The organism is Bradyrhizobium sp. CCBAU 11361 (assembly GCF_028128935.1).
In the GTDB taxonomy this organism is placed as follows: domain Bacteria; phylum Pseudomonadota; class Alphaproteobacteria; order Rhizobiales; family Xanthobacteraceae; genus Bradyrhizobium; species Bradyrhizobium niftali.
This window is the reverse complement of sequence record NZ_LBJZ01000200.1, coordinates 1-53,935: the sequence shown is the minus strand read 5'-3', so window position 1 is coordinate 53,935 and position 53,935 is coordinate 1. Positions and strand designations below refer to the sequence as shown.

Below are 53,935 nucleotides of genomic sequence, written 5' to 3'. Positions count from 1 at the left end.
CCACAAAAATATTCCGCTTTACCGAAATTCGGAATTGCGGCATTCTCTCGCCATCCCGGTCCTCGGAGAGGGGCGATCGTACGTCGTAACGAACGTGGATCGGGGTGCGGTGGACGCTGCTGCGTCGGGCACGCGAAGGCGGGACGAGGGCGAGATGAACTTCGTGAGGTCCTGTTGCGTGCAGACGGACGGCGCCGAAGTCCGGCGAAGCTACTAAAGCGAAGCCGGATGAAGCTGCGTACGGCAAAACCGTGTGGTCCTGACCGTCGTTGCTACGGTCGAGCCTTGCGGAGATGCTTCCGGGCTCAACCGGGTCTTGGGGCATCGCCAATTCGCAAGGTGTCGGAGGCCAGAAGGAACTCGGCTCCGGGGAGAGCGCGCATACGCCGTCAACCCATCGCGCAGGGAAGGCCGGGTGTTTTCCGGCCCACCTGTTGTCCCGCCTGCGCATTTGCGTGTGCAAATTCTTCGCGCAGCGGATCATGGGTGCCAGCCGGCACCCGGTCTTCCCTGCGCCCTCTTCACGGAAGGAGGGTCAAGGAAACGAGCAAAACTCGGGCGTTTCGAGCCGCGAGAATGCCGCTTCATGCGCGATTTGAGTGTCGTGCTGCCAGACAGGATTGATGGAGACGCGGGCGCGTGTCGCTCAAAATCCACGGCGTTGGACATCTCCAGCTGACGTGCCTCAAACGGTCGCATCCGCGGACGCGATATCTTTGCGTTGTCCTGACCTCGTCCCATAGTGTCGGCAGATGATTCGCAACCAGGGCGGGTATCAAATGACAGCGCATAAATATCTTATCGTGGCTGCGGGCTTGATGACGGCGGCGCCGCCCATGCCGAGGACATTCCATCCAACGCCGAACTGTTTCGCATGCTGAAAGAGCAGCAGCAGACCATTTCCGAGCTGCGCGCCGAATTGAGGCAGGCGAAAGCGGAGCGGCGCACGGCGACTCCGAGAGAGGCGGCTGCACCGGCAGCCAGGCCTGCCGGACGCGACGCCGCGAAGGAGACGGTGGCGGCAACCCCGCCCGCGCAGGCCTATGCGAGTTACACCAAGGGGCCCGCGGTCTTGCCGGCGTCCGGCGGCGGTGCCTATGTCGGCGTTTTCGGCGGCGGCGGCAGTCGCAGCGGCACCGACGTCAGCCAATTGGGCACCGTCTTTTTCCTGGAGGCCGCGGGAGGCCCGCTGGCCGTCGATGCCACGGGGCGGACCAGCAGCGGCGGCGTCGGGTTCGGCGGCGCGCATCTCGGTTATGAATGGTCGTATGGCGCGTATGTGCGGCCTGCCCTGGAGATCGAAGGTTTCTATCTGGCAGGCAACCAGCCGCGTGCGACGCTGGTGAACCCCACAGATCGGATTGCTGAACGCACCTTCGATAATACTTTCCCGACCCGCACCACGGTGCTTCTGGCGAACATGGTTGTCGGCTTCAACACGCCCTATCAAGGCATCACGCCCTATGTCGGCGGCGGGATCGGAGCCGCCAATGTCTCCATCAACGGCGCCACGTCCACCCAGACCGACCCGGCCGAGCCCGGTATCAACCACTTCAACGCGCGCCCCGACTCGTCAGCCTGGACCTTTGCCGCACAGGCAAAAGCCGGTGCGCGTTTCGCCCTCGGCAACAGCGGCGCTTATTTGTTTGGCGAGTACCGCTATTTGTATGTCGGCGATGTGAATCAGGTTTTTGGTTCCACCGTGAATCCCGTTCATGCACCGACCAGTCCGTGGACGGCCAGCTTCGGCGGCACGTCCCATCATCTGGCAGCCGGCGGCGTCGGCTTCGGCTTCTAAGGCATGATCCGGAAAAGTGCGCAGCGGTTTTCCGAAAAGATCATGCCCAAACAACAACCTGGTTTGCGCGGAGCATGATCCTCGCGAGAATCGGAGAGGGGCGGACGACACGTCCTGCCCCTCGAGCGCCTCGCAAAAGGTTCTACGGGGTCAACTGAGAGACAGAAGAAGTCGATTTGCTGAAGAGAATGGTGCTGCCAGACAGGATTGAACTGTTACAACAATCCCATCAGCTGCTGATTTTATTGGAATTTTCGGCCCGGTGATCTATTTTTGTGTGGCACCCTTGAGGGGCGCCGCGCGCCAATGTTTAACACATTTCGTCGCCACGGAGGAAGTCCTGGTCGCCGCGACCGCGGGCGCACCGCCGTTGAGCTTCAGGTAGATCCTCTACACGGCACGCCGGGAGCTTGAAATCCGGGTATTCCGTCGGTGCGAACTCAACGAGACCGTCGACCGCCAGCAGGGCTAGAAGCCGGAATAGTAGTCGTTCACCGCTCTCGCTCGCGTCGGGTCGTCCCAATTCCAGTCGTTGTCGTTGCCGTACCTCGGCGCACCCTGGAGCCTGTCGACTGTGAGATTGGTTCGGTAGCCGCCGAGACCTGTGTCGTATTTCAAGGATTGCCATGGCAGCGGGTAGTGATCGTCTCCGATCCCCAGGAAGCCGCCGAAGCCGAGAACCGCGTACGATACCCGGCCGCTAACCTTGTCGATCATGACGCGCTCGATTGAGCCGATCTTTTGAGCGTCGGCGCCATAGACGGCGGTGCCTTCGACCTTGTCGCTACCGATCAGCGTTCCCGTTTCACGTCTTTCCGTTTCCATCGTCGTCCTCCTCCTGGAAAGATTGATGCAAGACAAGTGAGATCGGCAGGTGCTCGTTCCTCCGATTTCCCGGCTGGCCGCCGACCTGTTCGCCGCACCGGCGGGAGCACCGCGCTGGCGCGCCGGTGCTCACGATATTCGACGCTGAAACCATCGCGTCCCTGCGCGCGGTCCTCTCCGGCGCGCCGTAAGTCGTCAGAGATCAGCCCGTTTCGCCCGGAGGTCGGTTGTATCCTACGGTCCCAGCAGAAATTGCAGCACCACGACGCAAGCCCCCGCAAGGAGGCAGGAAATGGCTTCCAGGGTCCAATCCGGTCTCGAACTTCCGCCGGCTGCGCGCCCGATGAAGTCCATCGTTTTTCTCAATCGAGCCTCGTCAATCATCGGGTGGATCGCTCCAGAAACGTTATGCCGGCGCATGTGAGCTCATCGACGTCGACCTCCCGCTTTTCCCAAGTGCGCTGCAGATGCCGCTCAAGCAAACACCTGCGTTCATCGGCCGGATGAACATCGCCGTGCACGGCCCGATAGAATGTCCACGCCGCATCGACGGCATGGCGCAGTGCAAGGTCGGCCACCATCGACAACCGTCCAGCAACCTGGACCCTATCGGAATTCAAACCCCTTCTGGTGGTGGAAGTTTCTGAGTTTTACCGGTCATGCGCCTCGTCGAAAGTCGAAGGTCCTCGCAAGGAGGTTTTAGGAACGTCGAGCCCTCCTGCAGGATTGGTTTGTGTTTGGAGCCTCGACAATGAACAGCCCCGATCACGATGCCCTGTATCGCGCGGTCGTGGACGCTCGACGAATTCTCAGCGAGGATCAACTCGGCTGTTTGGATCCTGTGCAGACTTTGCGCCGGCTCCAGGCCGTACTCGACAGCGACGAGTTGGTGCACGCTCTCGACCGCTCGAACCTCCAACCGGTGTCTCGGCTACAGCGCTAAAGCGATCTGTGCCACGGCACGAGAGGTCGAGGATCATCCTGAGGCCGTTCTCGCCAGTCGCATTTTCTCGCTCTTGCCAAGTCCAAGCGAGGATGTAGAATTCATGAGATTTTATAACATTCTTGAATTCGACGTCGCAGCGACTGCGTTACGATAGGTTTTCTTCTGGGGTCTCCCATGCTCGATCCTGCTACCACCGCGCTATTGCGCGCGGTCCTGGATGAGGTCTGCGAAACTGTTTCCCAGACCGAGACCGGCGCCCGTACCCACGTGGCTTCGAAAATCCTGGAAGCCGCGTCCAGAGGCGAGACGTCTGCGGACCACCTCAAGCAGGTCGGCCGCCAAGCCCTCTCCCAGGCGCCGACCATGTGGCGCTGACCGGCCGCGGAGGCACGGGTGAATTTCCAGGTCACGGTGCTGAAAATCCTGGTGAGCTACCCGGATGGATTTGCCGTGATGGCCGACCTCAAGCGCGACATGGCGATCCTGGCGACGAGCGGACGTGACTGGGCCGAACGCACCAAGCGGTTGGCGGCGCGCGTGCCCGACCTCGACATCTTTTCGCAAGGTCTCGTCGAGAGGCTCAAGGGCGGCTGGCGCATCACCGACAAGGGGCGCACGGTTCTCGAGATCATGGAGCCGCGGTCGGCTGCCGCGCCGGCTACCGAGCCGCCTCCCATCCGGGCGACCAGTGCCTCGACGCCTGCGGCGACACCGGCGGCATCTCCGGTCGCGACGGGCCGACGCAAGCGGGACCGGAAGCGGCATCGACGCGATCTGGTCGCAGCGCGGGCAAGGGCCAAGGCCTCGTAACGGAGCCGTGCTCCCGGCCGCCGGTGCTCGGCGGGGGCAGCATTGCAGTATCCCAACGGTCGGTCGGGACGACTCGGAGGAACGAGCCCGGTAGGACCGGGTTGATCCTTCGGGTCCACGCGCAATTGCGCGGACTGCGTGGCTCCGCCCCCAAAGTCCCCGAGAAACCCAAGGCGGGCTGCGCCCACGCAACGCGTGCGACGATCTCATGATGGGAGGGCTGAGTCACGGCCCGTCGGGAGGGGTCTTCAAGAAATCCGCTCCGTGAGCTCCTTGCCTCGACCCGCCACGAAGCCCGACGGAAGCGATCGGTCCCGGCAGCGAAGAGCACGCCGAGGCTGTGCTGATATACATCCGGAGCTGTAGACCCGAACACACCAAGTCTCGTTCCGCGGCCCTTTTGCCTCCCAAGGCGGAACGTCGTGCGAACCGGTCGGTTTCAGGTACATGCATAGACTCTATCCGCTAATTCTGGAGCACCGGCTTCCCGCCGTCGTCCGCTACTGCATCTCAGCCTGCATCATGGTGGTCTGCTCGGTGCTGCAGATGGGATTGCAGATGCAGACCGGCTCCTCCGGCTACTTCCTGCTGCTGCCGGGCGTGTTCCTCTCGGGCCTTCTCTTCGACCGCGGCTCCGGAATCTTCGCGGCGGTGATCGCCGTCGGCGTGGGCGCCTACCTCAGCTACGCAGGCACCTACGGCGTCAACTATTTCGCGCCGAACGTTCTGTTCGCGATCACGGCCGCAGGCACCGCGGCCGTCGCCGAATTCCAGCGCGCCGAGCTTGAGCGCGTCATGCAGGCGGACAAGACGAAGACCGTCCTGCTGCAGGAATTGGCGCACCGGACGAAGAACAACCTGGCAGTGCTCAGCGCGATGATCCGGCTGGAGGCGAGGAATGGAGGCCCCGAGGCCGCCTCCGCGCTGGAGGCTACGGCGCGCCGCCTGCACGTCATGGCGGAGGTCTACGATCATCTTTCCCTCAAGCAGGACTCACGCCTCGTCAACATGCGGTACTTTCTCAACAACGTCGTCGAAAAAGTCTTCGAATCCTTGGCGCCTTCCGGGCCCGTCGCGTTTCAAGTGGTCTGCGACGAGGTATATCTGCCGAGCCAACAGGCGCTCGCCGTCGGCATCATTGCGAACGAGCTCGTCACGAATGCGCTGAAGTATGCCTTTCCCGGCGATAAGCCAGGGCAGGTCGCGGTCACACTCTCGACCAGTGACGGCATCGAGCTATCCGTCTGCGACAACGGCGTCGGCCTCCGCAGCGAGGCCGATCCCGGCGGCCTGGGCTCGCGGATCGTCCTGCTGCTGACTCAGCAGCTCGACGGGCAGCTCGCGTACGAACGGCTCGAATCCGGCCTGCGCGTGCGGCTGCGCGCGCAGCCTCGTTAGCTACCGGAAGCCATGTGTTCCACCGCGTACATGACAGGCGGTCATGCGGAGGCTTGGAAGTCGCAAGGACTGCCGCTCCGTATCCTCATCGAGACGCCGTTCGCGCCCGCGCAACTGCCTACGGCAATCCCGCAGCTTCCGAACATCGGTGCGCGGCCCGGCGGACACCAGGCGACAGTGTGCAAGGATCTCACTCAAGGCGATCAGTGCAGCGCGAAAATCGCGATCATCACCAGGCCTGCCCCGGTCACGCACCAGCAGGACAGTTCAAGTATTCGCATGAAACGGCCCCCGAGGGCCCTGCCCGAGACGAGGATACATCGGGAACCCGGCCCCGGAAACATTTTCCGCCCCTCGTGAATTGAGGATGGGGCCACGTTGGACGCGGGTCTTGTCATGCCCCTTATGCCGATAGGCGACGTCTTCCTCACGGTCGTGATCATGACCACCGCCTTCATAGCCGAGGTCGTCTTTTTTGCCCTTCTCGGGATGTTCTGATGCCGAAGCCGCTGGCGCGAACTCCGGCCGCACCGATTTCCCGTCGGGACGGCGCCGACGTGGCGGTGTAGCGCGGATCAAATCCGAGGGAGCGACGAAGGCGACTATGCGGTCGACACCGTCCCGCGCTCGCGCGGGCCAGAACGCTCGGAAGGATCGCGGCCGACCTTGGAACGGAGCTCGACGAGGTCGATGAAGACATCCGCCTGGCGGCGGAGTTCGTCCGCGATCATCGGTGGCTGGCTGGCGATGGTCGAGACCACCGTGATGCGGACACCGCGGCGCTGCAACGCCTCAACCAACGGTCGGAAATCGCCGTCGCCCGAGAACAGCACAATCTGGTCTACATGCCCGGCGAGCTCCATGGCATCGACCGCCAGTTCGATGTCCATGTTGCCCTTCACCTTGCGGCGGCCATAGGCGTCAACGAATTCCTTCGTAGCCTTGGTGACCACGGTGTAGCCGTTGTAGTCGAGCCAGTCGATAAGCGGTCGGATCGAGGAATATTCCTGATCCTCCACGACCGCCGTGTAGTAGAAGGCGCGCAGCAGCGTGGCGCGGCCCTGGAATTCCTGCAGAAGGCGCTTGTAGTCGATATCGAATCCCAATGTCTTGGCGGTGGCGTACAGATTGGCGCCATCGATGAAAAGCGCGATCTTGTCGGGGGCGGATGACATTCGGGCGCCGCCGTAAATTTGAGCGATGCGGAGGGACGCGCTTCCGCACAAGCTCAGGTCACCGAAATGGCTTATGGTGAGCTGGCTAGGCTCACAATATCGCTTTCGTCCGGAAATTTGAGCCTCAACGCTAGAGGCTACCTCCAACTGTTCCAGCGTTCAAATCTTTTCCTCTAAGCGGTCTCTGTGCAGCTCACTGCCGATTGAACCTGCGGCCAGATGGCAAGACAGATTACAATGGAAGTCCCCCTGACGGTTTGAGGGTGGCGATGGCAGACCACTTCGCTGTTTTCGAGACCCACTTGAGAAAGCGCGGCCGAAGATGGGCGTGGTACTTGTGCACGGCCGACGGCCGCTTGCTGATCCAGAGTTCGGAAGCCAGCCGGCCCGCCGCCAGATACAGGGCCAACCGGGCACTGTTTCAGATGCTGCTCGGCGCCGGTGCCGGATCGGTCCGGCTTTGTGATTCGGATAAGAGTCGGCGTCGCTTGGGTCGCAGCCGTTCAGATAGCTGAACGGGGCCAGCCTTAGCTGGCCGAATCGCGGTTACGCGGCCGCCGTTCGGCCCGCGTCAGTGATCCGGTATTCGATATCGCCGGATGGAAGCGGTTCGGTTTCCACGAGACCCAACTCCACCAGCCGTGCCACGATCTCATGGTCGAACATCGGCGGGCTGACCCAGGATTCGCCGAGCAGCTTCCTCAAAAATTCGCGCTCCAGATCGGTCAGTTCCATCCCGAACTCCGCTCGCCCAGAACAATGCCACCGAGGCTTTGCCAGGAACGGAGCCATCGTCCTCCCGTTGACTCCAGAAGACAACACCGGGAGATCAACATGGCCTTGGAAGATCGCGAGACTTTCAGCCTGATCGGAAGCGACAAGGTCGAGGGCACGAATGTCTACGGGGCCGACGGCGAAAAGGTCGGCTACATCGAACGCGTCATGATCGACAAGGTCAGCGGCAAGGTATCGTACGCGGTGCTCAGCTTCGGCGGCCTGCTCGGCATCGGCGACGATCACTATCCGCTGCCCTGGCAGGCGCTGAAGTACGACACCAACCTCGGCGGCTACGTCACCGGCATCACCCAGGACCAGCTCCGCAGCGCTCCCAAATACGCTGACGAGAGCAGTTGGAATTGGAGCGACCCCGCGACCGCACGCTCCGTGAACGCCTACTACGGTGTGCCGGTGGCTTGAGCGGCGCGCCACTCGCGGCCGAACGCACCCGCTGTCACGGGAGAGGATCGGCCCCGGTCGCAAAGGAGACTTGAAAGTGAGCAATGCCCTTCGTGTTCTCGTGGTCGAGGATGAAGCTCTGATCTGCAGCTTCATCGAGGACGCCTTATCGGACGGCGGTTTCGAGGCCTGCTCGGTCCATTCGGGAGAGGCGGCGATGTCCACCTTTCGGGACGGCCGGGCGCAGTGTCGGGCACTGCTGACGGACGTCAACCTGGGTGATGGCATCAGCGGATGGGAGCTGGCGCGGCAGATCAGAGAAATCACGCCTGGCTTTCCTGTGGTCTACATGACGAGCGCCAGCGCGCCAGACTGGAAATCGCAAGGCGTCGATGGCAGCCTCCTGATTGAGAAGCCCTTTGCGCCGGCGCAATTGGCTACCGCCGTCTCGCAGCTACTGGATACCCGGGCCTAGGGTCGAACCGGGATCGTTGCGAGACTCCGATCCTTCGATCAAGCCCGCAATGGTCGGCGGCGGATCTGCAGATCGTCAGCGTGGTGGCGATGCCTTGGCCCTGCATGCGGCCGCAGCGCGAGCCACCGCCATCCAATCCCGTAGCAGGCCTTTGTCCTCCTTCGAAAAAGACGCGCGCCGCTTGAGATCCTCCAGCGTCTCGCCGGGATGGCATCGCTCGAAATCCGCGCGGATCAGGGACTCGAGGTAGGTCCGGTCCCAAGCGCCTGAATCGAGATACTGGCGTGAATCGGTCCTCATGATTGTCTCTCGGCGCACGCAGTCGAAGGCGCCCGGATGCGGCACAACGGCAAGGGCGATTGTTTGGTTCACGAAGGGGTCTGCCCGTGTCGACGGTGACGGACGTCGTCAAGGCACCGATCGGGTCAAGTGAGAGGCGCGCTCAACCCGCTAAGGACGAGGAGGAGTGAGGCTCTCAAGCCTCGCCCGGTCCGGGTATGGCGGTGGCCGGCGAGACGCGGAGCGGCGGCAACGGATGCTCGGCGGAGCGGGACACCGGAGAAGGCTTGCCACCCTTGGCTTCGTATCGCTCCGCCAGCCCCAGCAATCGCCGCCTGATGAAGGGGCGGCTCCGCCGGCCAACTCGCGCACGCGATAGGCCATCGCCCGGCAGAATTCCTGCTCCAGCGCCATGACGCGTCACTCCATCAACATCAACGCTACCGACGGATAAAGTTGATGACATCTGCGGCGGCAGCGTCAAGTGGCGTCGTTCGCCGTGGCGTGCTCCGCGATTTCCCTTGAGCGGGCGCTCGTTGCGGCACTAAGCTGGTCGCGGCAGGAAAATTCAGATGTCCGAGCTGCACCTGATCCGGAAGCGGTGTCCGCACTGCGGGAAGGCGATGAAGCTTGTCCCCGACGAGACGGGCCGAGGCGGCGAGCGATACATCTGCTCCGCCTGCGAGGAGGATCCGCTGCACGACCCCGCCGCCCAAAAATGGGCCGACAGCCCGCTGCGCCCGCCAGCTAGGTAGCTTCCGAGGAATCCGGCCCTGGCGCCGAGGCCGGTAGTCCATTCGTCTTCCATTCAGGGTCTGTGGCCATCCAGCCTGCGGTGGGCCCGTTGCCGGCGACAGGACTGGCGGGATCGTCGCCGGCACACCAACTTCCTTGAAAGATGCAGCTGCAGAACAAGGGAAGGGCGCTATGTCGACCGTCGCGAAGTTGCTTGCGCGGAAGGAACGACTCCTGGCGCAACTGGAGAGCGATCCTGGGCCGAACGAGCGCGAGGAAATCGAAAGGCTGCTCGCGCAGATCGAGACCGCACTGAGCTTGCTCGAACCGGGAGATGCCGTCGGTCGGAGTGACGAGTGACTCTACTTTTGCAGTCGGTCAGAGTGTGCTCAGATCGTCCGGAACGTCCCCGAACTTCCGGATCAGCTTCGCGTCGCCGAAGTCCCCGGTCGCGGGATCCCCGCTGCGGCTGAACGCGACAGCGCCGGCGTGTCCGGGCTTGCGCGACAGCGCCTCGGCCCGCATGACCGCGGCATTGGCGCTGAAGCACTCCGTCGCCTCGCCGGCGGCGACGCCGTCGTCGGAGAAAACGAACGGTAGAGCGACATAGTAGGTCACTTCAGCCATTTGCCTCGTCCTTGCGTTCCCGAGACGGCCGAGCCCGTCCGCGGGCGTAGCCCGTGGACACCTTCGTCCGGAGCGCCTCGAGCTGCTGCTTCAGAAAGTCGTTCGCAACCAGGAGCGCCTTTCACCATCTTCCTTGCGTCGCCGCCGCAGGCTTCGATCGGCTGGTCGGCGGCCAGTTCGAGATCGCCCTCGCCTGGCGCGGCTATTTCGGGCGCAGCGGGCAAGTCAAATGTTCCTAGTTTGTTCGCCAAGAGTCAAGCGCCCGCATGCCGCCCAAGCAGCGGCGCTGTCGATTGAATTCGGCCCGGATTCCCCGGGCATCGGCAGGCGCTTGAGCTAGAGCAAGGAAAAACAAGCCCAAGGAACGGTTCGCGAAAATGAAGGAGGTTCGACCGTCGACTGTCGGAACCGGACCGCCCCGTTCGTCTTGAATCCAAGCCGTCCCAACCGGAGTTCTGCGTATCATGGCCCCGCGCGCCAACTGGAAGGGCTTCCTACGTCTGTCCCTCGTCACCTGTCCGGTCGCGCTTTACCCCGCCACCTCGGAGAGCGAGAAGATCAGCTTCAATCAGCTCAACCGGGCGACCGGCCACCGTATCAAGTACCTGAAGGTCGACGCCGACACCGGCGACGAGGTGTCCAACGAGGACATCGTCAAGGGCTACGAACTCGACAAGGGCCAGTACATCGAGGTCACCAAGGAAGAGCTTGAGGAGATCGCCCTTGAGTCGACGCGGACGATCGAGATCGACGAGTTCGTCGACAAGTCCGACATCGATCCGCGATATCTGATCCGGCCCTACTACCTGCGTCCCGACGGCAAAGTCGGCCACGACGCCTTCGCCGTGATCCGCGAGACCATCCGGGAGATGGACAAGGTCGCGATCGGCCGGGTGGTACTGACCAACCGCGAGCACATCATCGCGCTCGAACCGATGGACAAGGGACTCGTCGGCACACTGTTGCGCTATCCATACGAGGTCCGCAATGAGGCGGAATACTTCGACGAGATCCAGGACGTGAAGGTCACCAAAGACATGCTCGATCTCGCCAGGCACATCGTCGAGAAGAAATCTGGCCACTTCGATCCCGAGAAGTTCGAGGACCACTACGAGACCGCGCTGATCGACCTCATCAACCAGAAGCGCTCCGGCAAACCGATCACGCCCAAGGAGCGGCCGCGGGCGGGCAACGTCGTCGACCTAATGGAGGCGCTGCGGCGCAGCGTCGGTGAGGAGGCCGCGCCAGCGAAGGCGGCCAAGCCGGCCAAGAAGCCGAAGAAGGTATCAGCTGGCCAGAAGGAAATGCTGATGTCGATCACCGGGAAGAAGCTGGCGAAGGAAACGGCCGCCAAGAAGCCCTCGGCCAAGCCGCAGCGGAAGTCGGCCTGACCCCATCGTAGGAGAGCCGCATGGATATGAAAGAAGCTTCGGCAATGACGGAAGCCTCCGGGTTGACGGACACTCAGGGCGGCATCGAGCGGGCATCGGAAGCTGGGCCGAGCGACCGGGCGGAGCCGCGAGTATTTCAAAGGCACTCACCCCAATCGGACATGGCGGTGCGCTGGGCCGACCAGTTGCGCGAGTTGACCATGAAAGCCCCCCTGCAGTCGCTCTTCGTCGCGTTCCTGCTCGGGGTGTGGGTCGCGCGGCGCTAGGCGAGCCTGCACGCTTCATGGCAAGGAAGCTCAAGACATTTCAGACGTCGCTGGGCTTCTACGATTTGGCGGTCGCGGCACCGTCGATGAAGGCTGCGCTCGAGGCCTGGGGCGCCGGCAGCAATCTCTTCCATCAGGGTTTTGCCAGCGAGACGGATGATCCCGATGTGGTCGCTGCGGCCATGTCTAAGCCGGGAGTGGTGCTCAAGCGGCCGGCGGGGTCGTCCGGGCATTTTGCCGAGCACTCCGATCTACCAATCGATCTAGGGTCCGGCGAGAACCGAACTCAGCGTGAAACGCGTCGGCCTAAGCCGGCGAAGCGAACCGCTCCCAAGATCAGCGAGCGGGAAGCCCGAAAGGCCACAGCCGAATTCGAGAAGGAGCACAAGCGCCGCGATGTTGAGCGCCGGCGAGAAGAGGCCGCCATGGCCAAGGGGCGCGAGCGGCGGGAGAACGCGGTCGCAAAGGCTCAGGCCGCCCTTGATGACGCGAAGGCCGAGCACGACGCGACAACGAGCGCCATCGAAGCGGAGCGCGCGGCTTTGGACATGCGGGCCGAGGACGAGGAGGTCCGCTGGGAGAAGCGGAAGGAAAAGCTCGAGGCCGCCCTGCGCCGGGTGCGGGATTAGCGTCAGAGTGTCGCCTCCGCTCGCTGCGCGGGCCGGTCTCCAACTCGCTCATGAAAGCAATCAACGGTACGGCCCACGCCGCGGAAGCATGCCCCAGCAGAACCATCGTCACGACAGCCTGCGTGAGCATCATCCGGACCTCCGCTGCGCGGCGGCCCAGGGCCGCCGCAGCCGCATGGGGACGCCGCCGGGTCGGGGCGGATCGTCGTCGCCGTCGAGCCCACGCAGAGCCGCGAGGATGTCGGCGAGCCGGATCGTGTGGCCCATGCCGGGAATCTCTCGCAAAGCGGGACAGGATTCGACGGCGAACATGTCGGACGCCCATGACGACAGGATGATCCGCTTCTCCGGTACGGAGAGTTCGTCGTCATTCAGGACGTCCTCCGGAGACGCATAGTGCGCTGCCGGATGGAAGAACGGATTGAGATTGCCGGTGTTCGTGTTGGCGTTGGTCATCGATTGCCTCCCTTTACGCTCCTTTCGTCGGGACGGGTTTCGGTGAGTTTGGGCGGCGGCGATCCGCCGCCCGTGATGGTCTTTACTGCGTGTTGATCGCGATGCGCTTGACGCCCGCTCGCGGGTTCTCTGACTTGGGGACCGAGATCGTCAGGACGCCGTTCTTGAACGAGGCCTCGGCCTTGTCCTCCTCGACGTCCTCGAGTGCGATCTGCCGCTGGAACGAGCCGTAGTGGCGCTCGGTGAAGTATCTGCCTTCGTCCTTGCGCTCGCTCTTCTTCTCGCCGCGGATGGTCAGCACCCCGTTCGCGATTTCGATCTGGACGTCCTTCTCCGTCATGCCGGGAAGCTCGGCTGAGATCGTCAGCGCCTTGTCGGTCTCGCTGAGCTCGATCTTGGGCCAACCGAATTGCCCTTCCATGAGCGGCGACAGGCCCGTCCCGCCGAAGCCGCGGAAGACATCGTCGAACAGCCGGTTCATTTCGCGATGCAGCGTCATGAACGGATCGGTGCCGCGCGCCGGCGCGAGTTCCTGGTTTCTCGACCAGGGAATGAGATCACGAACTGCCATATTTTTCTCCTTCGTTGCATGAGGCAGGGAGCGCGGCCGCGCTTGCGCGCGCCGCGTTCCACTGTCGAACCTCGATCAGGCGTCAGGCCGCCTTCTTCTGCTCGATCTGCGAGGCGGGAGAGGCGCCGCTTCCAATCTGGATCCGGCGCGGCTTCATGGCTTCCGGCACCTCGCGGACGAGATCGATGATCAGCAGTCCGTCGCGGAAGGAGGCTTCCTTCACCTGAACGTAGTCGGCGAGGTTGAACACGCGCCGGAAAGGACGCGCGGCGATGCCCCGGTACAGGTATTCGCCGGCCGCTTCTTCGGGCTTCCTGCCCTCGATCGTGAGCGCATTCTGCTCGGCTGTCACGGCGATGTCATCGGCTTCGAAGCCGGCGACGGCGACCGAGATCCGGTAGTGATCCTCGCTGGTGCGTTCGATGTTGTACGGGGGATAGTGGTCTTCGCTCGCCTGGCGGAGCGTGCTGTCGACGAGGTCGGCCAGGTGGTCGAAGCCGATGGTGGAGCGCCACAGGGGCGCGAAGTCAAAGGTGGTCCTCATAACCAAGTCCTCCAAAGAGCAAGATGGATACAAGGAGCGCAAGGCTGGAGTCAGAGCGGGTCTGGCACCCGGCCCGGCGCCCGCGCCGGACCCGTGAAGGCGCCCGGCACACCGCTCTCGCGGCGAAAAATGACTTAGAAAAACGAGAAGTCGTTTCAAGGGGCGGATCGAAAAAAATCCATGCGGCGCTCGGTCGCGGTGCAGAGCTGTCGACCATTGCGGCACCGCAAACGCCGTTGGGTGATCCGACCAAGGATTTGGGCGTTCTACCGCCGCCGGAATCTTGACTCAGGTATCGCCCCGAATATTTTTGTGTCGGGAAATTCGCTTCCCGCTTTTCAACATCAAGAAGGACCGTGACGACCGTCAGGAGAGACGACGATGCTCGACGAAGACTTTGCCCGCATTCGTGCGCACCGCAACAACATCCACCGCTATCGACGGCTGCTCCAGACGAAGCTGTCGGAGCTGGAACGTCAGTTCATCGAACGACGCCTCGCCGAAGAGCAGACTGCGCTCGATGCTTTGGCCCTCGACACTTTCCCCGTCGCATTCGCGCTTCCGAAAGGCCAGTCAGATTCCGCAAGGATAGGGGCCGAGGGATGAGCGACGTCCGCGAGCTCCTTATCCGCGGCAGCGAAAAGGTCATCGGACACTATCGCCTGCTGCTGGCGAGCGTCAAAACCGAGAGCGAGCGCCAGCTCTATCGGAGCCGGATCGAGCGTGAGCAGCGGCTGCTGGCCGAGTTACAGGGTGGATTCCCCGATCGGTCCGCCGCGTATGATGTGGCGCAGGAAAGGGGGGCTGCGTGACGTCTCAAAGGTCCTCGCGCAGCCCCTTGAAGAACGGGTGCCGCACCTTCCCCTCGGCCGACTTTGCCCGATACTCGACCTCGGCGAGCAGCTTCGGCTCGACCCAGATGCCTTTGTGGGCGATCCGCTTCGAATACGGCTGGGTCTTCCGGATCAGCGGCTTCAACCGCTTCTGCAGGTCGGAGGCGGAGACCTTGTCGAAGCCGTGGTCGACTTTGCCTGCGTAGACAAGGTGCTCTCCCTTTCGCCGCCCGAGATAGATGCCGTCCCATTTCCCCTCGTCGAGCGCGAAGCCCGCGATGGTCAGCGTTTCCCGCTGCGCGCAGGTCTTTTTGACCCAGTTGTTGCCACGGCCGCTGGCATACACGCTGTCGCGAACTTTCGAGATGACGCCCTCCAGGCCGATCTTGCAGGCGTGCGCGAACATCTCGTGACCCTCCATCTCGAAGCTTTCGCTGAACTGGATCCCCGTGCCTGAGACGATCTTCTTGAGCTCGGTCTTGCGCTGGAAGAGCGGCAGTTTCCGCAAGTCGCGACCATTCAGATACAGGAGATCGAAAGCGACCAGGACGATGTTGGTGGACCTTCCTTTCAGCTCGTTCTGCAAGACCGAGAAGTCAGCGGTGCCGTCGGCGGCTGGGACCACGACCTCGCCGTCGACGATCGCCGATGCGGCTTTGATGTGCCAGGCATCGGCGGCGACCTTCTTGAAGCGATGGGTCCAGTCGTGACCGCGCCGGGTGAGGACTTTGACGGCCTCGTTCGCCAGATGTACCTGGACGCGATAGCCGTCGAATTTGATTTCGTGAATCCACCGCGCTCCGGACGGCACCTTCTCGATCGATGATGCCAAGGCCGGTTCTACGAATCCGGGGAATGGCGCCTTGACGCCGATATCGGCCGGCTTCCTACGCGCAAACGCCACGAACGAACTCCACGCAACAAACGTGATTCAAGGTGGCACATGCGGAATCGTTCCGGAACCAGTGAATCCTTGTGACGTTGCTTCGGCATCGTTCAATGAAGGAGCCGACCATGGCAAAGGCAGCGAAGAAGAGCGCGCGAGGACGCAAGCAGGACCGGGCCCGCGTCGCCGGCGGGCAGAAGTACGAAGTCGGTTACGAAGCCAAGAAGACCGGCCGCTCGGCCTCCGCCGTCAAGAAGGCGGTCAAGAAGGTCGGCAACGCCCGCAAGCGGGTCGAGAAGCATCTCGGGCGGTAAGCCAGCAAGGCCGCCTCAGATCCGGTTGGAAAACCGTGTGAACGCGGTCAGCCTCTGCACGCTAGGCTCGACGTCCTGCATGTAGATCTGGGTCCGCAGGAACGCGATCTCATCGTCGAGACCGGTCTCATCGACGTCTATGAACCAGGACTTGGGTCGCCCGTCGCTGCCGTCATTCCAGCGGTAGCCCCTGCGCTTCAAGGAATCCTTGAGCTCGAATGCGGTCTGCTCCGCCCAGACCCGCATAGTCGGCCTGCGAGCGGTCTCCAGCAGCAGCGCCAGTGCCGACGAGCCCATCGTCGGCAATTCGAAAGCGAGTACCTCCAATAGGGCGTGGCAGTCGTCGATGGCGCGGTGCGCATGGTGGAAATAGCCCGCGCCGTTCAACAGATAGCCGAGTTGGGCGCCCGCGAAACCATGTTTGCGCCAGTCGATCTCGCTCATGCTGCAACCCCAAGCTTTGTGCTCGAACACGGGCCAGTAGCGCTCCGCGAACTTCCGGTCGAAACTACTGTTATGCGCGATCGTGATGACTGCCCCGTCGACAAAGGCATTCACAGATGCCTTGTCGATCCGGTGACCGGCCACCATCTCGTCGGTGATGCCGGTGAGTGCCGTCACTTCCGCGGAAATCGGCGCACTCGGCTCGTTGAAGGCGGAGAACGTTTCGCGGACGCCGAGGATGCGACCATCGGCCGAGTATTCGAATTTGACCATCCCGAGCTCGATGATCTCGTCTCTGGCGTGATCGAGGCCGGTCGTCTCGGTGTCCAGCAGGATGCCGGTCCTGCAATCCCGCCCGATGATTGGCTGGGATGCGGCCCGCGGCACCAGGCGCCGCAGCACCCGGTAGTCGGCCGACCGGCTCAAGGCCTCGGCCATGGCTGCCAGATCGTTCGGGTCGTGAAGCATCGATTCTCAGGGATTTCGGCTCTCCAAGGACCGGTGTGCCATAAGAAAGGTCCACAAGGTACCGGAAAAACAAGCGATTCACGACGTTTTCGGCCCATGCCGATCCGATCGAGGCCGGATCCGCTCCGTCGACGTCGCTTCATCCGGATTCATATGGTGCGGTCGCCAATCGCGGCCGCGAGCTCCCGATACAATTTGCGCAAGCACCCCTAAGGCTTTCTCCCGGAGAAGGTTCTCGCGCAACGTTGCGGATAATCTGATGCGGCGCAGCAAACGCTAGGGGTCTGGTCGAAATACCTGGGTGATCCCCTTGCTGGTGCCGCGAAATGGTGTATTTCCAGCGCCCCACAAACTGGAGATTTCCCAATGACCACCTCCGCTGAGATTCGGGCCTTCCTCGAAGAACCGGCCTGCCTTGCAACAATTATGGCCGCAGTCAGGATCGAGCGCTCTCCATTGCACGCCCTCGACACCCTGATCACCGACCGGTTCGGTGAGCTGTCGCATGGCATGCGCCGACTGTTTGGCAAAGAGGTTCGCGTGGTGGTCGAGGAGATCGGCGGCCATCACGAGCGGACGGGAGCGCGAGCAGTAAAGCCGCAAATTAAGGCCCCATCGACCTATGCCGCCTGAGCGGGATAGTAGGACGTTGCTGGGCTTCTACTCCTCGGCCGGGCACTCAGGGCAGGTGTCCCCGATGGAGTCCAGTATGTCGCGCAGCTCCGCAATTGCACCTTCGGAGGAGATGCCCGCTGGTGGATCGCGCCGTGCGACCTCGAAGGCTCGCTCGCGAGCATGCGGATCGGCCCGGTCCTTCGCCCAGCCGTGCTCCTCGCATTCGTGGATGGCGCCTGCCTCCTGCAGCACGTCGATTGCCCACCCGCGCAGCGTGCGGATCGCCGGTCGCCGTTCCTTCGTCATCAGCATCGAGATCCCTCCTGCCGGGACGAATCCCTCTGTCCTTCCCCTCGTTCCGGGCGGTTAGCACGGGTCAGGGATTCGCAAACAGCAGGTCTCGGGCTTGTCCACGTGTTCCGCAGCTCAGAACCCCGCGGGGATTATCGGCTCGTCGGATCATGTGGACCGGGAACGTGGCCGGAGGGAACGACCTGAGATGCGCCGAGGACGTGCTTTTCCTGGTCGTCGAAGAAAATATGCGCCCCCAGGGCCTTCAGTATTGGACCCTTAGGTCGTACGCCCACGAAATGCGCTTCGTCGGCTGGCGTTCCCCAATCACGGAGCGTGTGTACCACGCGGGCATGGGCAGGCGCGTTGCGCGCCGTGACAATGGCAACTCGCACTCTGCTGACGCCCCGGTCGTTCATGAAGATTTGCCGGAGGATCGAGAGCTTTCTCAGGAATTTGCCGAATGGACCGCCGGACATCGGCGTTCTCGCGTTCTCTCGTTCATGCTTCAGGAAAGCCTGCAGGCCGTGAAGCTTGAAGACTTCATCGGATTCCGCGCTGAACACAACGGCGTCCCCATCAAAGGCGATACGAACTTCGTCGCCCGGATCCTCTGGGCGAGCGTCGGGGGCCGTGCCGAGTTTCGCTGCGGCGGCCCCGGCATCTATTGCCGCCCTCACGTCAGTGATCTCGTTGGAGAGAAAGAGATCCAATTCCCAAGCGGAGATGAAAGGGCCGAGCGACCGCCCGCTGGTGAAGCTGCCGGCCTTTATCCCGAGCCCGTATCGGTCGATCGAATTGAACGCCCGAAGGGAGAGGTCGGGTGAATTCCGCGAGAGAAGGAACACCTCTACGTATGGCTTTTGATCTGGCTCGTTCAGTCGCAGAAGTCTCTCCACGACTTCAAAGCCTGGCCCTTTCGCGATGAGGGCGTCCTCTCGCTCGAGCTGCAACGCCGAGTAAGCCATTACCCCTTCGTTCTCGAAAACGGCGTGCTCCTCTTCGAGATTGAAGAGGGCGCGGGTCGAAATGCCAATCCGCAGCGGTTGTGATCTGAGGTTCTCGCGTATGTCGGTCATAAGGCCTCGTCTAGCCGACCTTATCTTCCTTTGCACCTCGGGCGACGATCCGGAGCGTGCCATCCGGAAGGGGGCGCTGCAGCTTCAGAGCTCCCTCGGCGGGCGCGGTCATCCAGGTTTCTACCTCGTCGGGCGTCGTCAGGATCACCGGCATCGCCTTCGGATGAATGGCGCCGACTTCGGCGTTGGGCTCCGTCGTCAGGAACGCGTAGAGATCGTTTGTGGTCTCGCCTTCTTTGACCTTCCTGACAGATGTCCAGTTGGTCCACATGCCCGCGAAGCAGAGGAGCGGGCGGCTCTCGTCAAGCGCGAACCAGATGTCGCCGCCCTCGGCCTTGTTGAATTCGCTGAAGCTGTTGAACGGCACTATGCAGCGGTGTTCCGGACCCAGCCACTGGGTCCAGTGTTTGCTCTTCACGTTGCGGATGTTGGTAGTTCCGGAATCCGGCTCCATCCGAAGCAATTCCTTGAAATCGACGGTCTTGCCCTTGGCCTCTAGCTTCTCGGCCCGCTTCTTCGTCGCGTCCATGAGCGCCTTCTGCGACGAGGGCATGCCCCAGCGGGCGGTCGCGAGCTCCCGGCCCGCAGGGCCGCTGCGCACGATCGGCGCCTGATAATCCGGAAACACGCCTGGCATCGGGGCGAGATTGCCGATGTACCGGTTGACGACACGGAACAGTGCGCTAATGGCGGCTTGGTTGGTGGTGATCGAGTAGAGATTGCGTCAGGTCTCCGGAGCGGCCTGGCGAGGGCGCTGCGCCAACTGTAGCAGCGTCGCCGGCGGCCGGCGATTGGCCTTGGCGCACTTGCTGCAGCGGAGCCGGCTCGCCAGGTCGTGCACGAAGGTGGTCGACGGATGGCGCAGCGCTGCCATGTCGACGTCCCGTTTCGTCTTGCAGCGCGAACATTCGATTTCGAGCCATGGGTGGCCGCCGTTGATCGCTTGGTCGATCGTCGGCGACGGGTCGATCGGCTCGCCGTCCGACCACATGCGCTCGTTCCACGATTCACACAGGAGCCGGTCGGCCTGCTTGATGAGGGCTTCCCCCTTGGCCCGAGCTTGTGCGGATTGAGCGGCCAGGATCGTCGTCATGGCGCGGGCCTTGCCGAGTTCTTTGGCGAGGGCCTTGCGGTCGCCTCCGGAAAGGGGCGTCGGGTGGTGCTTCGGCGCCATCGTCCGGCGCGTCAGGTTTCGTACGACGGCCAGCAGCCGTCTTCCTCATGGCGCCCGGTCCGGTTCGTGCACGTGTTGTCCAGGAGGCGTTGGCCGACGTCTCGCCAGATCGCGTCCGGACCGTACAAGCGGGCGGCATCGACCTTCTGGATCTCGACGGTCCGGCCGCAGCGCCGGCAGCCCACCCTCAGTAAATGTTGAGGAATTTCGCTCAACCGCAGCAGGCGTCCGGACGCGCCTAGGCCCGAATGGCCGCCGTCGGCACCAGCGTCGTCCAGGAGGGCCTGCCAATACTCGGGCGGCAGGTCATCATCCGGAGCCAGCCCAGGCGCGGGAGAAGCCTTCCTGGCAACGGCGGCGGCCATCTTGTCTATCTGCTTGGGTGTCGGCATGCGCCAGCTCGCGGGGTGGTCGGTCATGTCGACTATAGAACATATCAAGAACATTAGAGTCGAGAAACGTTTTCGATCCTCTCCCCGGGCAACATCTGTTGACAGGAAGAATTTTAGCTTCCCATCGCTGAAAAAATCCCGGGAGAGCTTCGGCATTCCTCGAAAGTCCATGCCCTAACTCAAGAATTTGCATTGGCGTTCGCCCAGGTGTGTGCAAGCTTTATGCAACCAAAATCATAAGCTGGGGCGGCAGGGGAAATGGAACGGCTGGACTTTCGGGCGGGCGGCGCACCGCTATGATCACGCTCGATCCCGTACAAGCGGCGATGCTGCGCGACGCCGCAACCGAGGCTATCGAGGTCGGTGGTGATCGTGGCACCGGCAAGTCGACGCTCGCTATGGCGATCGCGGCGCAGGCGGTCGGTCAAGGCCGATCCTGCCTGCTCGTCGGCAGGAGCGATGTCCTCGATAGGCCAGCGCAGTTTCGGACGCTGGCGCAGGTTCATCCCGTTCTTTTCGAACGCGCGCATGCCGACCGCCAGGAGGGAACTCGCGCCATCGCGTCTTCCGAACACGATGCGCTTGGCGCTCGCGCGAATCTCGATCCTTTTGGGGCGCGAACCGCAATGGCGGTGCTTCCGCGCGTCCGACAAGTCGTACGGATGCACGATCTTGCGACTTCCGAACTCGACGAGTCCTCTGCAACGCGTCAGGCTCCCAGTGTGTCAATCGGCCTGCAAATTTGGCTCTGACGCAGTTTTGGTGCAGCTGGGTTTATTCTGCGCCGATTAGTCTGGCTTGAAGCAGATCGATTTTGCCACGGCCGTACATTTGGCGTCTGACGAGCTTGAGGCGCGTGATCTGCCCCTCAGTCTGTCCGTTGGACCAGGGCGAGGTGATCGCCGCCCGAACCGCCGCTTCATCGTTCGTTACGCCGCGGGCGAACGATGCAACAAGACTGGCGCGAGCGCGCTCGATCCATGGGACGAGGCCCGCCTCGGTCTTGCGTCGGATCATCAGGTGGAATTCGGCGATGATCTCGCGTGCCTCGACCAGGGGTGGCACGCCAGCTTCTACCGCAGCGACGGTCACCGTCTCTGCCTTCGATAGCGTATCCCGTCCGACGGTCATGAGACGAGCGATCGTTCTGGCCGATGGAATCCGATGAAGGGTTTCGACATCAGTCTTTTCGGCCCGCCGTCTACGAGTCGTCCACTCGCCGACAACACGAAGGGAGCCTCGGAAACCGCGCGCCCGTAAGCGGCGCCAAAGTTCAGCGCCGTTTCGGCAACCGGCTGCCCATTGGTCGTCGAGCCATGGCAGGTGCTGATCGAGAGAGCTCTCCCGGGTCCGGAAGACATCATGGCGTTCGCCGCGGATCACCTGTCGCACCAGCCCCCTGCTGTGGCCCGTCTGGCGCACTATCTGCTTGATCGGCGTCCCACCTTTCGACAGGCTCAAGATGGTCGCGTTAGCCTCCTCGCGCCGGAGATAGCCCTCATATTGGAGACGCTCCGCAGCTGTTAGCAGCTCGGGATTGATCGTAGTTGCTCCGATTGCGCTGCGGATCTGGCGCATCGATTTTCGGACGGCATCGAGGTAGGCCCGGCTGGCGTTCTCCATCAAATGCCAACGATCTGCGACCTGTACCGCGTGCGGCAGGGCCTTTGCTGCGGCTTCGCCATATCCTCCACCGCGGTCACGGGCGACGATCGCGATCGTGGGATGGGCGGCGAGCCAGGCCTGGGCGGTCGCGGGCTCACGGTCCGGCAGCAGGGTGACCACCCGGCGCCTTTCCAGGTTGCAGATGATGCTGGCGTATCGGTGATTGCGCCGCCAGGCCCAATCATCAATGCCGATAATCCTGAGCGGGTCAGCCGGCGGACGGCTACGGCGTCGAACCACGCGAAGGAGCGTATCCTTGCTCACCGGCAGCATCAGCCGTTTTGCGAAGCCTGCCGCCGGTCGTCCGCCAAGAGCCAGACCGAGGTGATGGACAATGGAGTCCAGCCTCGCCGTGCGTCGCGCTGATGGAGCCAGCACCCCTTCGTCGAAGCGCTCAGTAAAGATTTGGCGCCCGCACAGGACGGCGTCGCAGCGGAAGCGGCGGGCGACCACCAGGAGCTGTACGATCCGCCCCGAAAGCGGGAGGTCAGTCACGCGTCGCCGATACCGGCTATGGACACGCTGTTCCGCACAAGGGACACAGGCCGACGCTTCCGGACGCCCGGATCTCAATCACGGCCTTATCACCTTCGTAGTACGCACTCTCTACAACAAACCCACGCGGCACCAGACTGGAGCGGTGGAGTGCTTGCTGCATGGCGTTGATTCTCCTCCAATCAAAGCGCCACGCATCCCCCAAACTGCATCAAAAGTGAGTCAGAGCCAATATTGCAGGCCGAATGACAATTGTAGTCTCCTCTCGGTATTATTGTCGTCGATCAGGCCTCGTAGACGTGCACTTTGCTTGCACGCAATATGGAGGTACGACAAATTCGGTTTGGGAACGATAGGACGATGGTGTCGACGATACTTTAGCGTCAGCGATCCAAGAACGCGGCGGCGTTTCACCTGCACCGCTCTGGCCGCCGTCAATGGGAAGGACAGAGAGAGGATCGCGTCTACGATGTCGGATGTCTCAGCCATGCGGACAAGCGGAAACAGGGCGCCCAACTGGTCGGGCGTCGGGATGCATCGGCATCTTGATGATTGCCGGCACGACGGCATTCAAGCGCATGGAGCCGGATGCAGGTGGGAGAACTCGGATTTTGGACATGGCGAGTGCTTGGCTCTGACTCGTGCTCAATAACTTGAAATACACTGGGTCTGTAAAGGACGACGATGAGTGCGATAGCGCGCTCAAGGGTGCCTTAGCTCTTTTTGCCGTCGACAAAATCGAGGACGGCAAGAAGTTGTTGGGCCTCATCGCCGGCAGTGCAGAGGCTCATGCAACGTTCCCTGGCTGACACGAATTCACTTCAACGCCCCGACCTGGGATTTCGAGCGCTGAGCTCGCTCTCAAGCCGCGAGATTTTTGACAGTTAGTCGTTTTCCGCAGCGAGGCGCCTTGACGGTTTTCGTCGAAACTAACGCGCAACTAACGCGCTGCACAATGGCGTGTGCCAGATCGCGTGGCCGCGTTGACTTCCTACTTTCTTGCGATAATGTATAGACATATTAGGTTGAGGAAGCTGCGCCATGCCGCCAATCTATATCTCTTACCTGAACCGCCTCGACATCGACGAACTCAAGATTACCAACGACGAGATACTCGCGGCCATCGAAACGAGCCTTGCGGCGCAAGGAAGAGGTGACACGGTTATCGAGCCACGGATGCATCTTGAGCCAGGTGTCGCAAACGGGCATTTCAACGTTTTGCGCGGGGCTATAAAGGCGCCGATCGACCGAGCTGGGGTCAAGATCGTCGGCGACTTCGTAGACAACTACAAGCTTGGTCTTCATTCGGAGCTTGGTGTTCTGGCATTATTTGACCCCTGGACCGGCGCTCCAAAGGCAATCATGGATGCCAGCGGTATCACCGATATGCGAACAGGGGCGGTCACGGCAATCGGCGCCAAGTATTTGGCGCGCAAGAACTCCAAGGTTCTTGGTCACATCGGTGCCCGGGGGACTGCCTATTGGAATGTCCGGCTGCTGGATCATCTGTTCAATTTCGACGAGATCCGCGTCCATTCGCGCCGAGAGGAGAGCCGCAATAGTTTTGCGGCACGGCTCAGCCAGGATCTAGGCAAAAAGGTAGTGGCAACAGCGGATTGGAAATCGTGCCTTGAGGGGGCCGACATAGTGGTCGAGGCGTCCCGTCTCGACAAGCCGACGCCGATGCTTAAAACCGAATGGATCAAAAATGGCGCCTTTGTCGTGCCTTACGGAACGATGAGCGCAATCGAACTTTCGCTGACCGATATCATGACGAAGCTGGTCGTCGATGATTGGGGGCAGTGCAAGGGCGGAAAGTTCGGCAGCCTTCGTGCTCACGTCGAAACGGGCAAGCTTTCCGAAAAGACGCTTCATGCCGAACTAGGCCAGATTGTCGCTGGTCTGAAGCCGGGCCGTGAGAGCGATGCGGAAACCAATCTCCTTTGGCATCGCGGGCTCTCGCTGTCTGATATCGCGTTGGGCCACGCGATGCTGGAAAAGGCCGAACGGGTTGGAGTGGGGCAGCGCTTGCGCTTTGCCTAAACGCTGGTCCTGACATGCGCTACACCGCCAATGCGCGAATGTATTCGGTAAACTCCGAGGCAGCGGCCGCGTGGAAGGAGTTGTTCAGCTGGCTCGCTCGCGACAGCGGCGTCGATCTCGATATTATCGATCATGCCTTTCCGCTTGCCTTGGCAGATCTGTGGTTACGCCAAGACCTCGGCTGCGCCTTCATCTGCGGATTTCCGTTCATGTTAGCGACACGCCGGCTCAAGCCGGTGGTCGCGCCCATTCCCTCGAAATGTTCGATTCCGGGACGCCCGTTTTATGCCACGAGGCTTCTGGTGCGCTCAGCCTCGGAATTCCACGCGATCGAGGACACTTTTGGCGGTAGGCTAGGGTACACCGTCCAGGACTCTCATTCTGGTTATAACGCGCTGCGTCACCACCTGCTGCCATACTACCGGCGGCGACGCACCAAGCTCTATCGCGAAAGTGTCGGTCCGCTGACGACCCCACGACGGGTCATAGACGCGATTATCGCCGGCGATATCGACATTGGTCCGCTCGACAGCTACGCGCTGGACCTGATGATCCGTCACGAACCGGAAATTGGCTCCCAGGTCCGGATCGTTGCGACGACCGAACCAGCGCCAATACCATTTCTAGCGGCTGCACCTGGCTGCCCCGACGATATCGTTGAGGAGTTGCAAGCAACGCTCACGACCTTTGGAAAGTCGCCCGAGTCCGCTCTCCTGAGGGATCAATTGTGTCTGGACGGCTTCGCTCCCGTCGAAATTGGCGACTACGAACTGATGTTGCGTTGGGACACCGAGGCGCGCTCGGCGGGCTACGCCCATCCGATCTGACCGCGGCATATACGGAGCAGCGCAAGATAACATCCAGTTTCGGCTGCCGGGGTGACTTTACAGTTGCCGTCGCTTTCGCGCGCCAAGATAGCGGCGTCACCGCGCGCCAGCGTTGCCTTCGCACCGAAGGATTGAAGGTTGACGTCGCCAAATGATGCGACGACTACCGCGACATCGTATCTCATAAAGTCGCAAACTGTCGGTTGCCTGATGTGCACGAGCCGATGCTCAAACGCGCCGCGCAGCGTCATGACATTAAGATCCCTGATCTCGCCAGCGTGCAGGCGAGCGGCCGCGCGGGTGTCGCCGGGAAAGTTCACCGGTTCGGCATTGCGATCAAGTACAATTGGCGCAGAATCTCCTATCGTCAGGGATAGTCCGTCCCCCTCGAGGACAGCGAGGGTACGGTCAACGCCGGGAAATTCAGAGAAAGGCCCATCCGAAGCCACGCGCGCCGTACTGATGCGCCAGTCGAATGCATCCAGCGACGCGCTTGGTGGCGAAATAGCAATCTCTGTCGTCGAACCGCCTCCCTTCTTCCAAGGCGACGTTCGACATTCAGTGGTGCGAACGATCTTCATGACGGCTCGAGATTGATCTGGATCGAATTGTTGGCACAGGTCCATCGCCTGGACATACTTGGCGTTATTCCAGAATTTGTCTATACATATGGATGGGATTTCTAGGCTTGCTCTGAAGAGGCCGCTTTTGCAGGCTTCGGTTGCTTTTTTTCAAGCTGGCCTTGTTGTGGCGGCAGCCATGGTCGGTTGCACAGGATCGGATGTTGCGCTTCCACCGCCGACTTGGAGATCTATTCTTAGAATGAGCACGGTAGCAAAACGGGGAAGTGGGACGGGGACGACCCTCCATCAACGCATCCGGGGCGACATTGAAGGCCGCATTCTTTCGGGCGAGTGGCCGCCCGGCTACCGGCTTCCGTTCGAGCATGAGATTATGGAGACATATTCGTGCGCCCGCATGACGGCGAACAAAGTCGTTTCGGCGCTGGCAGCGTCCGGCCTGGTAGAACGGCGCCGCCGAGCTGGCAGCTTCGTCGCACGTCCGAAAGTCCATTCTGCCGTACTGCAGATCCCCGATCTCAAGGCTGAGGTCGAAAGTCGCGGCGAGCGGTATGGCTACGAGTTGCTTGACCGGCAGCAGCGAGGCGCAACTAGAGAGGACATAGGGCGACTCGAGGTTCATCTTCGCGAAACAATTCTGGCGGTACGCTGTCGTCATGACGCCGCGGAGCAGCCCTTCGCGCTAGAAGATCGCTTGCTGAATCTGAAGGCGGTGCCTGATGCTTCTCGTCAGGACTTTTCGGTCGTGCCGCCAAGCACATGGTTGGTCGACCACGTGCCGTGGACTGAAGCCGAGCACCGCATATCCGCGTTCAACGCTGATGCTGCCGTTGCCACCGAACTTGCGATAGACGTGGGGACAGCATGTCTCGTCATCGAACGATGGACGTGGCGCAACGGTGAGCCAATTACTGCGGTGCGATTTACCCACCCCGCGCAACTATATGACCTGGTCGCCAGATTTACCCCGAGCGGCTAGTCTTTCCGTTATCCGGTAGCTTGGTCGCTTCGAGATCGTCGGCAGAGCGGATCATTTCGCTTTGGCTGCTTCGACGTACTGGTTCGTCCACAAATCGTTCTCGGAAGACTTTGCGTCGAACTCCTTGCCGAAGTTGGTCCCTACCTCCTTCGCGAAAGTCAGCGCATTCTGCATGCTCTGAACGTCAATTTTACCGCCATCGACGACGCCGCTGTTCATCGTCTTGAGCGCGGCGGCAATAGCTTGGGGATCCGCTTTTGCGAAGAACTGCTTTTGTATCGCGCTCGCAGTCTCGTCCGGCTTACCTACCGCCGCAGCACCGCCTTCTTGCAGGGCCTTTGCTGTCTTTGCGATCAGATCGGCCGTCGCCTGGCTAATGGGTTTCTTGGCGACGAGCACCAGGTAGGGCTGGTTGGCAAGCAGCGGGAAATCGTCGCCAAGCGACACAAGTACAACGCCAGTTCCGGCCTTTTCGGCGAGGAATCCTTCCGGTGGAGACAGCACAAAGGCGTCGATCCGCTTTGCCTCGAGCGCGGCTTGAATGGCTGTTGGATTACCAACCTGAGCCACCTTGAGGTCGTTCTTTGGATCAAGACCGCCTTTGCCCGCGAGCCAGCGCGCCGCGATCTCCTGCGCGCCTGCAAGCGCAGTTGCGCCGACGAGCGTGCCCTTCATGGCAGCGAGCTTTTTCTCCAACGGATCGGTTGTCTTAACGCCGGTGCGTTCCAATAGTGCGGGTGAGACAACAAGCTGGAGCGTGACCTTCGACATTAGGGAGTAGACGATTTCGAAAGGCTGGCCCTTTGCCGCTGCTCGCAGCATCGAATCGGGGCCGACAGCCGCAAGTTCGATGTCGCCGGAATCGAGCGCAGCCAGCGCAGAGGCGTCGCCGCCGGGCAACGCAACGACTGTTGCTGTCAGTCCGTTTGACTTGAACGTGTCTAGAGCGCGGGCCGACCAGATAGGTAGGAAACTCAAAGTTGGAGCGCCTAGCCCGATCCGCACCGCTTGCTGTGCATTGGCCAGACTGGACGCCATCGCCAACGTAGCCCCGATGACGGCAACCTTTGCTACGCTAAGGATCGTGCGCATGAAGATCTCCATTTTAAATGTCGACCGGACCGGTCCCCGATAGCGAGCGCCACCGCAGCAGACGGCGCTCGAGGCGACCAGCAAGGAAGTTCGCTACGGTTACGAATGCAAGGAGGATTACGATCCCGGCGAATACGCCGGCCGGATCATATGTCGACGAGGCTTCGTGGATGAAGAGCCCCAGCCCCTGGGCGGAGGAGGTAAACTCACCAACAATCACGCCGATGACACTGTACGGAATCGCAAGCCGCATACCCAACATGACGAACGGGGCGGCTGCCGGGAGAAATACGTGATAGGTGAGCTGTCGCTGGTTTGCTCCCATCACCAGGGTCAGATTGACGAGTTCGCGATCGACGCTGCGGACGCCAGCGAACACGTTGTAAAAGACTAGAAAAAACACCATGATCGACGCGAGCGCGACTTTCGAGCCCATCCCGATACCAAACCAAATGATGAAGAGCGGCGCCAGGGCGATCTTTGGCACGCCATAAAACGCCATCACGTATGGTTCGAAAATGCGCGCCAGACGGGGCGACCGGCCGAGGGTGTAGCCGCCGACCACACCGCCTGCGACGCCAAGGACGTAACCGAGCACAAGCTCCTGGCCGGTGGTCCAAAGATGCGGATAGATCTCACCCGAGGCAAACAGCTCGTAGAGGCGTTGGGCGACCGCGGTAGGCTTGCTGACGTAGATCTCTTTGATCAGTCTTCCGGACGAGTACTGCCAGAACAGAAGCAGAGCGACGCCCGGCAGAAGTTTCAGAAAAAATTGAAGCGTCCTGACAATGTTTGCGGGGAGAGCTCGGCGAGGTGGCTTGGCATCCGTGGAGGTGGGATACGCCAGGTCGGTCATCGGCTTGCCCTCGCTCAATGAACTTGTCCGGTGTCGATCTGCGAACGGAACTCGGTCCACACGGCGTCGTAGGCGGCGTCGAAACCTGGATTGCGAAATGGCTCGAACATATTGCGTGGCCGCGGGAGATCGATTGGTATGTTAGCGAGTAGGCGGGATGGCCGCTGGCTCAGTACGACAACGTGATCGGCGAGCAGAACGGCTTCCGTGATGTCGTGTGTTACGAACACGACGGTCGCTCCTGCTTCCATGGACAGCTTCTGCAAATCGCTCTGCATCACCATGCGAGTTTGCGCGTCGAGCGCCCCGAAAGGCTCGTCCATCAGTATGATATCTGGACGGTAAACCAGCGTTCGCGCGATCGAACCGCGCTTCTGCATGCCGCCAGAAAGCTGGCTGGGATAATAGTGTTCAAAGCCCTTGAGGCCGACGGAGCCGAGCGCGTTCGCGACCCGCTTACTGCGTTCCTCGGTCGCAACGCCCCGCAACAAGAGGGGAAGTTCGACGTTCTCGGACAGGGTCTTCCAAGGGAATAGTTGAGCTTGTTGAGGCACGAAGCCGACTTCGGTGTTGATCGAAGCGACCACGCGGCCTCGATGGCGTACCGCACCGCGGGTTGGGATCAGGAGCCCGGCCGCCATCTGGAGCAACGTACTCTTGCCGCACCCGCTGGGACCGATAACCGCGACGAATTTCCCACGATCGACCTCGAAGCTGATTCCATCGAGCACACGGATGTTCGCGCGCTGTCCCGGGGACGGAAAGTCCTGTCCGATCCCGTCGAAGGCGAGTACGCGGTCGGTCATTCCGGTTACCCCTTATTCGAACATGTCTATACATAATCGAAGCCACCAGAATGAGCAAGTTGGCAGGGGTGATGAGATTTCGAGCTATTGAACGCTGGGTGGTCTTCAAGAAAGTTGGAGCCAAACCAGCGTAGGGTCCGTCGACATGGCGCACACCATCGCTGCAAGGTCTCTATCTGGTGGCAAGTTCGCCCTTTGGTTGTCCGCCGTCGGTGCTTACCTGATCGTGCAGCGAAGGCTTACCAATGGTCAGACCTTATTCTGTGCCGATTTCCCGTCAAATCCAACGGCGTCTGGAATGACCTCAATCTAGCAGCAGGCGCCGGTGTGAAGCTCAACGCAGAAGTCGCTAAAGGGATCTCCGCCAGGAGCGGTTGTCTGTTCGCACCGCCGCCACTCCGACGCGGGCAGGCGTGAAACGATGTCGGAGAAGTCGAATCGCAATCGGCGGATGGTCGTACGGGCGATGGGAATCGATCTCGGCTGGTCCGTTGGGTCGGGCAACACGCCAGTTGACGTCCGGCCGCACGGCCGCGAGGGTCACGCCAGCGGTATTCCATTCGGATACACAAAGGTCATGATAAATCAGAGCCAAGGTGCTTGCCTAGCAAATGCCGGCGGGAGCAACATGCGGCGGTGCAGCGTGGGTTTCGTATCTCCTATCATCCTGTTCGATGCAGGATAAGCCCGACGCGACGCATCTCGACAAGTCGCAATTGCATGACTATCAAATCTGCCGTTGGCGAACGGCACCCCGAGGAATGAACGTGACCAAGTCGACCGCGCGCAAGCGCCAATCCGCAACGACTGCCCTCCGTGCAGCAGCGGCAGAGGCGCCGAGGCGTCTGCGGTCGGACGGTAGCGTCACCGAGGCGACCTATCGAAAGCTTCTAGACCTGATTGAATCGCAGCAACTTGCGCCGGGTGAAGTAATCGAGGAGCGACGCCTGGCACTTCGTCTGAAGGTGTCGCGTACTCCGCTGCGTGCAGGAATCAGCCGTCTGCTCGGCGAGGGTAGGCTGGAACAGCTCTCGAATGGCTCGGTGATCGTTCGCAATATCGGCGTCGCCGAATTGCTCGAACTGATCCATCTGCGACTCATTCTTGAAAGCGAGGCGGCTTCACTTGCCGCGACCCGTATCAGCCTCGATGTGCTGCAGCCGATCAAGGCCAGCCTTGAGAAGATCGTGTCCACCGCTGAAATCACCAAGGCCAAACACTGGACGCTGGACGACGAGATCCACGACCAGATCGCCAGTCATTGCGGCAACCGCTCTCTCGCCGCCCTGATCGGAGAGACCCGCCGCAAGATCAGGATGTGCAACGTCGAGCGGCGTCCCGAGCGTCTGTTGCCGGCGTGTCGCGAGCATCTTGCCATTGTTGACGCCATCATCAAGAGAGACGCGGCGGTAGCGCGCCATGCCATGATCCAGCATCTCACCAATGTCCGCCAGGGCATGCTGGAAACGTTCGGGATATTCTTGCCCGACAGTCACGGCTGATCGCCATCTCTGCAAGGTCCCTGGCCAGCGCAGGCTTGTTCAACCGCGCTGCATTCTGCTCGATTTTTCACCTTCGATTGCCGCCGATGTGCGCGGAGGTCGCTGCTTGCGACCTTGACAAAGCAATAACGCTGAGGCCCAATGGTATACCACTGGTATAATGAGCCGGCCTGTACCGGCGCCGGGACATCAGCTCTCATGAACGATTCTCCTTCGTATACGGTTTCGCTCGAGCCGCTGTCCGCCGCGGCCTTTGCTCCTTTCGGCGACGTGGCTTCGCGTCCGACCGGCGAACGAAGGCGCTACCTTCCGACCATGCAGAACCGTGCGGACGAGGCAAATTCGTTCTCGCTCTGGATCAGCGGAGCGGTGACGTTGGGACGACTTCCACTGCGAGCTACCATGCTGGAGCGGCACCCATATTCCGCGCAGACCTTCGTGCCGCTCGGCTCCGCGCGCTATTTGGCCGTGGTCTGCTCAGCCGCACCTAATGGTGATCCTGACCTGACGACGCTGCGCGGGTTCATCGCGAGCCCCGACCAGGTCGTCACTTACGCGCGCAATGTGTGGCATCATCCGATGACTGTGCTCGACGCCCCCATGGAGTTTGCGGTGGCGATGGGGCTAACCGGCCTGCACGACGATGATGTGTTCTTCGGTCTCGATGTCGCGGTGACCATCGTGATGCCGCCAGCAGGCTCATAGGAGGCAAACAACCGTGCCCGCTCAGGCTGATCACGATCGCGATTTCATCGGCTATGGACGTAATCCGCCGGATCCAAAATGGCCTGGCGCTGCGCGCGTCGCGCTCAATATCTGTATCAACTATGAGGAAGGGTCGGAGGCGTCGTTTGCTGATGGTGACGGCGTCAGCGAGACGGCGCTGACGGAGGGCGGGGGCGGCTTCGAGGGACGGGATCTCGCTGCGGAATCGATGTTCGAATATGGCAGCCGCGTCGGCTTCTGGCGGCTGATCCGGTTACTGGCGGAGCGCGGCATGACCGCCACCGTGATGGGTTGCGCCCTCGCGCTGGAGCGCAACCCGGAGGCGGCCGCGGCCATCCGTGAGCATGGATACGATGTGTGCGCCCATGGCTGGCGCTGGGAGCGGCATCAGCATCTCCGCGAAGATGAGGAGCGCGAGCGGATCAGAAAAACGATTGCGAGTCTCACCCGGACGACCGGTGAGCGGCCGCTCGGCTGGTATTGCCGCTACGGCGCGGGCGTGAACACCCGCCGGCTGGTGGCCGAGGAGGGTGGCTTCCTTTACGATTCCGACGCCTACAATGACGAACTGCCGTACTGGACCACCGCCGCGGGCAAGCCGCATCTGATCGTCCCGTATGGTCTTGTGAACAACGACGCCAAGTTCATCCGTGGCGCGATGACGACGGCTGACGATTTCTTCGTCTATCTGAAAGATGCCTTCGACATGCTTCATGCCGAAGGCGCAAGCGCGCCGAAGATGATGTCGGTGGGCCTGCACACCCGGATCGCCGGCCATCCGGGCCGGGCTGCGGGCCTCGCGCGGTTTCTCGACCACGTCGCCAAGCGTGATGCGGTCTGGATTTGCCGGCGCGCCGACATTGCCCGGCATTGGATTGCCACCCATCCCGCACAACCCGTGAAGCCTTGAGCATGGAAGGACCCGACCGATGACGCTCCGATCGAAGCATCTTGTAATCGCCTTGATCCTGGCCGGGATCCAGGTCGCAGGCTGGAACCCGGCTCACGCTCAGGAGGCAGATCATCCCTCCGATAAGCCGCTGGTGGTCGCGTCCGATTTTGGTGTCGCGCCATGGATGGTCCGAGGAGCGAACGGACCCGAGGGCTTCGGCGTAGATCTGATTAACGAGATAGGTAAGGAACTCGGCCGTTCGAAGGTCGAAATCGTCGACATCAACTTCTCGGGGCTGTTTGCGGCGTTGTTTGCCAAGCGGGTCGAATTCCTGGTCAACCCGCTCAACCTGACAGCCGAACGATCCGAGCGGATGCTCTATACCGAACCGCTATTTACCACCGGAAACGGCTTTCTGGTCCGTGTCGCCGACGAAATGAAAGGCTTTGAAGATCTAAAGGGCAAGGCGGTGGCAGTGAATCGCGGCACGATCTCAGACACCTGGGCGACCGCGAATGCCGAAAAGTACGGGTTCGAGGTGCAGCGTTACGATACCTTTCCGGACAGCGTGCAGGCCGTGCTGACCCGGCGCGCGTTCACCGCGCTGAACGAGATTCCGACGACGGTGTATGCGGCCAGCCAGAACAAAACGATCAAGGTTGGCCACAAGGACTTCAACGGCCGCAACTTCGCCTATGCGTTCCGTTTGGAGGACGCCGAGTATCGCAACAAGGTCGAGAGCGTGATTGAATGCATGAAACTCGACGGGCGGCTGCGCAAGCTGCACGAGAAGTGGTACGGGGCCGCTCCGGATCCCGGCTCGGCGATCGAGACGGTGTTTTTCGGCTACGGGCCTCCCGGCTTCAAAGGCTTCGAGCCGACCGCCCACATTCCGGCGTGCAAGAAGTAGCCAGGCACGAGAGCCGGATCGCAAGGCGGTCCGACCGCCACTTGGTGACAGCCGATGGACCGCATTCTCGAGTACTATTTCAATCCGAAGGTCATCGCGCTCGCGTTTCCGGACGTGCTGGCGGGATTTCGCGTGACGGTCGCCGTCGCGCTGCTGATTTTCGTGTTCGGCATCGCGACCGGGTTGCTGTTGGCGCTGCTTCGTTGTGCCAACCTGCGGCTGTTGAACGCGTTGATCGTTGTTTACGTGGACGTGCTGCGGACGTTGCCACAACTCGTCATCATCGTGTTCATCTATTTCGGTCTGCCGTACGTGGGTCTCACCCTCTCGCCATTCGTGACCACGGTGCTGTCGCTGGCCATGGTGCTGTCGGCGTTCAGCAGCGAGATATTCTGGTCAGCCATCATGGCGGTGCCCCGCGGACAATGGGATGCAGCGAGCGCTCTCGGATTTGGGTGGTTACGCACGTTGCTGCAGATCATTTTGCCTCAGGCCTTCCGGCTCGCAGTGCCGCTTTTAACCAACCGGGCGATCTCGATCAGCAAGGGCACTGCACTGGGCACCGCGGTGTCATTGCCGGAAACCCTGGGCCAGGCGCAGAGCGTGACTGCAATTGTCGCGAACCCCTCGCCACTGACGCTCGCAGCGGCCTTTTATGTGCTGTTCTTTCTGCCGCTCGTAGTTGCTAGCCGATGGATCGAGCGGCGATCGGCGCAAGGACGATGAGAGGATGTAATGCAAGCGCTGCTTGACAATTTTGCCGACGTCGACGCGCTGATGCGGGTTTATCCGCTGCTGCTGCAGGGCCTGCTTTACACCCTGGCCCTGGCGCTGGTGGCTCTGCCACTCGGCCTCCTGCTAGGTCTTTCCATCGCGGTGGCCTACAGCTTCCACCATCGCTGGCTGAACGTCGCTCTGCTGGTCTATATCGATGTCTTCCGGGCGTTCCCGGTGGTAGTGCTCCTGATCCTCGTGTTCTATGGCCTGCCGTTTCTCGGTTTGACCCTGGGCGGATTTGCTGCCGCCATTCTCGCGATCGTGCTTAACAATTCCGGCTATTACGGCGAAATTTTTCGCGCCGGGATCGCGTCCGTGCCTCGAGGTCAGTACGAGGCAGCGCGCGCGCTGGGCTTCAAGCCGCTGCATGTCGTGCTCTACATCGTCCTGCCGCAGGCGATACGCAATGTGCTAGCGCCGCTGGCCAGCAATTCACTGGAGCTGATCAAGGCCACCTCGATCGGTGCGCTGGTCGCGCTGCCAGAACTGCTGCGCTCGGCACGCGTCGCTCAAGAGCAGACCTATAATCCGACGCCGCTGATGGCGGCGGCGGTGATTTTCTTCGTCCTGCTGTATCCGATCGCGCGTTGGGTGGCGCGTCTGGAGCGGCAAGCACTGGTAGCACGGTAAGCTATGGCCACGTTGATCACGGGCGGTGCCGGATTCATCGGACTCGCGCTGGCGGAGCGTTTGCTGGCGGCGGGCCAGCGTGTCGTGCTGTTCGACTTGGCGCCGGCCCCGATGGAGCTGCTGGCGCGATCTGAGCTTGCAGGCGCCGTCTGCGTCAACGGCGATGTCACGTGCCAAACCGATCTCGACGAGGCGCTGGCAGCTGCGCCAATCGACCGCATAGTCCACGCGGCCGCAGTGACACCGAATGAGCAGCGTGAGCGTACGGATGCTCGCCGGATCGTCGACATCAATGTCGGCGGTACCGTCAACCTGATGGAGCGCGCGATCGCGCATGGCGGAATTCGGCGTATCGTCGTAGTGAGTTCTGTTGCCGTCTACGGTTTTTCTGCGCCCACCCCGTCCGGCTGTTTTGAGGAGGCGATCAGTCATCCGGCGCCCGCCGCACTCTACGGTATCAGCAAGCTTGCGGCGGAACAGGCGGCGATCAGGATCGCGCATCTTCACGGCTGCGACACACGGATCGTCCGGCTTGGCCCGGTCTATGGTCCTTGGGAATTGCCGACCACGGTGCGAGATGCGCTCAGCCCGCACCACCAGGTCCTGCAGGCACTACAGTCTGGTCACGAGGCGGTGCTACCGCGTGCGATGCGCGCCGACTGGATCTACTCGCGTGATGCCGCCGCCGGTATCGCTGCAGTCGCCATGGGTGTGGCCCTCGACCATGCGATCTATCACGTCGGTGGCGGCTGCGTGTCAGACCTGCCGAGCTGGTGTCGAACGTTGGAGGCTCGCTTTCCGGATTTCCGTTGGCGATTTGCCGCATCGGGTGAGACCGCTGGCATTGTCTACAACCTGCCTGCCGATCGCGCGCCATTGAGTATCGCGCGACTTACCCGCGACACCGGCTCCAGCCCGGCCTTTCCGGTGAGCGAGGCGGCCGCTGACTATTTATCTTGGATGGGACTTAACGGCAGGGCTTCCGGGGGGGCGTCATGACCGGGCGACTACTTGGCAAATCGATCGTGATCACAGGGGCATCGTCCGGTATTGGGCGCGCGATCGCCTTCCGTTTTGCTGCCGAAGGCGCACGGCTGGTGCTGGCCGATGTCACCACCGATGTGCGTGAAGGCGGTGTTCCAACCATCGATCGGCTGCGGGCAGCCGCGCACGAGGCAGAATTCATCCGCACTGACGTGTCGTCCGAAAGCGAAACTCAAGAGGCGATTGGGCTGGCCGTGCAGACCTTCGGGCGGCTTGATGGTCTCGTTAACAATGCGGCCATCGGGATCGGCAAGCCCTTGCTCGAGACCAGCCTTGACGAGTGGAACCGCGCCTTTGCGGTCAATCTCACCGGCGTATTCTTGATGAGCAAGGCTGCCGTCGCAGCGATGCTAAAGCAGGAGGCGCGCAACGGCGTGCGCGGCCGTATTGTCAACATCTCATCTCAACACGGCATGATCGCCTGTCCGGAGGATATCGCCTATGGCACTTCGAAGGCCGGCGTAGTCTACATCACCCGGCAAATCGCCGCCGATTATGCGCGGGATCATGTCATCTGTAACGCGGTGGCGCCCGGCAAGATCGTGACGGGCAAGCCGGGTCGCGCCGCAGAAGCACGCTGGATGGACTATTCACGCAGCCGCACGCCGATGCCGCGCCTCGGCGCGCCCGACGACGTCGCCGGGGCTGCGCTTTTTCTGGCTTCGGACGATGCAACCTTCATCACCGGTGAGAATATTCTCGTCGATGGCGGCTGGATGGCCGCGTGAGTCCTGGAGATCTCCGTGATGAGCAAGCCTGATTCGACAAGTGCCGCCGTAGCCGCGCCAATCATCGAGATGACAGGGGTCAGCAAGTGGTACGGTAGCACTCAAGTGCTGAAGGACATCAACTTCCGCGTCGCGCGCGGCGAGCGCGTGGTGGTCTGCGGTCCTTCCGGGTCCGGAAAATCAACCATGATTCGCTGCATCAACCGGCTCGAGGAGCACCGCGACGGCAAAATCATCGTCAACGGCGTTGAACTCGACCACACCACGAAAAATGTGGACGTGGTGCGCCGCGATGTCGGAATGGTGTTCCAGCAGTTCAACCTGTTTCCGCATCTCACCGTGCTGCAGAACTTGATGATCGGGCCAGTCAAGATCCGCAAGATCCCAAAGCCGGAGGCCGAGGCGACGGCAAGGCAATATCTGGAACGGGTGCGGATCGTCGAGCATGCGGACAAGTATCCAAGCCAGCTCTCGGGCGGACAACAGCAGCGCGTTGCGATTGCGCGAGCGCTCTGCATGAAGCCGAAAGTTATGCTGTTCGACGAGCCGACGTCAGCTTTGGATCCAGAGATGGTCCAGGAGGTCCTCGACGTGATGGTCTCGCTAGCGCGCGAAGGGATGACGATGGTATGTGTGACTCACGAGATGGGCTTTGCGCGGAGTGTTGCGGACAGAGTGGTGTTCATGGACGCTGGCGTGATTATAGAAGAGGGTCTGCCTCACCAGTTCTTCTCGGATCCTAAGCACGAGCGCACCCGCGCGTTCCTGAAGCAAATCATGCACTAGGGCTGAGTCGCACCGTCGGATGGGACCGATGCGGGAAAAGGTTGGGGAGGTGTGATGGCGTCTATGGCGATAGGGGCGATCGCGTCAATTATTGGAGCCGGTCTCGCTGCCAGAGCGGAGTAGTAGGCCAACCATGCGTTGGTTCTTAAATCGATCTGCATCCGGTATCTGCGTTACCTTCCTATCCTTCCGTTTTGCATTGCGGTAATGATTGAAGAACTAAATCTCGAAGATTGGGCCTGGCAACTTTCGACCGAGGTGTACCGTCTCAATCTGTATAGCCACCTTACGGGACAAGCAGAGCTAAATCGATTATCGGTCACCGAAGAAGAGTTGGCTGGAGCAATCCGCGACAGTTACACTCAAGTGAACGAGGCCGCCTACCGCGAAATGGTCAAGTTGGCGACGGAGGCGGCACTCGAAACCTACGATCGGGTCGTATCGTCCACCATCAAACGGTCGCGCGTCCGGCTACGCAGCTGAACTTACCTCTTTGCGCGCTCGGAAAATCCCAGGCTCAACTCGATAGCGCGCGTTACGGTTGCTGCGTGTCGCGGCCGGTGTACGGCTCGGACTGCTGCGGCCTCACTTTATTTTGTTCGACGAGATTTCGTTTTCATAGTTCTGATAGGAACGGCCGGTCGCCTCAGAAAGGAAGCCAATGCCTCCGCCACATCAGCACGCGGGGCTTTCTCCGCGCGCCGCTCATAGTCTTCAGCAAGCGCCTTAGGCCGAACGCATCGTGTCGGTCGATCTGGAGTACAATCCGCGCCGCGTCAAAATACTCTTTGGCCGGCATTTGGGCCTCAACCGTCTCAGCTCGAACCGCATAACGCCGTCGAGCTCTAGCCAATCACAGATAGAAGGGCCGGACTATTGCACAGAGGGTCGTCAGTGGGCGCCGAGTGGATCGGTTCAGTCCGATTCCGATCGAGAAGGCGATCGACGATTCCATTGCGGCATAGTCCGAGGAAATCGAAGATGCCAGCGATTGTGCATCCGAGTTCGACTGCATGTTCAACCCGAGCCTCCCGCGTTATCAATCTCGATCTCGTCGTTGAACCATGGAAATCTCTAGGTCATGCTCCCCGGCATGAAGCAAATAACTTGAGGGTGCCCGTCCAACCAGAAACACCAAACCATCGTCCGCCCCGCACGATTTGGCTCTGTTACAACGGCATCCCCGGGGACGTCGACCCATTCCCCATCGATGTGAGCACGGGCCGCCGAGCCAGGGATGGCGGACCTTTTTGCGCAACCACGCGCCAGACATTGCCGCCATGGACTTGTTCGTTGTTCCAAGTATCAGTTTCGACCTGCTCTATGCCTTTGTCATCGTGCGGCTCGACCGCAGAGAACTCGTCTGGATCAACGTCACAGCAAATCCGACGGCCGAATGGGTTGCCCGTCAAATCACGGAGGCATTTCCTTGGGATGAGGCTCCGCGCTACCTCATCCGCGATCGGGATCGGATCTATGGCAGCGTCGTCACGCGCCGATTGCGCGCCATGGGCATTCGGGACAAGCCCACCGCACCAGCCTCGCCTTGGCAGAATGGATTTGCCGAACGGCTAATCGGATCGATCCGGCGCGAGTGTGTGGACCACATCATTGTCTTGGGCGAGATGCACTTGCGTCGGGTCCTGAAATCCTACGCCGACTATTACAATTACGTCAGAACGCATCGATCCTTGAACAGAGATGCGCCGGTTTCTCGCCCGGTTCAGCGAACCGGCGTGATCAGTTCACGCGCCATCCTGGGTGGACTTCACCACCACTACGGCCGGGTTTGAGTTTTCGGTACACACAGGGGCAGTCAGCCAAGCGTCCTCGGGACCCACGGTTCCCACGGACGAATGCTGTCGGCCCCATCGTGAGCACGAAGGCTTCGTGATAGGTAATTTGCTCTCTGCCATGTGCGCCTCCATCGACAGCAACGACCAAGGCCGTGTCGCCGAATTAAAGTTGATGATCGCGCGTGGGGCGATGAGGTCCGAGCGACATCACTTCGGATCACCAGTTCGATCGCCCAGGCCCGGGGCCTCACGCTTCTGCACTCACGTCGAGGCCGAGCAATTCGTGTCTGCGAAAGACATCTCAGACGAGCGTCGGGAAAGCGGATACAAGTGGCGGCACATAGGCGGGGTTGCCTGCTGTGCCGGTTATCTCGCACTCCTCCGGGCGATCAATGGCAGACTTCCAGATCTGGACGAGATGTATGAGCCGCGTGAGCATTAGTTGAAGCTTTGCGAGATTGACGTGACCGTTGAGTTCCGGTGGTGTTCAGCTGGCGAATAGAAAAAGGGCCACTGAAAGCGGCCCTGAATTTCCTCGATTAAGTCAATTCGTTAGTTCCAAGGGTCGCCGTTGCCGAATGACCAGTCGGAGCGATCGACGTAGACCATGTTGATCATGATGTCGTCAGGCCGCACTGACAACTTTGCTTTCAGCTGATCAGCAATAAACCGGAAGAAAGCCAACTTGGAGTTCTTGTCGTTACCGACCGTGCTCGTCACCTGGATCAGGAGAAAATTAGCCGAACGATTAAACCCAAGAAAGTTGGGATCATAGATCAGGTTGTCGGCAGTATGCTCGTTGATAACGATGAAGCGATCACCATCCGGCGCCTTTAAGACATCTACAATGCCCCTGTAGACGATGTCGGCCACAGCGGCGCGGTATTCGGGAGCTTTTCCTTCGATTAGATCGATACGTGCGAAAGGCATGATAATCTCCGTGATTGATGCTTTAGGTTGAAACGGTGATGAGTTCAGGAGAACGGGATCGAACGGTGATCGTGGCTGCCGATCCCGTAGACGATCAGCGCTCGTCGATTTCCACGACGCCGCTTTGACGGTCGGCGTAAGCGGCCTGGAACGACGGCCGAGCCTGCCAGCGCTTCCAGAACGCATCGATGTGCTCGAACCGCTCATCAAGCGGCGTTGCGTTCACGGGGAATTTGGAGAAGGCAATGGCGACTGCCATTGTCATGTCCGATAACGTCGGCGCATCGCCGCCGAGCATCCATTCACGACCATCCGACAGGTGCTGGTTGACCAGGCTCGCATGAGCCAGTGCTTCCTTGCGGCAGTGCTCACCCCAGGCGTGATTGGTGGTCAGCTCAAGCTTCGGGCCGAGACCCTGATGCAGGACGTGGAATGCCGTGACGATACGATAAAGGATATGCACCCAAATGCGGTTGCCCCACATCGTATCGAGGCCCTGATCCAGAGCGGTCTCACCCATGATCTTGCGGCCGGGCATCGACAGGTCGAGATAGCGAGCAATAGCGTCGGTCTCAGCAAGGTAGCTGCCATCCGCGAGCTGAAGCGTTGGCGTTTCGCCCCATGGGTTCATCTTCGAATGTGGCCACTGCCGCTGCTCGCCAACGGGGCTCATGTTGTAAACGCGCTCTTGGATCTGATCAGCAATGCCCTTCTCGTGCATGAAGAGACGGAGGCGCTGCGGGTTCGGAAAAGCGGAGGGCGAAGTGACGAGGGTAAGTTTGGCCGACATCGTGCTGCTTCCTTTTGTTTGCCAAACTACCTGACATCAGGTAGGTGGGAATGACAGACGAGTAGGCCTTCCATTCATTGATGTCAATGCCTATCTGTCGTCAGGTAGAAAAAAGGAGATTGTGGTGGCGACCGATACGAAAGAGCGGATCATGGAGGCGGCGCGGCTGACCGTGCAGAATTTGGGCTATAGCGGGCTCAGCTTTCGTGAGCTGGCCAAAGATGTCGGCATCAAAAGCGCGAGCATCCATTATTATTTCGAGACAAAAGGTGAGCTGAGTGCGGCGTTAGTGAACCGCTACACGGCTTTCTACACTGCCCGGCTCGACGAGCTGCTGATGCAGGGTCTTGACCTCAAAACATGCATGGAACGCTACACTGATGTCTTTGCTGACACCTTACGAGCCGACAATCGCTTGTGCCTTGCCGGAATGTTGGGAGCCGAGCGCAACGCACTCCCTGAGGACGTTCGATCCGAGGTTGTAAAATATGGCGACATGAACGAGCGTTGGCTTGCCAAGGTGCTGGCTATGCAGGGCTCCGCCAAACCCGAGGAAATCCAGCGTCAAGCAAGGGCTATCTATGCAGCAGTCCAAGGCGCACAGCTGATCGCCCATACACGCGGCGATGTCTCGGCCTACGATGAGATCATCGCTACCTATCGGGCGAATGGCCTCATCCCATAATACCGGGCGCTCCAACCTACGCCTACGCGTTTGAGAACGAGCGCGATGGCGTGCCCTTTCTGACGATGAACGACGGCGATCCGCACAACGTCCCTGTCCACGAATGCGTGTTTGCCGCGTACCGATCGACAGTGCGGAGCGGTTCTCCCCGCAGAAAGGGTCGACCGAGACCCAGGGCTCGGGCGCAGGGGAAGGCGTTCCCCGCCTTTGCCGGCATATCCTCGCTTGAGGTTCACGAACAGTGCTACAGGTTTCAGAACGCCGTGACGGGCTGCAGGAAGTAATGGTCGAATACGATTGAGGTCGGCTGGGAATGGATCTGCCAGAGAAGATCGCGGAGCTCGATGCGCGGGAAGCGCGCGAAATGCTCAAGAATTTTCTTGAGCGTGAGATCGAAGTTGAATGGAAGGATAGCCTGCCAGTCCGGAATATTCGACGCATGACGTCCAGCGTTATCGAGGCGGAGCTAGGCTTGCCACCCGCGGACGCCGAGCGAATCCAGGCGAAGCTGATCGCGGAAGGCTATCTCGAACCAGAGAAATTCACGCCCACGCCCAAGCGACAAGGCTGAAATTGCGTGTTTTTGACGGATTGAGCCTCGCGTTACGGTAACAAAACCCAGCAATTTCAATGATTTTGACCAGACTACGAATCTGAGGGCTGCGGCGAGCCCGCAAAGGTAGTCAGTGGTCGAAGCTTTCTGTGTCATCGGCGGCTTAACTTCGACGAGCCTGCTCAATTCACGCGGCGAACAACTCAGCGAACTCGAAAACAGTATCGCATGCGGACGCTGGGCTTCATCGACGGAAGAGCGCCTCGCGTTGAGCTTACCGAAAAGCGTAGCGCAATCATCGTTACGCGCGACGTCTCCGCACATCGCAAGTCCGATCGAAGCGCAGCGGCGAAGAAATTGGCACCGATTGGACAGCGAGCGGCTGTGCCAATTTTGTGTCAGCTGACACAACGCTTCCTGTTTTGTTCTAGCTGAAATATCCGAAATGGCTGAGTTCGTTGCGGCATCGCCGGCTGCGCAAACGCGTCAAATTCCCCAGCGAAACAAGCAGTTTCTTGATGGAGGTGGATGGTGCTGCCAGACAGGATTGAACTGTCGACCTCTCCATTACCAAAAGTGTGCCCGAGCTCCGCGTGATTCCGCGCAAGCCCGCGCCTTCCCGAAAGTGCTGGGCAATCAGTAGCTTCCATGAGACACTAGCCCGAGTGATCCCGCGCGAGCCCGCAAATCCGTGCTTCCGCGGTGATTCCGGTCGAAAGGGGCGAGGAAAATGCAGAACCGCGTGAACCTCACGGAGGAGCGCATCAAAGCGCTCAAGCCGGAGGAAGGCCGCGAAGTGGTCCTTTGGGATTCGGAGCTGCGCGGGTTTGGCGTGCGGTGTTGGCCGTCGGGCCGGAAGCTTTTCATTTTGCTGTACCGGGCCGGCGGCGGCGGACGAAAGGCGCCGCAACGGCGCATGACCCTGGGTGAGGTCGGCTCCGTACGGCTGGCCGATGCCAGGACGGCCGCGCGCAAGTATGCCGGCCAGATTGCCGGCGGCGTAGACCCTCAAAGCCAGCGGAAGGAAGCCCTGCGCCGCGACGCTGCGCGCTTGGACCGCGCCATTGATGCATACGAAGAGCACCTCAAGAGCCGGCACGTCGTCAACACGGTGCACATCGTCTCTCTGCTCCGGCGGGAATTGCTGGGGCCGCTGGGAAAGGTCGACGTGCAGACGATAGACCGGCAGTCGGTTGCGAATCAGGTCGCCAAGCTCGAGGAGCGGAAGAAGCCGGGGGCCGCGCAAGATCTGCGCTCGAAAGCCGCGACGTTTCTAAACTGGTGTGTCAATCGCGGCTTGCTGCACGCGAACCCCCTGGGCGGATGGCGCCGCGATCGCAAGACGCGCGCTCAATTCACGTCAAGGACGGGAAGGGCGATTCCGGAAGCCGAGATCAAGTTGATCTGGCGCGGTTGTAGCGCTGTTTCAGCGCCCTACGGCGACTATGTGCGGATCCTGTTGCTGCTTGGACAACGGCGGAAAGAAACCGCCTTGATGAAACGATCCGACGTCGACTTCATGAAGGGTATTTGGACCATCCCGGGGCCGCAAACGAAGAACGGCCGAGAGCATCGCGTTCCGCTGCCGTCCTTCGCGCTAGCGATCTTGCAGCGCCAAAAGAAGTGGGCGAAGAGCGACTACGTTTTCGCTGGGGCCGGCGGTAAGCGCATGACGGGGTGGTCGAAGCGCCAGCCCGATCTAGTGAAGAAGTGTGGCGTGAAATTCCACCTGCACGACTGTCGTCGCACGTTCCGATCGGGCCTCTCCGCCGCGGGCGTGGAAGAGGAGATCGCCGAGATGATGTTGAATCACACGCGCGAAGAGCTCCTGGAGACGTACGATCGCGAACCGCGATGGAAAGAGCGTGTAGAGGCCGGGGATCGGTGGGCCAAATACGTGGCGCGAGTCGTCGACGATTCTAGAGTGACTGATCTCGCCGCGACCGCGTGAACGAAAAGTCCTCGCTCGAAAGTCCCCTTGTCAGTGGCTTTTTGTCGATTTTGTCGATTTTAGCGAGGTGACGTTTTTGGTTTTGCGTGGGATTCTGACGCCATATTCCCGATTAAGGAGGATGTGGCACTATGAACACCGACGCCGCCCCGGCGCAGAGCCGTTCTGAAGCGCTTGCGGGCAAGCTGACCTTGGGCGCAATTGCTCGCCTGGACCCCGAAACACTGTTGCGAGAGAGCGAAGCCGCGGAAGTTCTGCTGCTGAGCGAACGCACGCTTGAGCGCTGGCGCTCCCGTGGCGAAGGACCGAAAGCCAAAAAGATCGGCGCACGCCGTGTTGCGTACACCGTGGGTTCGATCCTCGAATTCGCAGGCGTTGCGGCCTAGGGCCTGAACGCTGCCCGCACCGCCGGCCTACATGTTGCATTCTCTCATCGATCATTTGGCCAAGCCCTTTGACCCTGTAACGGTCCTCAGCGGGAGAGCTCGAATGCAGTTCGGCCCCCGCACAGCGTGTCCAGCGCTGAACGAGGGCCGATGGAAGTCTTTCAGTGAGAGCAATCGATACCACGTCGAGCGCAGGTTTTCCAGAACATGTCTGGTCCAGCGCTGAAGGAAACTATCACGCGCCTTACCGCGACCTGTGGCGCAACGCCGGGACCTTCCTGAAGGAGTACTTGCCGCCCCCCGGGCTGCAAGCCGGCGAGCTCGACGAGCATGTTGGAAGCGTCATTCTCTACGTGGTGCCAGGCTCCAGAGTAACGGCGCACACGCAGCGCCTATATTCGAAGGTCTTTGATCGATGCGCCTCTGGTTTACGGCGCGCTGAAATTGAGTTTTCCGCGCCTTTCGGGCCGTCTTTGCCTGATCAGTATAAGCGCGCCGCGATCCTGTGGGCTCTATCTGTCAGTGACGCCGTTCTAGTTTGCGTCAACCGGCGAGTCGGCATTGCAGAGGGGGAGGCACATCGTGTGTTGGCTCCGAGGCAATGCGTGTTTCGTTGCCGAGAGATGGATGTTGACGCCTGGGTGGAATACCTCAAGCCGAAGCTACTTTCGTGCCATAAATTCGCGGTCGTAAATCTCGCCGACGGGCGCGCCTGATGAGCGACACCGTGACCGTTCTAACGTCGCTCAGCCGACCGCTGGCAAAGACGATCGTCAAAGGTAGCGCCGGCGGCATTGAGACGCGCACTCAGCAAAACGTCAAATTCTACAGGGGCGAGGAATTCAGCGTTTCCGGCATCCGCGATTTCGCCGGCCTTCTCGATAAGATTTCAGTTGATCCGCGCAAGTGCGTTGTCCGCGGGACGATCGCGCCCGGCACAGATCGAGAGCGGATGTTGCGCCGCAAGTTTCCCAAGGATGGTGAGCCGGCAACTTTGGTCGAAGAGCCCCGCCGATGGATCTTGTTCGATGTCGACGGCGTCGCACTGCCCGGGGTTTTCGATCCGCTAGCCAGTCCCGCTGACACAGTGAAGCTAGTGCGCGCCAAGCTGCCCCCGTGCTTTCACGACGTCACCTGTTGGTATCAGTACACTAGCAGTGCAGGCATCAAGCCCGGCCTGCATATCCGGCTCGGCTTTTGGCTAGATCGTCCGCTCGGAGAGACGGAGCTCAAACTGTGGCTTGGGCAGAAGGTCCCGGAGCCCGGGAAGGCGGCAAAAGCCTGGTTTCGGGAATATCCCGTCGATCCAGCCGTGTTCACCACGGCTCAGCCGATCTATGTGGCAGCGCCGATCGTTGAGGTTGGCGCTCAAGATCCACTGGCCGGCCGATGCGCACGGTCCGGTCTGATCGGAGGCACCTCGGACACTGTCGTCGTCCCGCGCTTCGACGACGCGCGCCCTGTTGAACGGAATGCGGCCTTGGCCGCGCCGGGTGGGCCCGTCGGGGCGACGTTCTCGGAGTGCCTGGCGGCGATCGGAGACCACGAAGGGGGCGCCGGCTGCCACGGCGCTTTGAAGCATTGCGTTGCGGTTTACTGGCGCCGGTACGGTTCAAGCGCGAGCGCCGAGAAGTTGAAGCGGATGTTGACGGAGCAAGTCGCCGCCGCAGATTGGGACGAGTCTGTCCACCCGCCAGCGTATCGTCGAACGGAACTAGCCCGCATCGATTCGCTGATCGATTCTGTGAGAGGGCAACAGCGTGCGTCGGAGCAGGCTGAAGAGGAGCGGCGCGCCCGGGCGTCGTGTCCTTGGCCGGACCGGGGAATGCCGCTTGCTGACGCCCGGCCGGCCCTGGACGCGGCCGTGGCGCGCTTCTTCGGCGAGGCCGTACCGAAGGGGCTCGCCGACGGCGAAGCGTATGAAGACGCCCTTGAGGAGCAACGCGCGGGGCGGCGAGAGCCTTCGGCCGAAGTAGAATTCGGTGAAATCGACCCCGATAGCCTTTTTGCGCCCGACATCGAACCGACGCCGCCGGACTACGCGCAATGGGGCATCCGGATAACGCCTGGCGCGGGCAAGACGCACGCTGCGATCGAACGGATCGTGCGCTACGTTCAAGAAACTGGCCGGAGCGTTGTTTACGCTGTGCCGACGCATTCCAAAGCCGAAGAGATTGAAGCCGACATCAACCGGCTCGCGGGCGAAACGCTGGCGGCCACATGGCGCGGCATTGATCGGGAGGATCCGTCGCGCCCTGGAGTGAAGCTCTGCCGGCGCGGCGAGCTGGTCAAAGCGGTCGTGAAGTCCTCCGGTTCGATAAACGACGTCTGCGGCTCTCCAAGCCGAGGCCTCTGCCCCTTCCGCAGCGATTGCGGATACCGGCAACAAGCCGACCTGGTGCCCCGCGTGTGGGTGACGACGCATGCTGCGCTTGCGACGAAACCCCAAGGCTCGATGAAAGATGCAGACGCCCTGATCGTCGACGAGGCTCTGACCCTGAGCGGGGCTCGCGAGGATGACTTGCCGCTCTCCGACTTCTCCGCACCTCGGAAGGAACATGCGCGCCTTGAAGGGTGGTTGCGGCGGGCACAGGCCGCCGCGGAGCGGGTTGCGCCCGGCAGCTATGTGCCGCGGGAGCCGTTCGAGGCCGAAGGGCTCAGTGAAGCCGCTTGCGCGGCTCTCAGCGCCGGTGAAGCATACGGCTATGCTCGCGTCGCCAAGACGTTCGACCCCCGCGCGGACGACGACACGATCCAGGCGATAATCGAGCCCGTCGCAATCGCAAACGGACAGGTGCGCATCCGACAGACGTTCTGGCGGAACCTTGGCGAGCTCCTCGAGAGCGAAGAACCCACTTCGGCGCGCATGAAGCTGTTGGCGGGCGACGCGGAGGTGATCCGTATCGCGACGCCGGCGCGGCCGCATCCGGATTGGCTCAAGCGACCCGTTCTTCACCTGGACGCAACGCTCAACGAAACCGTCGTCTCGAGTTGGCTCCCCCGCTTCGAATTGGTGGCGGACATCCGCGTGGAGCGCGGTGAAGGGGTGACGGTGCATCAGATCGTCGACCAGGCCGTGAGCTATGGGCGGGTGGTGCCTGGCGCCGGTGGCGACAAGAGCCCGGAGAAACGATCTTCCCAAGAGACCTATGCGCAAAGGATCATGCGCGCGATCGAAGTGAAAGCCGCCGAAGACCGCAAGGCCGGCGGAAGGACTGGCGTTATCGCGCCAAAGGGCCTCGAGGAGTACCTGGAACAAACGTGGAGGGTGTGGAAGACGCGACCTCCGAATTTGATCCTGAACCACTACGGCAACATTCGAGGGATGAACAACCTCGAGGACTGCCTGCGCGAGATCCTGATTTCGCGCACGGAACCGCAGGCTGGTGAGGTTGAGCGAGCGGCGAGGGTGGAATTCGGGCGACATCCGACCGCGTCGATCGGGGCGGGTTTCTACCCCGACCGCGTCGTCGCATTGCGAAGCCCGGGCAACGCGGTCGCCTCTGTCGAACAGCCGTACCATCCAGACCGACGGGCTGACGCGATCCTGGAGCAAATTCGGGACGCCGAGGTCACCCAAGCCGTGCACCGTGCGCGGCCGGTGCGCCGTGGGCTAGACCGGCCATTGATCATTGAGATCGTGGCGGGAGTTCCTGTCGACATCACGGTCGACAGCACGGGGACCTTTGAGGAGTGGTTGGAGACCTCCCCGGCCCATCTCCTCGTGGCGCGCGGGTTTTGGCCAACCAGTTGGGAAGGCAAGCAGGCGACTTTGGCGGACCTCTACCCCACTTCTACGGCCGTCCGCCGCTGGTTCGAGAAAAATCCGACCGAAATGGCGTCGCGCGAGGCGGTCGATGCGGTGCTGGCGGCGAAAGGTGCCCTTCTCCCTTATAGAGATATTCTTATAAGGCTGGAGGGCACGTTACGGCAGGTCGGACTTTGGTCGCTGTACCGGTACAAGATTGCGGGGTCGAGGCGTTCGCACCTAGTGGCGGTCGATCAGGCTTTGCATCCGGATGGTGCAAAGGCATGGTCGGATCGGCTCGGCAAAGCCCTTGATCTCTTCGAGCCGATCGGCGAGGCGGGCGGGCCACTCTCCGCTAAAACCTACCCTCCGCTAATCCTGCGCCTGCCCAGGGCGCCGTCGATCGTCTCCGACATCTTCGGCACCGACCGCCGCGACCCCACCGCAGCGCCGTTCCCTGCGGCACCGCTGCACGTCCGGACCGCCGCCGGGGACGTGCGCTTCTGGCCTGCGGAGAATGAAGGCCGCCCCATCCTCGCGCGCACTCTTCCACCGCACCGCCCGCTGGCCGCCGAACCAGTCCTGACCGTCGAGCTCATCTGCGACCACCTTGGGATCTCGCGCTTTTCGCTCAAGAACCACATGGGCAAATCCCGATTTCGAAAGTTACCCGGAACGGACCGCGAGCGCGCCGCCATTCGCTGGATGACGCTCAAGGTGGGACGAGAGTATTTCATCACCGCCGTGCGGGCGCTCGCTGAGCAGATGCGACATGCGGAGCACGCGTGAGCGGCGGGATTGCAGAGACCAGAGAGCACTCCCTCAGTTGCGAGGCCGTGCCAGGCGCTGCACGCTTCGACGGAGGCGAGGAGGGCGCGCGATGAGGAATAGGACCGCAATCGGATTTGTTTTGCTGCTCGCCCTCGTCGGTGGCCCTTGGTGCGGCCATGCCGCAGCGAACGAGAAGCTCGGTGCCGTCGTTCGCCGGCTCACAGACGCCTGCGTGGGGGCAGTCCTGCAAAGCGGAGCGCTCGAGAAGATCGCGAGGGCAGGGCTGACGGCGACGTCCGTTTGCAGCTGCGCCGCCGAGATTGAGGTCGGCCGCGGAAGCTTCCCCAAGGAAGGCTTCGATGTGTGGTCGGTGCAACCTCAATTCAAAGAGACGCTGGTGCGCTGCGCGGGGGCTCAGTGAAAAAGTTACAGCGCGTGGCGATTCAAAATCGAAGTACCCCGCATCGCCGAACCCACCATCTGCAAAGTAGCCCCCGGCGTCGAAGTCATACCGACAAACCCGCGCAAATCGACAAATCCAAACACCAGGACCGGTCCGAATGGCCCCCGATAGCTCCGCCGCCGTGATCTCGCTTCGCCAAGCGGCTCCGAAAGCAATGACCGCGGCGCAGCGCGCGAAAGCCTACCGCGAGAGAAAGCGGAAGGCGAAGTCTGTGCCCGCCAATGCCGAGCTGCCACCTCCCGCCGAACCGGAGCCCGCGCCTATCGCGCAACTGGCCGTCACGCCTCGGCACGACGTCACGCCGCCTGAACTGCCCCGCGTCACGGCGCCCGTCCCGCCGGCGGCCGTGACGCCGCATCCCCAAGAGCATCACGTCACACCGTCACGACGCCAGTTCGCTCCGATCCTGCTCAACGCCGCCGCTCTCACCCTCGCCGGTGTCGGCGTAGCGATCAACGGATGGTTCGCGCATTCGCTAGGCTCCAGCGACCTCGCCGGCGGGCTGTTTCTCGCCATCGGCGTCGCCGCTGATCTGGTTGCCCTTGGTATGCCGTCGTGTGCCGCCAGCCTCTGGCAGACCGGCCGAAGGACCGCCTCGCTTGTCGGGTGGGTGCTCTGGCTGGTTACGTTCGTTTTCGCCGTTACAGCGGGTCTTGGCTTTGCATCAACGAACGTCAGTGACGTGACGCTTGCGCGTGCGTCACGCGTCACGCCGGCCGTAACGGCGGCGCAGGCCGGGCTCTCAGATGCCGTAACGGCCCGAGATCGGGAGTGCAAAGGCGGTGTGGGGAAGTTCTGCCGCGAACGTGAGGCGGCGGTCGTGGAGCGACGCCAGGCTCTCGACAATGCGGTGGCGTCTGTGGCCCGCACGGCTGATCCTCAAACGGAAGCCGCTACCAAGCTGATCGCGTGGCTCTCTCGCGGCACTTTCCGGCCGACATCCGAGGACTTCGGCATGCTTCGGCTGATACTGCTATCGCTCCTGCCGCAAATCGGCGGCCTACTGATGATGATTGGGCGCCAACGCGAGCGATGAGGTGCCGTGCTCTATTTCGCGCGCTCGATCGCTTATCTGAAAGCGGGAAGATGGCCAATTCCGAAGGGGGACTGAACTGGCATCGTTCCGATTGCTGAAATTACTTTCAAACCACCGGAAAGCCACTTGGCCTGCGTGGGCTCCTGTTTTCACGGGAGTGGATTGACGTTTGCCTCCAGGAGGGAGAGGTAAGATGAATGCCTTCGGCAAGCGGGTTCAGCCTGACCGCAGCAAGATCCATATGAGCGGCGGCCTCTTAGCGGCCTAGGGCTTCTGGCGGCAGGCTGCGTACGCGTGCCTAGGAACAGAACCGATGCGTCAGAGTTCGAGCTGTCTAACCCTTTCACGGAGTTGCAAGATGACCCGCGGAATGCCGTCCATGACTGCGCTTTTAGGACTGCTCGCCATTGCCGGATATCAGAATCGAGACAAGCTGGCGGAGTTGCTAAAGGGCCCCGGAGCGGGGTCGCTAGAACCTCCTGGTTCCCAACAGCCGCTTGGTGGGCTGCTCAGCAATCTTACGGGCATGCTCAGCGGGGCCGGAGTCGGCGGATTGCTTCAAGGAGGGATCGGCGAGTTGCTGGAGAAATTCAACCAAAATGGTCGCGGTGATGTAGCCCAGTCCTGGATCAGCACGGGGCCCAATAAGGACATTTCGCCTCCGCAACTGAGGGAAGCAATCGGCCCAGACGTGTTGGAAAAACTTGAACTGGAGACCGGGCTTTCTCAAGAGGAGATTCTCGTCAGGTTATCCCGGGAGCTCCCCTCAGCAGTCGACAAATACACGCCGGAGGGACGCTTACCGAGCCCATAATCGTGAACTGCCGCCGCGTCGCTTTATTGAGAGGAATGAAGAATGAGCATTATTGGGACCATCATAATTGGCTTCATCGCCGGTGTAATAGCCAAGTTCATCATGCCGGGGGACAACGAACCATCCGGGTTCATCCTAACGACCATTCTCGGGATCGTCGGTGCCTTCGTTGCGAGTTACCTTGGGCAAGCCCTTGGCTGGTATCGTTCTGGCGAAGGCGCAGGGTTGATCGGCGCCGTGGTGGGCGCGATCGTCGTGCTGTTTGTCTATGGCCTCGTGGTTGGCAGGCAACGGCGCGCGATCTGAGGAAAGACCGCCCGGGGCGCCACGTCTTCGCCCAATCTGGGGCGGTCGCATCCGCGACCGCCGCTCCGCTCCTTGGGCCGGGAGGTTGCGATCGAGACTGGGCCTTTTCGGCGGAGAGGCGTGTTCAAATGTCGATTGTTCGCGAAATGCTTTCCAAAAAATAGTTGACCAGTGTTGTCTGGGCCGACACGGAGCGCTCAAGGGGCCAGCACGAGCGGGGACCGCCTCGAAGGTCCGCTAAGGGCATGTCAACGGAGCTGCCGCTCAACGCGGGGTGGCGCTTACTTCTCAAGCGGACCAGCGATCGTGCTCTTCTTGGTACGCATGCTCGTTGAGCCGTTCGGCGAGCTGGTCGGCGAGCTCCTCTGTCTCGGCAGTTGCGACCGGCTTACCCTTCTGTGTTTTCAACTTTTGATCGTCGACCTCCACGGGGAAGTCGTCTGGTTTGAGGGAAGTATCCTTGCTCATGCGGCACCTCGACGCGTTTGGTCCTGCTCCAGCTTAGGAACGAAGGTTACAGCGGTCGGTTGCAAGCAAACTTAATCAGCAGTCGTCGAGCGATTGAGGCTGCGTTAGGCCGGCCGGGAGGAGACCGGTGGCAAGAAAGTTGGTGTCCAAGGCCGATCTCGAACTGATCGCTCTTCAGGAGATCCGGCACGTCCCCGGCGGGGAGCTCGTTATCTCCGTCGAGATTGAACACGGCGACGTGGAACCTGACGGCCTGAATTGGCGACTGCTCGTGATTGCCAAAGACGGTGCGGACCTCGATCGGCTCCAGTACGCCGCTACAACCACGAGCCATCGGCTGAAGCGCCGATACCAACTTGCCATGCAGGGCGACAGTTCGGCGGGTGGCTGAGGCTAGAGGCCGGCCCCCAGCACCAAACAGAACGGCGCCGATTGCCACAAGGAGAATGCCCGGCCAGTTCGCTCCGACCCCCAAGAATACCGCGCCGCGCCGCGTCGGCTCCAGTGTATCGCCAGCGGGCCGACTAAGCGATCCCCGCCAAATAGTAGCGTGTGTCATGTACAAGATTCGGCCGAGAACAAGGAGAGCGCCAAGTCCTATCAGGACCATTCTCGCCCCTCCTCAATTCATAGTGGCCATGTCAAGCGCCGGGAGGTGTGAGCTGCACCTCACCCACAAGACACCCAAGATCAAAGCGTGGCTTGCTCGCCGGCCGCACTATCATGTCCACTTCACGCCGACTTCCGCGTCATGGATCAATCAGATCGAGCGCTGGTTCGCTGAACTCACCAGAAAGCAGATCCAGCGAGGTGTTCACACCTCGGTCAGGCAGCTCGAGGCCGACATCCGTACCTTCATCGAACTGCGCAACAACCCCCCCCCCCCCCCCCCCCCCCCCCCCCCCCCCCCCCCCCCCCCCCCCCCCCCCCCCCCCCCCCCCCCCCCCCCCCCCCCCCCCCCCCCCCCCCCCCCCCCCCCCCCCCCCCCCCCCCCCCCCCCCCCCCCCCCCCCCCCCCCCCCCCCCCCCCCCCCCCCCCCCCCCCCCCCCCCCCCCCCCCCCCCCCCCCCCCCCCCCCCCCCCCCCCCCCCCCCCCCCCCCCCCCCCCCCAAGCCCTTCAAATGGACCAAGTCCGCAGACCAGATCTTGGCTTCCGTCAAACGCTTCTGCCACAAAGCCCAGCAGACCTTATGTGGCGAACTATAGATTCACCTGACTAGGGCGTCTACTCATCTGTGGACGCCCCGCGAGATGCAAGCGATTTTTGAAGAAGATCGGCACGTAGTCGGATGCTGCCATCTGT

General features: G+C 61.4%; 64 protein-coding genes, 1 tRNA gene and 2 pseudogenes. 42 read left to right on the top strand and 25 right to left on the bottom strand.

Translation table 11 applies throughout. The features are described 5' to 3' along the window. Positions 1–874: 874 nt before the first annotated feature. Positions 875–1,798 carry an outer membrane protein gene (locus XI08_RS43785; RefSeq protein WP_271579191.1) on the top strand — a complete coding sequence of 308 codons (924 nt, stop codon included), beginning with the start codon at positions 875–877 and terminating at the stop codon, positions 1,796–1,798. Between the two features lie 468 nt (positions 1,799–2,266). On the opposite strand, the gene XI08_RS43780 is transcribed toward XI08_RS43785, so the two are convergent. Continuing rightward, entirely contained in the window at positions 2,267–2,623 is a 357-nt protein-coding gene (locus tag XI08_RS43780; protein ID WP_271579190.1) for a PRC-barrel domain-containing protein, read from the bottom strand. Positions 2,624–3,003: 380 nt separating this feature from the next. Beyond that, a complete protein-coding gene (locus XI08_RS43775) occupies positions 3,004–3,204 on the bottom strand; it encodes a hypothetical protein (RefSeq protein WP_271579189.1) in 201 nt (66 codons plus the stop codon). 539 nt (positions 3,205–3,743) lie between these two features. Between XI08_RS43775 and XI08_RS43770 the strand changes: the two genes are divergently transcribed. The 3 genes from XI08_RS43770 (at position 3,744) to XI08_RS43760 (ending at position 5,777) form a co-directional block, all read left to right on the top strand. Next, positions 3,744–3,944, top strand: a complete 201-nt coding sequence (locus XI08_RS43770) for a hypothetical protein (protein WP_271575581.1) — start codon at positions 3,744–3,746, stop codon at positions 3,942–3,944. An 18-nt stretch (positions 3,945–3,962) separates the two neighbouring features. Then, positions 3,963–4,379: a hypothetical protein gene (locus XI08_RS43765; protein WP_271579188.1), complete on the top strand. Its 417-nt coding sequence runs from the start codon at positions 3,963–3,965 to the stop codon at positions 4,377–4,379. Positions 4,380–4,826: 447 nt separating this feature from the next. Beyond that, positions 4,827–5,777, top strand: coding sequence for a sensor histidine kinase (locus tag XI08_RS43760; protein WP_271579187.1), 951 nt, complete (start codon positions 4,827–4,829; stop codon positions 5,775–5,777). Positions 5,778–6,379: 602 nt separating this feature from the next. On the opposite strand, the gene XI08_RS43755 is transcribed toward XI08_RS43760, so the two are convergent. Both XI08_RS43755 and XI08_RS43750 read right to left on the bottom strand, forming a co-directional pair. After that, a complete protein-coding gene (locus XI08_RS43755) occupies positions 6,380–6,952 on the bottom strand; it encodes a LabA-like NYN domain-containing protein (RefSeq protein ID WP_271579186.1) in 573 nt (190 codons plus the stop codon). A 546-nt stretch (positions 6,953–7,498) separates the two neighbouring features. Next, positions 7,499–7,687, bottom strand: coding sequence for a hypothetical protein (locus XI08_RS43750; RefSeq protein ID WP_038960217.1), 189 nt, complete (start codon positions 7,685–7,687; stop codon positions 7,499–7,501). Between the two features lie 99 nt (positions 7,688–7,786). Here XI08_RS43750 and XI08_RS43745 point away from each other — a divergent pair, with 99 nt between their 5' ends. Both XI08_RS43745 and XI08_RS43740 read left to right on the top strand, forming a co-directional pair. After that, positions 7,787–8,149: a PRC-barrel domain-containing protein gene (locus tag XI08_RS43745; protein WP_271579185.1), complete on the top strand. Its 363-nt coding sequence runs from the start codon at positions 7,787–7,789 to the stop codon at positions 8,147–8,149. A gap of 76 nt (positions 8,150–8,225) precedes the next feature. Further along, complete coding sequence (locus XI08_RS43740) at positions 8,226–8,603, top strand: response regulator (protein ID WP_271579184.1); 378 nt, start codon at positions 8,226–8,228, stop codon at positions 8,601–8,603. Positions 8,604–8,678: 75 nt separating this feature from the next. Here the strand turns inward: XI08_RS43740 and XI08_RS43735 are convergent, their stop codons facing one another. Beyond that, on the bottom strand, positions 8,679–8,975 hold the full coding sequence (locus tag XI08_RS43735; RefSeq protein WP_271579183.1) for a hypothetical protein: 297 nt from the start codon (positions 8,973–8,975) through the stop codon (positions 8,679–8,681). Positions 8,976–9,809: 834 nt separating this feature from the next. On the opposite strand from XI08_RS43735, the gene XI08_RS43725 reads away from it, so the two are divergent. Continuing rightward, entirely contained in the window at positions 9,810–9,977 is a 168-nt protein-coding gene (locus XI08_RS43725) for a hypothetical protein (RefSeq protein WP_271579182.1), read from the top strand. A gap of 18 nt (positions 9,978–9,995) precedes the next feature. Here XI08_RS43725 and XI08_RS43720 read toward each other — a convergent pair whose 3' ends face one another. Next, positions 9,996–10,244 carry a hypothetical protein gene (locus tag XI08_RS43720; protein WP_271579181.1) on the bottom strand — a complete coding sequence of 83 codons (249 nt, stop codon included), beginning with the start codon at positions 10,242–10,244 and terminating at the stop codon, positions 9,996–9,998. Between the two features lie 53 nt (positions 10,245–10,297). Here XI08_RS43720 and XI08_RS43715 point away from each other — a divergent pair, with 53 nt between their 5' ends. The 4 genes from XI08_RS43715 (at position 10,298) to XI08_RS43700 (ending at position 12,530) form a co-directional block, all read left to right on the top strand. Beyond that, on the top strand, positions 10,298–10,483 hold the full coding sequence (locus tag XI08_RS43715) for a hypothetical protein (protein WP_271579180.1): 186 nt from the start codon (positions 10,298–10,300) through the stop codon (positions 10,481–10,483). Between the two features lie 225 nt (positions 10,484–10,708). Next, positions 10,709–11,635 carry a non-homologous end joining protein Ku gene (ku, locus tag XI08_RS43710; protein ID WP_271579179.1) on the top strand — a complete coding sequence of 309 codons (927 nt, stop codon included), beginning with the start codon at positions 10,709–10,711 and terminating at the stop codon, positions 11,633–11,635. 20 nt (positions 11,636–11,655) lie between these two features. Then, on the top strand, positions 11,656–11,901 hold the full coding sequence (locus XI08_RS43705; RefSeq protein WP_271579178.1) for a hypothetical protein: 246 nt from the start codon (positions 11,656–11,658) through the stop codon (positions 11,899–11,901). Positions 11,902–11,918: 17 nt separating this feature from the next. Further along, positions 11,919–12,530: a cell envelope biogenesis protein TolA gene (locus tag XI08_RS43700; RefSeq protein ID WP_271579177.1), complete on the top strand. Its 612-nt coding sequence runs from the start codon at positions 11,919–11,921 to the stop codon at positions 12,528–12,530. 129 nt (positions 12,531–12,659) lie between these two features. On the opposite strand, the gene XI08_RS43695 is transcribed toward XI08_RS43700, so the two are convergent. The 3 genes from XI08_RS43695 to XI08_RS43685 all read right to left on the bottom strand — a co-directional run bounded on the left by XI08_RS43695 (position 12,660) and on the right by XI08_RS43685 (position 14,101). Continuing rightward, the gene (locus tag XI08_RS43695; RefSeq protein WP_271579176.1) at positions 12,660–12,986 is read right to left on the bottom strand and encodes a hypothetical protein; all 327 of its coding nucleotides are present in this window, start codon (positions 12,984–12,986) and stop codon (positions 12,660–12,662) included. 82 nt (positions 12,987–13,068) lie between these two features. Then, positions 13,069–13,557, bottom strand: coding sequence for an Hsp20/alpha crystallin family protein (locus XI08_RS43690; RefSeq protein WP_271579175.1), 489 nt, complete (start codon positions 13,555–13,557; stop codon positions 13,069–13,071). A gap of 82 nt (positions 13,558–13,639) precedes the next feature. Beyond that, entirely contained in the window at positions 13,640–14,101 is a 462-nt protein-coding gene (locus XI08_RS43685) for an Hsp20 family protein (RefSeq protein WP_271579174.1), read from the bottom strand. 381 nt (positions 14,102–14,482) lie between these two features. Here XI08_RS43685 and XI08_RS43680 point away from each other — a divergent pair, with 381 nt between their 5' ends. Then, entirely contained in the window at positions 14,483–14,707 is a 225-nt protein-coding gene (locus tag XI08_RS43680; RefSeq protein ID WP_271579173.1) for a hypothetical protein, read from the top strand. Next, positions 14,704–14,913: a hypothetical protein gene (locus tag XI08_RS43675; RefSeq protein ID WP_271579172.1), complete on the top strand. Its 210-nt coding sequence runs from the start codon at positions 14,704–14,706 to the stop codon at positions 14,911–14,913. Before XI08_RS43680 ends, XI08_RS43675 begins: the two co-directional genes overlap by 4 nt. Positions 14,914–14,917: 4 nt before the next feature. On the opposite strand, the gene ligD is transcribed toward XI08_RS43675, so the two are convergent. Next, positions 14,918–15,838, bottom strand: coding sequence for a non-homologous end-joining DNA ligase (gene ligD / locus XI08_RS43670; protein ID WP_271579171.1), 921 nt, complete (start codon positions 15,836–15,838; stop codon positions 14,918–14,920). Positions 15,839–15,948: 110 nt separating this feature from the next. Here ligD and XI08_RS43665 point away from each other — a divergent pair, with 110 nt between their 5' ends. After that, positions 15,949–16,134, top strand: a complete 186-nt coding sequence (locus tag XI08_RS43665) for a DUF3606 domain-containing protein (RefSeq protein ID WP_271579170.1) — start codon at positions 15,949–15,951, stop codon at positions 16,132–16,134. Between the two features lie 15 nt (positions 16,135–16,149). Here the strand turns inward: XI08_RS43665 and XI08_RS43660 are convergent, their stop codons facing one another. Then, a complete protein-coding gene (locus XI08_RS43660) occupies positions 16,150–17,046 on the bottom strand; it encodes a 3'-5' exonuclease (RefSeq protein WP_271579169.1) in 897 nt (298 codons plus the stop codon). A gap of 366 nt (positions 17,047–17,412) precedes the next feature. Between XI08_RS43660 and XI08_RS43655 the strand changes: the two genes are divergently transcribed. Continuing rightward, a complete protein-coding gene (locus tag XI08_RS43655; RefSeq protein ID WP_271579168.1) occupies positions 17,413–17,679 on the top strand; it encodes a hypothetical protein in 267 nt (88 codons plus the stop codon). 27 nt (positions 17,680–17,706) lie between these two features. Here XI08_RS43655 and XI08_RS43650 read toward each other — a convergent pair whose 3' ends face one another. From XI08_RS43650 to XI08_RS43630, 5 genes are all read right to left on the bottom strand, one after another. After that, positions 17,707–17,973, bottom strand: a complete 267-nt coding sequence (locus XI08_RS43650; RefSeq protein WP_271579167.1) for a hypothetical protein — start codon at positions 17,971–17,973, stop codon at positions 17,707–17,709. A gap of 131 nt (positions 17,974–18,104) precedes the next feature. Beyond that, positions 18,105–19,031 carry a 5'-nucleotidase gene (locus XI08_RS43645; RefSeq protein WP_271579166.1) on the bottom strand — a complete coding sequence of 309 codons (927 nt, stop codon included), beginning with the start codon at positions 19,029–19,031 and terminating at the stop codon, positions 18,105–18,107. 10 nt (positions 19,032–19,041) lie between these two features. Continuing rightward, complete coding sequence (locus XI08_RS43640; protein ID WP_271579493.1) at positions 19,042–19,740, bottom strand: SOS response-associated peptidase; 699 nt, start codon at positions 19,738–19,740, stop codon at positions 19,042–19,044. 15 nt (positions 19,741–19,755) lie between these two features. Continuing rightward, positions 19,756–20,205, bottom strand: a complete 450-nt coding sequence (locus XI08_RS43635; RefSeq protein ID WP_271579165.1) for a hypothetical protein — start codon at positions 20,203–20,205, stop codon at positions 19,756–19,758. Between the two features lie 11 nt (positions 20,206–20,216). Further along, entirely contained in the window at positions 20,217–20,624 is a 408-nt protein-coding gene (locus XI08_RS43630) for a hypothetical protein (protein ID WP_271579492.1), read from the bottom strand. Positions 20,625–20,893: 269 nt separating this feature from the next. Between XI08_RS43630 and XI08_RS43625 the strand changes: the two genes are divergently transcribed. Further along, complete coding sequence (locus tag XI08_RS43625) at positions 20,894–21,349, top strand: ATP-binding protein (protein WP_271579164.1); 456 nt, start codon at positions 20,894–20,896, stop codon at positions 21,347–21,349. A gap of 22 nt (positions 21,350–21,371) precedes the next feature. Here the strand turns inward: XI08_RS43625 and XI08_RS43620 are convergent. After that, positions 21,372–22,920: pseudogene (locus XI08_RS43620) on the bottom strand (ISL3 family transposase). Between the two features lie 878 nt (positions 22,921–23,798). Here XI08_RS43620 and XI08_RS43615 point away from each other — a divergent pair. Together XI08_RS43615 and XI08_RS43610 are read left to right on the top strand one after the other, a co-directional pair. Next, the gene (locus tag XI08_RS43615; RefSeq protein WP_271579163.1) at positions 23,799–24,800 is read left to right on the top strand and encodes an ornithine cyclodeaminase family protein; all 1,002 of its coding nucleotides are present in this window, start codon (positions 23,799–23,801) and stop codon (positions 24,798–24,800) included. Positions 24,801–24,814: 14 nt separating this feature from the next. Then, a complete protein-coding gene (locus tag XI08_RS43610; RefSeq protein WP_271579162.1) occupies positions 24,815–25,627 on the top strand; it encodes a phosphate/phosphite/phosphonate ABC transporter substrate-binding protein in 813 nt (270 codons plus the stop codon). Here the strand turns inward: XI08_RS43610 and XI08_RS43605 are convergent. Then, complete coding sequence (locus XI08_RS43605) at positions 25,609–26,208, bottom strand: HutD/Ves family protein (protein ID WP_271579161.1); 600 nt, start codon at positions 26,206–26,208, stop codon at positions 25,609–25,611. The genes XI08_RS43610 and XI08_RS43605 overlap by 19 nt on opposite strands. A gap of 241 nt (positions 26,209–26,449) precedes the next feature. Between XI08_RS43605 and hutC the strand changes: the two genes are divergently transcribed. After that, positions 26,450–27,187, top strand: a complete 738-nt coding sequence (hutC, locus tag XI08_RS43600; protein WP_271579160.1) for a histidine utilization repressor — start codon at positions 26,450–26,452, stop codon at positions 27,185–27,187. Between the two features lie 51 nt (positions 27,188–27,238). Here the strand turns inward: hutC and XI08_RS43595 are convergent, their stop codons facing one another. Genes XI08_RS43595 through XI08_RS43585 form a run of 3 tightly spaced genes read right to left on the bottom strand, consistent with a single transcriptional unit; the run spans position 27,239 to position 29,941 of the window. Next, a complete protein-coding gene (locus XI08_RS43595; RefSeq protein ID WP_271579159.1) occupies positions 27,239–28,279 on the bottom strand; it encodes an ABC transporter substrate-binding protein in 1,041 nt (346 codons plus the stop codon). 13 nt (positions 28,280–28,292) lie between these two features. Beyond that, positions 28,293–29,153, bottom strand: a complete 861-nt coding sequence (locus tag XI08_RS43590; protein ID WP_271579158.1) for an ABC transporter permease — start codon at positions 29,151–29,153, stop codon at positions 28,293–28,295. Next, the gene (locus tag XI08_RS43585; RefSeq protein ID WP_271579157.1) at positions 29,150–29,941 is read right to left on the bottom strand and encodes an ABC transporter ATP-binding protein; all 792 of its coding nucleotides are present in this window, start codon (positions 29,939–29,941) and stop codon (positions 29,150–29,152) included. The genes XI08_RS43590 and XI08_RS43585 overlap by 4 nt, the downstream gene beginning before the upstream one ends. 767 nt (positions 29,942–30,708) lie before the next feature. Between XI08_RS43585 and XI08_RS43580 the strand changes: the two genes are divergently transcribed. The 11 genes from XI08_RS43580 (at position 30,709) to XI08_RS43530 (ending at position 39,729) form a co-directional block, all read left to right on the top strand. Further along, a complete protein-coding gene (locus XI08_RS43580; protein ID WP_271579156.1) occupies positions 30,709–31,443 on the top strand; it encodes a GntR family transcriptional regulator in 735 nt (244 codons plus the stop codon). A 198-nt stretch (positions 31,444–31,641) separates the two neighbouring features. Then, positions 31,642–32,148: an ureidoglycolate lyase gene (locus tag XI08_RS43575; RefSeq protein ID WP_271579155.1), complete on the top strand. Its 507-nt coding sequence runs from the start codon at positions 31,642–31,644 to the stop codon at positions 32,146–32,148. A 229-nt stretch (positions 32,149–32,377) separates the two neighbouring features. Then, positions 32,378–33,079, top strand: coding sequence for a polysaccharide deacetylase family protein (locus tag XI08_RS43570; protein WP_333929555.1), 702 nt, complete (start codon positions 32,378–32,380; stop codon positions 33,077–33,079). Between the two features lie 19 nt (positions 33,080–33,098). Continuing rightward, positions 33,099–33,971 carry a substrate-binding periplasmic protein gene (locus XI08_RS43565; RefSeq protein WP_271579153.1) on the top strand — a complete coding sequence of 291 codons (873 nt, stop codon included), beginning with the start codon at positions 33,099–33,101 and terminating at the stop codon, positions 33,969–33,971. A gap of 54 nt (positions 33,972–34,025) precedes the next feature. Beyond that, positions 34,026–34,697, top strand: coding sequence for an amino acid ABC transporter permease (locus XI08_RS43560; RefSeq protein WP_271579152.1), 672 nt, complete (start codon positions 34,026–34,028; stop codon positions 34,695–34,697). A 9-nt stretch (positions 34,698–34,706) separates the two neighbouring features. After that, positions 34,707–35,378, top strand: coding sequence for an amino acid ABC transporter permease (locus XI08_RS43555; protein ID WP_271579151.1), 672 nt, complete (start codon positions 34,707–34,709; stop codon positions 35,376–35,378). Positions 35,379–35,381: 3 nt separating this feature from the next. Next, complete coding sequence (locus XI08_RS43550; RefSeq protein ID WP_271579150.1) at positions 35,382–36,377, top strand: NAD-dependent epimerase/dehydratase family protein; 996 nt, start codon at positions 35,382–35,384, stop codon at positions 36,375–36,377. Continuing rightward, positions 36,374–37,150, top strand: coding sequence for an SDR family NAD(P)-dependent oxidoreductase (locus tag XI08_RS43545; RefSeq protein WP_271579149.1), 777 nt, complete (start codon positions 36,374–36,376; stop codon positions 37,148–37,150). The genes XI08_RS43550 and XI08_RS43545 overlap by 4 nt, the downstream gene beginning before the upstream one ends. Positions 37,151–37,168: 18 nt before the next feature. Then, positions 37,169–37,936 carry an amino acid ABC transporter ATP-binding protein gene (locus tag XI08_RS43540; RefSeq protein ID WP_271579148.1) on the top strand — a complete coding sequence of 256 codons (768 nt, stop codon included), beginning with the start codon at positions 37,169–37,171 and terminating at the stop codon, positions 37,934–37,936. Positions 37,937–38,143: 207 nt separating this feature from the next. Further along, entirely contained in the window at positions 38,144–38,419 is a 276-nt protein-coding gene (locus XI08_RS43535; protein ID WP_271579147.1) for a hypothetical protein, read from the top strand. A gap of 797 nt (positions 38,420–39,216) precedes the next feature. Next, entirely contained in the window at positions 39,217–39,729 is a 513-nt protein-coding gene (locus XI08_RS43530) for an integrase core domain-containing protein (protein ID WP_271579146.1), read from the top strand. Positions 39,730–40,284: 555 nt separating this feature from the next. Here XI08_RS43530 and XI08_RS43525 read toward each other — a convergent pair. After that, positions 40,285–40,662 carry a tautomerase family protein gene (locus XI08_RS43525; protein ID WP_271579145.1) on the bottom strand — a complete coding sequence of 126 codons (378 nt, stop codon included), beginning with the start codon at positions 40,660–40,662 and terminating at the stop codon, positions 40,285–40,287. A gap of 94 nt (positions 40,663–40,756) precedes the next feature. After that, positions 40,757–41,452 (bottom strand): glutathione S-transferase family protein, encoded by a 696-nt coding sequence (locus XI08_RS43520; RefSeq protein ID WP_271579144.1) that lies wholly within the window; start codon positions 41,450–41,452, stop codon positions 40,757–40,759. 124 nt (positions 41,453–41,576) lie between these two features. Between XI08_RS43520 and XI08_RS43515 the strand changes: the two genes are divergently transcribed. Both XI08_RS43515 and XI08_RS43510 read left to right on the top strand, forming a co-directional pair. Next, on the top strand, positions 41,577–42,137 hold the full coding sequence (locus XI08_RS43515) for a TetR/AcrR family transcriptional regulator (RefSeq protein ID WP_271579143.1): 561 nt from the start codon (positions 41,577–41,579) through the stop codon (positions 42,135–42,137). A gap of 313 nt (positions 42,138–42,450) precedes the next feature. Further along, positions 42,451–42,708 carry a hypothetical protein gene (locus tag XI08_RS43510; RefSeq protein ID WP_271579142.1) on the top strand — a complete coding sequence of 86 codons (258 nt, stop codon included), beginning with the start codon at positions 42,451–42,453 and terminating at the stop codon, positions 42,706–42,708. A gap of 511 nt (positions 42,709–43,219) precedes the next feature. Here the strand turns inward: XI08_RS43510 and XI08_RS43505 are convergent. After that, a tRNA-Thr gene (locus tag XI08_RS43505) sits at positions 43,220–43,334 on the bottom strand. An 86-nt stretch (positions 43,335–43,420) separates the two neighbouring features. Between XI08_RS43505 and XI08_RS43500 the strand changes: the two genes are divergently transcribed. The 8 genes from XI08_RS43500 to XI08_RS43465 all read left to right on the top strand — a co-directional run bounded on the left by XI08_RS43500 (position 43,421) and on the right by XI08_RS43465 (position 52,165). Beyond that, positions 43,421–44,641: a tyrosine-type recombinase/integrase gene (locus tag XI08_RS43500; RefSeq protein WP_271579141.1), complete on the top strand. Its 1,221-nt coding sequence runs from the start codon at positions 43,421–43,423 to the stop codon at positions 44,639–44,641. Positions 44,642–44,772: 131 nt separating this feature from the next. Then, complete coding sequence (locus XI08_RS43495; RefSeq protein WP_271579140.1) at positions 44,773–45,027, top strand: helix-turn-helix transcriptional regulator; 255 nt, start codon at positions 44,773–44,775, stop codon at positions 45,025–45,027. A 164-nt stretch (positions 45,028–45,191) separates the two neighbouring features. Further along, the gene (locus tag XI08_RS43490; protein ID WP_271579139.1) at positions 45,192–45,743 is read left to right on the top strand and encodes a hypothetical protein; all 552 of its coding nucleotides are present in this window, start codon (positions 45,192–45,194) and stop codon (positions 45,741–45,743) included. Next, entirely contained in the window at positions 45,743–49,564 is a 3,822-nt protein-coding gene (locus tag XI08_RS43485) for a hypothetical protein (RefSeq protein ID WP_271579138.1), read from the top strand. Before XI08_RS43490 ends, XI08_RS43485 begins: the two co-directional genes overlap by 1 nt. Before the next feature lie 121 nt (positions 49,565–49,685). Next, positions 49,686–49,967, top strand: a complete 282-nt coding sequence (locus tag XI08_RS43480; protein WP_271579137.1) for a hypothetical protein — start codon at positions 49,686–49,688, stop codon at positions 49,965–49,967. A 139-nt stretch (positions 49,968–50,106) separates the two neighbouring features. Continuing rightward, a complete protein-coding gene (locus XI08_RS43475) occupies positions 50,107–51,045 on the top strand; it encodes a hypothetical protein (protein ID WP_271579136.1) in 939 nt (312 codons plus the stop codon). 358 nt (positions 51,046–51,403) lie between these two features. After that, positions 51,404–51,859: a YidB family protein gene (locus tag XI08_RS43470; protein WP_271579135.1), complete on the top strand. Its 456-nt coding sequence runs from the start codon at positions 51,404–51,406 to the stop codon at positions 51,857–51,859. Positions 51,860–51,901: 42 nt separating this feature from the next. Continuing rightward, positions 51,902–52,165, top strand: a complete 264-nt coding sequence (locus tag XI08_RS43465; protein ID WP_271579134.1) for a GlsB/YeaQ/YmgE family stress response membrane protein — start codon at positions 51,902–51,904, stop codon at positions 52,163–52,165. Between the two features lie 288 nt (positions 52,166–52,453). Here the strand turns inward: XI08_RS43465 and XI08_RS43460 are convergent, their stop codons facing one another. Then, positions 52,454–52,633, bottom strand: a complete 180-nt coding sequence (locus XI08_RS43460) for a hypothetical protein (protein WP_271579133.1) — start codon at positions 52,631–52,633, stop codon at positions 52,454–52,456. A 142-nt stretch (positions 52,634–52,775) separates the two neighbouring features. Between XI08_RS43460 and XI08_RS43455 the strand changes: the two genes are divergently transcribed. Together XI08_RS43455 and XI08_RS43450 are read left to right on the top strand one after the other, a co-directional pair. After that, positions 52,776–53,024, top strand: a complete 249-nt coding sequence (locus tag XI08_RS43455) for a hypothetical protein (protein ID WP_271579132.1) — start codon at positions 52,776–52,778, stop codon at positions 53,022–53,024. A 274-nt stretch (positions 53,025–53,298) separates the two neighbouring features. Further along, positions 53,299–53,520, top strand: a pseudogene (locus XI08_RS43450) (IS630 family transposase); the annotation flags it as partial. Positions 53,521–53,935: the final 415 nt, after the last annotated feature.

Excerpts from the sequence above, each read along its gene's own strand:
- XI08_RS43785 (WP_271579191.1), top strand. The coding sequence starts at position 875 with ATGCTGAAAGAGCAGCAGCAGACCATTTCCGAGCTGCGCGCCGAATTG.
- XI08_RS43780 (WP_271579190.1), bottom strand. The coding sequence starts at position 2,623 with ATGGAAACGGAAAGACGTGAAACGGGAACGCTGATCGGTAGCGACAAG.
- XI08_RS43775 (WP_271579189.1), bottom strand. The coding sequence starts at position 3,204 with ATGGTGGCCGACCTTGCACTGCGCCATGCCGTCGATGCGGCGTGGACA.
- XI08_RS43770 (WP_271575581.1), top strand. The coding sequence starts at position 3,744 with ATGCTCGATCCTGCTACCACCGCGCTATTGCGCGCGGTCCTGGATGAG.
- XI08_RS43760 (WP_271579187.1), top strand. The coding sequence starts at position 4,827 with ATGCATAGACTCTATCCGCTAATTCTGGAGCACCGGCTTCCCGCCGTC.
- XI08_RS43755 (WP_271579186.1), bottom strand. The coding sequence starts at position 6,952 with ATGTCATCCGCCCCCGACAAGATCGCGCTTTTCATCGATGGCGCCAAT.
- XI08_RS43750 (WP_038960217.1), bottom strand. The coding sequence starts at position 7,687 with ATGGAACTGACCGATCTGGAGCGCGAATTTTTGAGGAAGCTGCTCGGC.
- XI08_RS43745 (WP_271579185.1), top strand. The coding sequence starts at position 7,787 with ATGGCCTTGGAAGATCGCGAGACTTTCAGCCTGATCGGAAGCGACAAG.
- XI08_RS43725 (WP_271579182.1), top strand. The coding sequence starts at position 9,810 with ATGTCGACCGTCGCGAAGTTGCTTGCGCGGAAGGAACGACTCCTGGCG.
- XI08_RS43720 (WP_271579181.1), bottom strand. The coding sequence starts at position 10,244 with ATGGCTGAAGTGACCTACTATGTCGCTCTACCGTTCGTTTTCTCCGAC.
- ku (WP_271579179.1), top strand. The coding sequence starts at position 10,709 with ATGGCCCCGCGCGCCAACTGGAAGGGCTTCCTACGTCTGTCCCTCGTC.
- XI08_RS43705 (WP_271579178.1), top strand. The coding sequence starts at position 11,656 with ATGGATATGAAAGAAGCTTCGGCAATGACGGAAGCCTCCGGGTTGACG.
- XI08_RS43700 (WP_271579177.1), top strand. The coding sequence starts at position 11,919 with ATGGCAAGGAAGCTCAAGACATTTCAGACGTCGCTGGGCTTCTACGAT.
- XI08_RS43695 (WP_271579176.1), bottom strand. The coding sequence starts at position 12,986 with ATGACCAACGCCAACACGAACACCGGCAATCTCAATCCGTTCTTCCAT.
- XI08_RS43690 (WP_271579175.1), bottom strand. The coding sequence starts at position 13,557 with ATGGCAGTTCGTGATCTCATTCCCTGGTCGAGAAACCAGGAACTCGCG.
- XI08_RS43685 (WP_271579174.1), bottom strand. The coding sequence starts at position 14,101 with ATGAGGACCACCTTTGACTTCGCGCCCCTGTGGCGCTCCACCATCGGC.
- XI08_RS43680 (WP_271579173.1), top strand. The coding sequence starts at position 14,483 with ATGCTCGACGAAGACTTTGCCCGCATTCGTGCGCACCGCAACAACATC.
- XI08_RS43675 (WP_271579172.1), top strand. The coding sequence starts at position 14,704 with ATGAGCGACGTCCGCGAGCTCCTTATCCGCGGCAGCGAAAAGGTCATC.
- XI08_RS43665 (WP_271579170.1), top strand. The coding sequence starts at position 15,949 with ATGGCAAAGGCAGCGAAGAAGAGCGCGCGAGGACGCAAGCAGGACCGG.
- XI08_RS43660 (WP_271579169.1), bottom strand. The coding sequence starts at position 17,046 with ATGCTTCACGACCCGAACGATCTGGCAGCCATGGCCGAGGCCTTGAGC.
- XI08_RS43655 (WP_271579168.1), top strand. The coding sequence starts at position 17,413 with ATGACCACCTCCGCTGAGATTCGGGCCTTCCTCGAAGAACCGGCCTGC.
- XI08_RS43650 (WP_271579167.1), bottom strand. The coding sequence starts at position 17,973 with ATGCTGATGACGAAGGAACGGCGACCGGCGATCCGCACGCTGCGCGGG.
- XI08_RS43645 (WP_271579166.1), bottom strand. The coding sequence starts at position 19,031 with ATGACCGACATACGCGAGAACCTCAGATCACAACCGCTGCGGATTGGC.
- XI08_RS43635 (WP_271579165.1), bottom strand. The coding sequence starts at position 20,205 with ATGGCGCCGAAGCACCACCCGACGCCCCTTTCCGGAGGCGACCGCAAG.
- XI08_RS43630 (WP_271579492.1), bottom strand. The coding sequence starts at position 20,624 with ATGACCGACCACCCCGCGAGCTGGCGCATGCCGACACCCAAGCAGATA.
- XI08_RS43625 (WP_271579164.1), top strand. The coding sequence starts at position 20,894 with ATGATCACGCTCGATCCCGTACAAGCGGCGATGCTGCGCGACGCCGCA.
- XI08_RS43615 (WP_271579163.1), top strand. The coding sequence starts at position 23,799 with ATGCCGCCAATCTATATCTCTTACCTGAACCGCCTCGACATCGACGAA.
- XI08_RS43610 (WP_271579162.1), top strand. The coding sequence starts at position 24,815 with ATGCGCTACACCGCCAATGCGCGAATGTATTCGGTAAACTCCGAGGCA.
- XI08_RS43605 (WP_271579161.1), bottom strand. The coding sequence starts at position 26,208 with ATGAAGATCGTTCGCACCACTGAATGTCGAACGTCGCCTTGGAAGAAG.
- hutC (WP_271579160.1), top strand. The coding sequence starts at position 26,450 with ATGAGCACGGTAGCAAAACGGGGAAGTGGGACGGGGACGACCCTCCAT.
- XI08_RS43595 (WP_271579159.1), bottom strand. The coding sequence starts at position 28,279 with ATGCGCACGATCCTTAGCGTAGCAAAGGTTGCCGTCATCGGGGCTACG.
- XI08_RS43585 (WP_271579157.1), bottom strand. The coding sequence starts at position 29,941 with ATGACCGACCGCGTACTCGCCTTCGACGGGATCGGACAGGACTTTCCG.
- XI08_RS43575 (WP_271579155.1), top strand. The coding sequence starts at position 31,642 with ATGAACGATTCTCCTTCGTATACGGTTTCGCTCGAGCCGCTGTCCGCC.
- XI08_RS43570 (WP_333929555.1), top strand. The coding sequence starts at position 32,378 with ATGTTCGAATATGGCAGCCGCGTCGGCTTCTGGCGGCTGATCCGGTTA.
- XI08_RS43565 (WP_271579153.1), top strand. The coding sequence starts at position 33,099 with ATGACGCTCCGATCGAAGCATCTTGTAATCGCCTTGATCCTGGCCGGG.
- XI08_RS43560 (WP_271579152.1), top strand. The coding sequence starts at position 34,026 with ATGGACCGCATTCTCGAGTACTATTTCAATCCGAAGGTCATCGCGCTC.
- XI08_RS43555 (WP_271579151.1), top strand. The coding sequence starts at position 34,707 with ATGCAAGCGCTGCTTGACAATTTTGCCGACGTCGACGCGCTGATGCGG.
- XI08_RS43550 (WP_271579150.1), top strand. The coding sequence starts at position 35,382 with ATGGCCACGTTGATCACGGGCGGTGCCGGATTCATCGGACTCGCGCTG.
- XI08_RS43545 (WP_271579149.1), top strand. The coding sequence starts at position 36,374 with ATGACCGGGCGACTACTTGGCAAATCGATCGTGATCACAGGGGCATCG.
- XI08_RS43540 (WP_271579148.1), top strand. The coding sequence starts at position 37,169 with ATGAGCAAGCCTGATTCGACAAGTGCCGCCGTAGCCGCGCCAATCATC.
- XI08_RS43535 (WP_271579147.1), top strand. The coding sequence starts at position 38,144 with ATGATTGAAGAACTAAATCTCGAAGATTGGGCCTGGCAACTTTCGACC.
- XI08_RS43530 (WP_271579146.1), top strand. The coding sequence starts at position 39,217 with ATGGACTTGTTCGTTGTTCCAAGTATCAGTTTCGACCTGCTCTATGCC.
- XI08_RS43525 (WP_271579145.1), bottom strand. The coding sequence starts at position 40,662 with ATGCCTTTCGCACGTATCGATCTAATCGAAGGAAAAGCTCCCGAATAC.
- XI08_RS43520 (WP_271579144.1), bottom strand. The coding sequence starts at position 41,452 with ATGTCGGCCAAACTTACCCTCGTCACTTCGCCCTCCGCTTTTCCGAAC.
- XI08_RS43510 (WP_271579142.1), top strand. The coding sequence starts at position 42,451 with ATGGATCTGCCAGAGAAGATCGCGGAGCTCGATGCGCGGGAAGCGCGC.
- XI08_RS43500 (WP_271579141.1), top strand. The coding sequence starts at position 43,421 with ATGCAGAACCGCGTGAACCTCACGGAGGAGCGCATCAAAGCGCTCAAG.
- XI08_RS43495 (WP_271579140.1), top strand. The coding sequence starts at position 44,773 with ATGAACACCGACGCCGCCCCGGCGCAGAGCCGTTCTGAAGCGCTTGCG.
- XI08_RS43485 (WP_271579138.1), top strand. The coding sequence starts at position 45,743 with ATGAGCGACACCGTGACCGTTCTAACGTCGCTCAGCCGACCGCTGGCA.
- XI08_RS43475 (WP_271579136.1), top strand. The coding sequence starts at position 50,107 with ATGGCCCCCGATAGCTCCGCCGCCGTGATCTCGCTTCGCCAAGCGGCT.
- XI08_RS43470 (WP_271579135.1), top strand. The coding sequence starts at position 51,404 with ATGACCCGCGGAATGCCGTCCATGACTGCGCTTTTAGGACTGCTCGCC.
- XI08_RS43465 (WP_271579134.1), top strand. The coding sequence starts at position 51,902 with ATGAGCATTATTGGGACCATCATAATTGGCTTCATCGCCGGTGTAATA.
- XI08_RS43460 (WP_271579133.1), bottom strand. The coding sequence starts at position 52,633 with ATGAGCAAGGATACTTCCCTCAAACCAGACGACTTCCCCGTGGAGGTC.